At 41.0% G+C, this 57671-nt stretch carries 44 protein-coding genes and 7 pseudogenes; 15 read left to right on the top strand and 36 right to left on the bottom strand.

Going from position 1 to position 57671, the window contains the following annotated elements:
- Positions 1-69: 69 nt before the first annotated feature.
- Together clpL and B9P78_RS03065 are read right to left on the bottom strand one after the other, a co-directional pair.
- Positions 70-2183: pseudogene (clpL, locus tag B9P78_RS03070) on the bottom strand (ATP-dependent protease ClpL).
- Between the two features lie 36 nt (positions 2184-2219).
- A pseudogene (locus tag B9P78_RS03065) lies at positions 2220-3367 on the bottom strand (zinc-dependent alcohol dehydrogenase).
- A gap of 506 nt (positions 3368-3873) precedes the next feature.
- On the opposite strand from B9P78_RS03065, the pseudogene B9P78_RS10030 reads away from it, so the two are divergent.
- Positions 3874-4197, top strand: a pseudogene (locus tag B9P78_RS10030) (transposase); the annotation flags it as partial.
- A gap of 202 nt (positions 4198-4399) precedes the next feature.
- Positions 4400-4780, top strand: coding sequence for a transposase (locus B9P78_RS03055; RefSeq protein ID WP_233487676.1), 381 nt, complete (start codon positions 4400-4402; stop codon positions 4778-4780).
- Between the two features lie 74 nt (positions 4781-4854).
- On the opposite strand, the gene fghA is transcribed toward B9P78_RS03055, so the two are convergent.
- Both fghA and B9P78_RS03045 read right to left on the bottom strand, forming a co-directional pair.
- Positions 4855-5688: an S-formylglutathione hydrolase gene (gene fghA, locus B9P78_RS03050; RefSeq protein WP_094518080.1), complete on the bottom strand. Its 834-nt coding sequence runs from the start codon at positions 5686-5688 to the stop codon at positions 4855-4857.
- Positions 5689-5692: 4 nt separating this feature from the next.
- Positions 5693-6808, bottom strand: coding sequence for an S-(hydroxymethyl)glutathione dehydrogenase/class III alcohol dehydrogenase (locus B9P78_RS03045; RefSeq protein ID WP_094518086.1), 1116 nt, complete (start codon positions 6806-6808; stop codon positions 5693-5695).
- A 123-nt stretch (positions 6809-6931) separates the two neighbouring features.
- Between B9P78_RS03045 and B9P78_RS03040 the strand changes: the two genes are divergently transcribed.
- A complete protein-coding gene (locus tag B9P78_RS03040; RefSeq protein WP_094518079.1) occupies positions 6932-7294 on the top strand; it encodes a helix-turn-helix domain-containing protein in 363 nt (120 codons plus the stop codon).
- A gap of 479 nt (positions 7295-7773) precedes the next feature.
- A pseudogene (locus tag B9P78_RS03035) lies at positions 7774-8885 on the top strand (IS3 family transposase).
- Between the two features lie 1456 nt (positions 8886-10341).
- Here B9P78_RS03035 and B9P78_RS03030 read toward each other — a convergent pair.
- The 3 genes from B9P78_RS03030 to B9P78_RS03020 form a co-directional block, all read right to left on the bottom strand.
- Entirely contained in the window at positions 10342-11262 is a 921-nt protein-coding gene (locus B9P78_RS03030; protein ID WP_094518085.1) for a tRNA-dihydrouridine synthase, read from the bottom strand.
- A 277-nt stretch (positions 11263-11539) separates the two neighbouring features.
- Positions 11540-12760 (bottom strand): M20 family metallopeptidase, encoded by a 1221-nt coding sequence (locus B9P78_RS03025; RefSeq protein WP_094518078.1) that lies wholly within the window; start codon positions 12758-12760, stop codon positions 11540-11542.
- A gap of 481 nt (positions 12761-13241) precedes the next feature.
- Positions 13242-13565: a nucleotide pyrophosphohydrolase gene (locus B9P78_RS03020; protein WP_094518077.1), complete on the bottom strand. Its 324-nt coding sequence runs from the start codon at positions 13563-13565 to the stop codon at positions 13242-13244.
- Positions 13566-13840: 275 nt separating this feature from the next.
- Here B9P78_RS03020 and B9P78_RS03015 point away from each other — a divergent pair, with 275 nt between their 5' ends.
- Positions 13841-14944 (top strand): glycerol dehydrogenase, encoded by a 1104-nt coding sequence (locus B9P78_RS03015; protein ID WP_094518076.1) that lies wholly within the window; start codon positions 13841-13843, stop codon positions 14942-14944.
- Positions 14945-15008: 64 nt separating this feature from the next.
- Here the strand turns inward: B9P78_RS03015 and B9P78_RS03010 are convergent, their stop codons facing one another.
- The 7 genes from B9P78_RS03010 to B9P78_RS02975 form a co-directional block, all read right to left on the bottom strand.
- Positions 15009-15749 carry an alpha/beta hydrolase gene (locus B9P78_RS03010; RefSeq protein ID WP_094518075.1) on the bottom strand — a complete coding sequence of 247 codons (741 nt, stop codon included), beginning with the start codon at positions 15747-15749 and terminating at the stop codon, positions 15009-15011.
- Between the two features lie 962 nt (positions 15750-16711).
- The gene (locus B9P78_RS03000; protein WP_094518073.1) at positions 16712-18199 is read right to left on the bottom strand and encodes a Mur ligase family protein; all 1488 of its coding nucleotides are present in this window, start codon (positions 18197-18199) and stop codon (positions 16712-16714) included.
- Between the two features lie 186 nt (positions 18200-18385).
- On the bottom strand, positions 18386-19393 hold the full coding sequence (tsaD, locus tag B9P78_RS02995) for a tRNA (adenosine(37)-N6)-threonylcarbamoyltransferase complex transferase subunit TsaD (protein ID WP_094518072.1): 1008 nt from the start codon (positions 19391-19393) through the stop codon (positions 18386-18388).
- A 29-nt stretch (positions 19394-19422) separates the two neighbouring features.
- Entirely contained in the window at positions 19423-19914 is a 492-nt protein-coding gene (rimI, locus tag B9P78_RS02990; RefSeq protein ID WP_094518071.1) for a ribosomal protein S18-alanine N-acetyltransferase, read from the bottom strand.
- Positions 19915-19921: 7 nt separating this feature from the next.
- The gene (rimI, locus tag B9P78_RS02985) at positions 19922-20473 is read right to left on the bottom strand and encodes a ribosomal protein S18-alanine N-acetyltransferase (protein WP_233487675.1); all 552 of its coding nucleotides are present in this window, start codon (positions 20471-20473) and stop codon (positions 19922-19924) included.
- Between the two features lie 40 nt (positions 20474-20513).
- Complete coding sequence (gene tsaB / locus B9P78_RS02980) at positions 20514-21278, bottom strand: tRNA (adenosine(37)-N6)-threonylcarbamoyltransferase complex dimerization subunit type 1 TsaB (protein WP_094518084.1); 765 nt, start codon at positions 21276-21278, stop codon at positions 20514-20516.
- Positions 21279-21768: 490 nt separating this feature from the next.
- Positions 21769-23202 carry an MFS transporter gene (locus B9P78_RS02975; RefSeq protein ID WP_094518069.1) on the bottom strand — a complete coding sequence of 478 codons (1434 nt, stop codon included), beginning with the start codon at positions 23200-23202 and terminating at the stop codon, positions 21769-21771.
- 228 nt (positions 23203-23430) lie between these two features.
- On the opposite strand from B9P78_RS02975, the gene B9P78_RS02970 reads away from it, so the two are divergent.
- Genes B9P78_RS02970 through B9P78_RS02960 form a run of 3 tightly spaced genes read left to right on the top strand, consistent with a single transcriptional unit; the run spans position 23431 to position 25237 of the window.
- A complete protein-coding gene (locus B9P78_RS02970) occupies positions 23431-24357 on the top strand; it encodes a VOC family protein (RefSeq protein ID WP_094518068.1) in 927 nt (308 codons plus the stop codon).
- A 10-nt stretch (positions 24358-24367) separates the two neighbouring features.
- Positions 24368-24982 (top strand): alpha/beta hydrolase, encoded by a 615-nt coding sequence (locus B9P78_RS02965; protein WP_094518067.1) that lies wholly within the window; start codon positions 24368-24370, stop codon positions 24980-24982.
- 24 nt (positions 24983-25006) lie between these two features.
- Positions 25007-25237, top strand: coding sequence for a DUF896 domain-containing protein (locus B9P78_RS02960; protein WP_094518066.1), 231 nt, complete (start codon positions 25007-25009; stop codon positions 25235-25237).
- A 472-nt stretch (positions 25238-25709) separates the two neighbouring features.
- On the opposite strand, the gene ilvA is transcribed toward B9P78_RS02960, so the two are convergent.
- From ilvA to ilvB, 4 genes are all read right to left on the bottom strand, one after another.
- Complete coding sequence (gene ilvA / locus B9P78_RS02955; RefSeq protein WP_094518083.1) at positions 25710-26978, bottom strand: threonine ammonia-lyase IlvA; 1269 nt, start codon at positions 26976-26978, stop codon at positions 25710-25712.
- A 48-nt stretch (positions 26979-27026) separates the two neighbouring features.
- Positions 27027-28037 carry a ketol-acid reductoisomerase gene (ilvC, locus tag B9P78_RS02950; protein WP_094518065.1) on the bottom strand — a complete coding sequence of 337 codons (1011 nt, stop codon included), beginning with the start codon at positions 28035-28037 and terminating at the stop codon, positions 27027-27029.
- A 105-nt stretch (positions 28038-28142) separates the two neighbouring features.
- On the bottom strand, positions 28143-28415 hold the full coding sequence (locus B9P78_RS02945) for an ACT domain-containing protein (protein WP_094518064.1): 273 nt from the start codon (positions 28413-28415) through the stop codon (positions 28143-28145).
- Positions 28412-30115: a biosynthetic-type acetolactate synthase large subunit gene (gene ilvB, locus B9P78_RS02940; RefSeq protein WP_233487674.1), complete on the bottom strand. Its 1704-nt coding sequence runs from the start codon at positions 30113-30115 to the stop codon at positions 28412-28414. The genes B9P78_RS02945 and ilvB overlap by 4 nt, the downstream gene beginning before the upstream one ends.
- 402 nt (positions 30116-30517) lie before the next feature.
- On the opposite strand from ilvB, the gene B9P78_RS02935 reads away from it, so the two are divergent.
- A complete protein-coding gene (locus B9P78_RS02935; protein WP_094518063.1) occupies positions 30518-31309 on the top strand; it encodes an ABC transporter ATP-binding protein in 792 nt (263 codons plus the stop codon).
- 352 nt (positions 31310-31661) lie between these two features.
- Here B9P78_RS02935 and B9P78_RS02930 read toward each other — a convergent pair whose 3' ends face one another.
- From B9P78_RS02930 to B9P78_RS02885, 10 genes and pseudogenes are all read right to left on the bottom strand, one after another.
- On the bottom strand, positions 31662-32708 hold the full coding sequence (locus tag B9P78_RS02930) for a serine hydrolase (protein WP_094518062.1): 1047 nt from the start codon (positions 32706-32708) through the stop codon (positions 31662-31664).
- A gap of 229 nt (positions 32709-32937) precedes the next feature.
- Entirely contained in the window at positions 32938-34398 is a 1461-nt protein-coding gene (gene proS / locus B9P78_RS02925; RefSeq protein ID WP_094518061.1) for a proline--tRNA ligase, read from the bottom strand.
- Between the two features lie 332 nt (positions 34399-34730).
- On the bottom strand, positions 34731-35240 hold the full coding sequence (locus B9P78_RS02920) for an acyl-CoA thioesterase (RefSeq protein WP_094518060.1): 510 nt from the start codon (positions 35238-35240) through the stop codon (positions 34731-34733).
- Positions 35241-35256: 16 nt separating this feature from the next.
- The gene (locus tag B9P78_RS02915; RefSeq protein ID WP_094518059.1) at positions 35257-35850 is read right to left on the bottom strand and encodes an ECF transporter S component; all 594 of its coding nucleotides are present in this window, start codon (positions 35848-35850) and stop codon (positions 35257-35259) included.
- 132 nt (positions 35851-35982) lie between these two features.
- On the bottom strand, positions 35983-36609 hold the full coding sequence (locus tag B9P78_RS02910) for a CoA pyrophosphatase (protein ID WP_094518058.1): 627 nt from the start codon (positions 36607-36609) through the stop codon (positions 35983-35985).
- Between the two features lie 45 nt (positions 36610-36654).
- Positions 36655-37310, bottom strand: a pseudogene (fsa, locus tag B9P78_RS02905) (fructose-6-phosphate aldolase).
- Positions 37311-37379: 69 nt separating this feature from the next.
- Complete coding sequence (tkt, locus tag B9P78_RS02900) at positions 37380-39371, bottom strand: transketolase (RefSeq protein ID WP_094518057.1); 1992 nt, start codon at positions 39369-39371, stop codon at positions 37380-37382.
- A gap of 157 nt (positions 39372-39528) precedes the next feature.
- Positions 39529-40334 (bottom strand): annotated as a pseudogene (locus tag B9P78_RS02895) (Cof-type HAD-IIB family hydrolase).
- Between the two features lie 38 nt (positions 40335-40372).
- A complete protein-coding gene (locus B9P78_RS02890) occupies positions 40373-41671 on the bottom strand; it encodes an alpha-amylase family glycosyl hydrolase (RefSeq protein ID WP_148138569.1) in 1299 nt (432 codons plus the stop codon).
- A 104-nt stretch (positions 41672-41775) separates the two neighbouring features.
- Positions 41776-42402, bottom strand: a complete 627-nt coding sequence (locus tag B9P78_RS02885) for an SGNH/GDSL hydrolase family protein (RefSeq protein WP_158520569.1) — start codon at positions 42400-42402, stop codon at positions 41776-41778.
- 164 nt (positions 42403-42566) lie between these two features.
- Here B9P78_RS02885 and B9P78_RS02880 point away from each other — a divergent pair.
- From B9P78_RS02880 to B9P78_RS02865, 4 genes and pseudogenes are all read left to right on the top strand, one after another.
- Positions 42567-44030 (top strand): annotated as a pseudogene (locus B9P78_RS02880) (NCS2 family permease).
- Positions 44031-44570: 540 nt separating this feature from the next.
- Positions 44571-45692 (top strand): L-lactate oxidase, encoded by a 1122-nt coding sequence (gene lctO / locus B9P78_RS02875; protein ID WP_094518055.1) that lies wholly within the window; start codon positions 44571-44573, stop codon positions 45690-45692.
- Positions 45693-45843: 151 nt separating this feature from the next.
- A complete protein-coding gene (locus B9P78_RS02870; RefSeq protein WP_094518054.1) occupies positions 45844-46101 on the top strand; it encodes a hypothetical protein in 258 nt (85 codons plus the stop codon).
- A gap of 27 nt (positions 46102-46128) precedes the next feature.
- Positions 46129-46779 (top strand): DsbA family protein, encoded by a 651-nt coding sequence (locus B9P78_RS02865; protein WP_094518053.1) that lies wholly within the window; start codon positions 46129-46131, stop codon positions 46777-46779.
- Positions 46780-46969: 190 nt separating this feature from the next.
- Here B9P78_RS02865 and B9P78_RS02860 read toward each other — a convergent pair whose 3' ends face one another.
- Entirely contained in the window at positions 46970-47761 is a 792-nt protein-coding gene (locus tag B9P78_RS02860; protein WP_233487673.1) for a hypothetical protein, read from the bottom strand.
- 245 nt (positions 47762-48006) lie between these two features.
- On the opposite strand from B9P78_RS02860, the gene B9P78_RS02855 reads away from it, so the two are divergent.
- Positions 48007-48900, top strand: coding sequence for a putative RNA methyltransferase (locus B9P78_RS02855; protein ID WP_094518052.1), 894 nt, complete (start codon positions 48007-48009; stop codon positions 48898-48900).
- Positions 48901-49026: 126 nt separating this feature from the next.
- Here B9P78_RS02855 and B9P78_RS02850 read toward each other — a convergent pair whose 3' ends face one another.
- From B9P78_RS02850 to B9P78_RS02830, 5 genes are all read right to left on the bottom strand, one after another.
- The gene (locus B9P78_RS02850; protein WP_094518051.1) at positions 49027-49386 is read right to left on the bottom strand and encodes a DUF4288 domain-containing protein; all 360 of its coding nucleotides are present in this window, start codon (positions 49384-49386) and stop codon (positions 49027-49029) included.
- Between the two features lie 48 nt (positions 49387-49434).
- Positions 49435-50118: an SDR family NAD(P)-dependent oxidoreductase gene (locus B9P78_RS02845; protein ID WP_233487672.1), complete on the bottom strand. Its 684-nt coding sequence runs from the start codon at positions 50116-50118 to the stop codon at positions 49435-49437.
- Between the two features lie 205 nt (positions 50119-50323).
- Positions 50324-51208, bottom strand: a complete 885-nt coding sequence (locus B9P78_RS02840; protein ID WP_094518050.1) for a VOC family protein — start codon at positions 51206-51208, stop codon at positions 50324-50326.
- 167 nt (positions 51209-51375) lie between these two features.
- On the bottom strand, positions 51376-52239 hold the full coding sequence (locus tag B9P78_RS02835) for a MetQ/NlpA family ABC transporter substrate-binding protein (RefSeq protein ID WP_094518049.1): 864 nt from the start codon (positions 52237-52239) through the stop codon (positions 51376-51378).
- Between the two features lie 24 nt (positions 52240-52263).
- Positions 52264-53448, bottom strand: a complete 1185-nt coding sequence (locus B9P78_RS02830; protein WP_094518048.1) for an aminotransferase class I/II-fold pyridoxal phosphate-dependent enzyme — start codon at positions 53446-53448, stop codon at positions 52264-52266.
- Between the two features lie 219 nt (positions 53449-53667).
- Between B9P78_RS02830 and B9P78_RS02825 the strand changes: the two genes are divergently transcribed.
- On the top strand, positions 53668-54375 hold the full coding sequence (locus B9P78_RS02825) for a glucosamine-6-phosphate deaminase (RefSeq protein ID WP_094518047.1): 708 nt from the start codon (positions 53668-53670) through the stop codon (positions 54373-54375).
- A gap of 505 nt (positions 54376-54880) precedes the next feature.
- Here B9P78_RS02825 and nagE read toward each other — a convergent pair.
- Positions 54881-56386, bottom strand: coding sequence for an N-acetylglucosamine-specific PTS transporter subunit IIBC (gene nagE / locus B9P78_RS02820; protein ID WP_094518046.1), 1506 nt, complete (start codon positions 56384-56386; stop codon positions 54881-54883).
- Positions 56387-56412: 26 nt separating this feature from the next.
- On the bottom strand, positions 56413-57312 hold the full coding sequence (locus B9P78_RS02815; RefSeq protein WP_094518045.1) for a PEP phosphonomutase: 900 nt from the start codon (positions 57310-57312) through the stop codon (positions 56413-56415).
- Positions 57313-57671 lie beyond the last annotated feature (359 nt).

Below are 57671 nucleotides of genomic sequence, written 5' to 3'. Positions count from 1 at the left end.
ATCTATCAAGCAATCTCCTTCCTAATAAATCTCCTCTTACATAAAGTTATTTATGATCACTGATTTAAGCTAAGCTGCCGATATCACAATCTCATCATCCACTAAATCAGCCTTCAAGTTTTTGACATCTAAGTGGTCAAGGTAGAAATCCGTTACCTTATCACGAATTTGTTGTTCAATTACTCGCCGTAATGGCCGCGCACCCATTGCTTCATCATAGCCTTGTTCCATCAGCCAATCTTTGGCCGCTTTAGTCACCTCAAGTTTGATGGATTTTTTGGCTAAAGTTTTTTGTACATCCGCCAACATCAAATCGACAATTTGACTTAAGTCTTGCTTAGTCAGATGTGAAAATTCCACGATTCCATTAAAACGGTTCAGAAATTCTGGGCGGAAAAATGGTGCTAACTTATCCATTAATGACTGATCTCGTTGCTTGTCACCACTTAATGCTTCATTACCAAAGCCAGCATTAGAAGTAGCAATAATAATCGTATTTTTGAAATTAATGACATTGCCTTGTCCATCCGTTAAGCGCCCATCATCCATCACTTGTAACAGTAACGTTAATACTTGTGGATCAGCCTTTTCGATTTCATCTAATAATACAATGGAATATGGATTACGCCGAACCCGTTCAGTTAGAGTATTAGCATTATCTTCATAGCCTACGTATCCAGCCGAGGTACCAATTAATTTCGACACAGCTGTACGATCAGCATATTCACTCATATCTAGCCGAATAATCGCATTTTCATTTCCAAACATATCTAAGGCTAATTGCTTAGCTAATTCAGTCTTTCCTACGCCAGTTGGGCCCACAAACAGAAAACTTCCAATCGGCTGATCACCCTCTGAAAAGCCCGCACGGTTACGCCGAATTGCTTTTGCTACCATTTCAACCGCTTCATCTTGACCGATTACCTTACTTTTCAGACGCTTATCAAGATTTTTCAAGCGCTCAATATCATTAGCGCCCATATCAGAAACTGGTATACCAGTTAAACGTTCAACCGATTGTGCCACATCATCAATCGTGGCAGTGATTTTTTCTTTTTGATCCGTTTCTTTAATTTTTTGCTTGGTTTCCTCGATCGATTTCTTGATATCAGCGGCTTTTGTAAAGTCCTCCGATTTAATGGCGGCCTCCTTAGCTGCCTCTAATTTTTTAAGGCGTTGATCCAATGTCTCAACATCAGTTGGCGAATTTTTAGCCGCTAAATGAGCCGCAGTCATGTCGATCAAATCGATAGCTTTATCTGGCAAAGTGCGTTGTGGTATATATTGGATTGAATAATCCACAGCCGCCTTCAAAACATCATCTGGTAATACAACATGATGATGTTTTTCGTACAGCTCTTTAACACCTTGTAATATACGTAAAGTGTCAGCGGCCGTCGGTTCATTAATCACAACATCATTGAATCGCCGTGCCAAAGCCGCATTTTTCAAAATAGTATTGCGATATTCATCTTGAGTCGTAGCCCCGATTACACTCAGCTCGCCACGTGACAAAGCAGGTTTAATGATATCAGCCAATCCTTTGCCACCATCTTCACCACCAGTGGCACCCGTGCCGAGAATCTGATGAATTTCATCGAAGAATAGAATAATATTACCAGCTGCTTTAACTTCCTCTACCAGCTGTTTAATATTTTCTTCAAAAGAACCGCGATATTGAGTTCCCGCTTCCAAAGACGATAAATCAATCGAATAGATTTCTTTATCTTGAATCGTTTCTGGAACTTTACCAGCCACAATTGCTTGTGCCAGACCTTCGACGACTGCAGTTTTACCTACACCGGCATCACCAACTAAGATCGCATTATTTTTCGTTCTACGACTCAAAATTTCTGCAGTTTCTTGAATCTCATTCTCACGTCCAATCACTGGATCTAGTAAGCCATCACGAGCCTGTTCCGTCAAATTAGTCCCTAACTTTTCTAAAATCCCTCCTTTTTAACAGCCTGTTTACCATCTTTAGATACTTCTATTGTTTTATTATTTTGGGGTAGCTTACCAGTTGCTCGGTATTGAGTAAACTCATCCGGTGTCAACGATTGTCCATTAACTAAATACCGTGCACGCTCCGAATTTTGATTATCCATGCGCCGAAATAATTGATTGAAAACATCATCCATATCATTGTTGAAAAAAGGATCATTTCCATATAAATTTGCCATATTACAACACCTCCATAAAAATTTATACTATTTCTTTTAAGACATACCGGGTTTCAATACTACTTTAATATTATTATCTGCTTTTTGTCAAAAATATCGTATGCTTCAGCAGCACGTTCCAAAGGCATGGTATGTGTAATGATATCCGATGGGTCAAATTCCCCTTTTTCAATCATGTCATAGATTTTCGGCATCAAGTGGATAACCGGAGCTTGTCCCATTTTAATACTCACATTACGAGTGAAGAAATCTTGGAAAGGAAAATTCGTTGCTGGAGTCATATAAACCCCAGTTACCATCAACGTCCCAAATTTCTTCACAGCTTCACTTGCCGTTTGAATTGGTGAGTAAGAACCGCTTTGCGGGGTAAGAATTTCTTTGGTTTTTTCTTTGATTGGTGTTACACCATCCATTCCTACACAATCAATTACTACCTCAGCACCGCCCTTAGTCATTTCATATAATTCACTACCAACTTTAGAAACATCTGAAAAATTCACGGTCTCTACGTCGTTCATTTTTTTCGCATGCTGCAAACGATGATCGACGTTATCTACGGCAATTACACGTTTAGCACCTTTCATTTTGGCAAATTTTTGTACAAATAATCCGATAGGGCCAGAACCCAATACGATTACTGTATCTCCTGGTTTCATACCACTATGCTCTACACTCCAATATGCTGTTGGCAGTACATCTGATAGAAATAATACCTTTTCATCCGGAAGATTATTTTCTGGAACAACAAAAGAAGTAAAATCTGCAAATGGGACACGCAAGTATTCAGCTTGCCCTCCGGGGTGATTTCCGTTCATTTTACCAAAACCGAACAATCCGCCTTGATCAAACGCTGGATTAGGGTTTGAATTGTCACATTGACTTTCCATATGGTGAGCACAGAAATGACACTCTCCACAACCAATGTTGAAAGGGATAACAACTCGGTCGCCTTTTTTCACTTTGGTCACTGCAGAACCAACTTCTTCTACAATGCCCATAGGCTCATGCCCTACTACATAGTCTTCTTCCATGACCGGTTTCCCGTTATGGTATAAATGCAAATCAGAACCACAAATAGCTGTTGCTGTAATGCGAACGATTATATCGGTTGGTTCTTCAATCGTTGGATCCGGGACCGTTTTGACTTCCATTTTTTCGTTTCCTTGCCATGTTACTGCGCGCATAGAATCTCTCCTTCATATAAAAGTGATAATTTCATATTTTAAAGTAGTTTATCATCTTGTTTTATATAAGTCAAAAGTTATGTAATCGTTTAAGTTTTAACTTCTCTATTTTCGTACCACTATAGCTGTGCCATAGAACTTTTCTCATAAACGACAAGGGATTCTTGCTACTAAAGCCAGCATTGAAAGGTCGCTAACAGTGAATAATTATTCTATGACCGATACAGGAATATAGATTAGATAAATAAACACCATCAACCCTATGTAAATCTTATGCCATTTTCGCTCAATTTTTGTCATCAAAAAAACATTCTCTCAGTATCCTGAATTATTCATGGTTTTCCAAAAATGCTTCAAAAACCTTGTTATAATAGTCTATTTTGTTTCGTTCATTCGCACCCTTTGGGTGTACAAAAAGAACCCCAATCTGCTATGGTTAAAGCGACTAAACCAAAGAAAAGGGTTCTCTCAATGGCAACTTCACACAAAATCGTTTACTTTTCAATTCAAATATCTCGGTATCTCACTCTGATGGAAATTTATCCTCAGATTCCGGATTAATATTAGCAAAAGAACTCATGGATAAATTTAAGTTTAGCCGAATCCTACGTAAAAATATCCAGATGCAAGACGACCGACTGTATTATATTCATGAAAATGAATCCATTCTGGAACAAATCGTCTTACAGTTAATTGCAAGGTATGGAAGTGAAGAAAATTACCAGACAGTTGTGAATACGTTTGATAAAGTCCCTTTAATGCCCTACGGCATGTACCATAAAGAGAAAAGTAAAAAATATGCTTCTAATCCAAAACATCGTCATAACTGAGATTATCATGGGAGTGAAGATTACTATACTGACTTAGATGGTGTCCGCTTTAGCTTTTCACACTACAGCACTCGGAATGATAAAAATAGTTTGGAAAGACAATTTAAAGTTTACAAGGCTGTGTGGAGCAATAGAATGAAAAGCTCGATCGATTAGCCAAAACACCCAAAGGTGTCCAACACCAGACGTCGGTAAATTACAATTGGGAATATTTAAGCATCATGTAAAAGAAAACCTTGAAAGTGATCATGGAAAAGCCATCTACGCTCAACGCAAAATTGACGTAGAAACTATTTTTGGTCGATTGAAAGGTGTATTTGGTATGCGAAGAACCCACGTTAGAGGCAAGCAAGCTGTACATTCTGACACTGGAATGATGCTTATGAGCATGAACCTAACCAAATTAGCCCTTGAGGTTAGAAGAAAACCGGAAGCTTTTCAACACAAATCAGTCAAAAATAAAAACCGCGACGAAACAATCACATTTATGATTATTTCATCGCGGTTTTTATTTTTAGAGCTAGTTATTTCCCAGCACCTTTTTCATTTTCTAGGTACCTTTCCATTAGGCGCTTACTTTTAACAAAAGACTTATGGAACATTATAAAGTTCAACAATCAAACCACTTTAAATAGAGTGAGAATTTAAACTAAAGAATTATCTTAAGTACTCCATATGAAAAGCGAAATGATCTTCCAAGAAAGTAGCAATGAAGAAGTAGCTATGGTCGTAGCCTTCTTCCTTTTTGTAATCTACGGCTACATTATTTTCCTGAGCATTTTTCAAAAAATACGTTTCTGTTAATTGTTCTGGATAAAACCCATCCTCAGTTCCTTGCGAAATGAGAATAGGCGGCATCCCGGTTCCTTTAACCAGTTCGGAAGCATCCCACCCTTTCCAGGAAGTTTGATTCTCCCCTAAATAAGTGGTGAAGGCTTTGATCCCCCAAGGAACTTGACTAGGGCTCAAAATAGGAGATAAAGCCGAAATCGCTTTGAATCTCTCTGTATTTTTCATGCCCATTACCAAAGCGCCATGCCCTCCCATAGAATGCCCCATAATGCTCTCTTTCCCTGAGAAGTTGGGCACTAGAGAGGACGCAATCGCGGTTAACTCCTCTGTGATATAGGCATACATCTTATAATGCTTGGCCCATGGTTCTTGGGTCGCATCCAAATAAAATCCTGCACCTTGGCCAAGATCCCAAGACTCATCATCAGCAACATGTTCTCCGCGTGGTGACGTATCGGGAATCATGACAGCCACTTGATATTTTTCAGCCAATCTTTGGAAGCCACTTTTATGACTAAAATTATCATCGGTACACGTTAAACCCGATAGCCACCAAATAAGCGGGATTTTTTCCATTCCCTTATTGGACGGCAAGTAGAGACTAAAGGTCATGTCGCACTGTAACACTTCTGAATAATGGCTGTACTTACGCTGTTCTCCACCAAAAGAGCGGTGGTTTTCAATAAGCTTAAGATTCACTTCTTCACTCCTCATATGTTAAAATCGTTCGAATCGATTCGCCCCTATGAAGCAAATCAAATGCCTCATTAATGTCAGTAAAGTTTAAGTGATGGGTGATATAGGGGTCCAAGTCAATTATACCCTCCATAAAGTCCTCCACCATTCCTGGTAGTTCCGTTCTACCTTTGACTCCGCCAAAGGCTGATCCACGCCATACGCGTCCCGTTACTAATTGGAATGGGCGAGTATGAATCTCTTTCCCTGCGCCGGCTACACCGATAATAGTGCTTTCCCCCCAGCCTTTATGACAACATTCAAGAGCAGCCTTCATAACTTCCACATTTCCAATACACTCGAAGCTATAATCAACTCCCCCATCCGTCATTTCAACGATGACCTCTTGAATAGGACGATCAAATTTAGCTGGATTCACAAAATCGGTTGCGCCCATTTTTTTAGCTAATTCAAACTTATCTTCATCTAAGTCGACAGCAATAATTCGGCTGGCCTTTGCTTGGACCAATCCTTGTATAACAGCTAAACCGATAGCCCCAAGGCCAAATACGGCTGTTACTGCACCTTCTTCCACTTTTGCCGTTTTGTGTACAGCACCTATCCCTGTAGTTACACCGCACCCAAATAAAGCGACTTTATCAAGGGGTGCTTCTGGGTTAATTTTTGCTAAAGAAATCTCAGGTACAACTGTATATTCGCTAAAGGTACTGGTTCCCATATAATGATAAATCGGCTCTCCCTTATAAGAGAAACGTGTAGTTCCATCAGGCATTAAACCTTTGCCTTGCGTTTCTCGCACGGCACTACATAAGTTGGTTTTACCAGAAAGACAGAATTTACATTCCCCACATTCAGCCGTGTACAGTGGAATCACATGGTCTCCTGGTTTTACGGAAGTCACTTCATCCCCTACAGAAACGACAACACCAGCACCTTCATGACCTAGTACAGCCGGAAATACACCTTCTGGATCATCACCCGATAAAGTAAACGCATCCGTATGGCAAACTGAAGTATGCAAGATTTTTACTAAGACCTCTTTTGCCTTCGGTTCTTCTACATCGATTTCTACAATTTGAAGCGGTTCTCCTGGTTTAAATGCAACAGCAGCTTTACTTTTCAATTGAATACCTTCTTTCATTTGTTTGCTAATTTACTTTTCCATAATCTCATATTATAATTCATTAGACAATACTGACGCTTTTGTCACTAAAAACAAAATATCAATAGAAAGAGATGGTACTATATGACCATTCATTATAAAGAAAAAACTTTTTTCACTAGCAAGGATTTGGCTTTATCCGTTATAGGTGGACGTTGGAAAATAGCGATTATCTGGTGTTTGCTCCAACAGTCTCCATTAAGGTTAAGTGAAATACAAAGATACCTTCCCGATGTCAATCAACGTATGTTAATTAGACAATTAAGGGAATTAGAAGAAGATCAAATCATTACTAGGGTTGTATACCCGGTTGTTCCTCCTAAAGTAGAGTACCAACTAAGTGAAATTGGTTTACTCTTAGAACCCGTTGTAACTTCTATTTGTGATTGGGGAGATAGTTTTAGAGAATTTTTGAGAGAAAACGCTAGCAAAGATTCAGTTGAATAATAAACGGCACAAACATTTTTGAAAAAAAAAAAGTCCATAATCGCTTGCATGAAGGCGTTTCTCGACTTCTTGAATGATCAATTTGATAGAAGAATTTGAGAAAAAGAAGTCAGGCTGCAGGCTTATCTTCCTTTTTCATTTATCATCTAGAATTGAACGAGTAGACGATACACGTGCATAGCCTACTTTTATATTTTTCACTCCTTTTTATCAGCTTACTTAATCGACACTCATAATAAAAACTAAAAAAGGCGAAAAAACAAAACCTTATCGCTGTCTGTTTTAGGTACACCCTAAATAGACAAAAAACTCACATTTATATTAAATATGAGTTTAAAAAGCTTTATTATTTTGTTGAATACATTTTTCCTTGTACTCTATCTTTCTCTGTTAACATTCTTTGAATAGGTCACACTAAGTTGGACAATAATTATAAGGTCTTATACACTTAAGTTAAATCACAATGGAGGAAAAGCATTATGACTAAAAGAGAAAGAAGATCGTCCTCTAAGGACTTTAAAGAACAAGTTGTTCAACTGCATTTAGCTGGAAAGCCTCGGGCAGATATTGTTAGAGAATATGATCTGACGCCTTCGGCCTTGGATAGATGGGTCCGTCAACACCAATCAACTGGTTCATTTCAAGAAAAAGATAATCGTACACCTGAAGAAACAGAATTAATAAAGCTCCGTAAAGAAAATCAGCGTCTTATGATGGAGAACGATATTTTAAAACAAGCAGCGCTGATAATGGGACGAAAGTAGATGTGATTCGGAATAACCTTTACAAATACTCGGTATCAGCAATGTGCGAGGTCCTGCAAATCTCAAGAAGCACCTACTATTACGAAGCGAAACAACGTGATCATCAAGAAGAAGAGCTAACACAGTTGATTGTTCAGGTATTTAAAGCTAGTCATAACATTTATGGTCAGCGAAAAATATAAGTCGAACTCCAAAAGCTGGGCTGGCAAGTCTCACGTAGTAGAAGTAGTCGAATCATGAAAGAACAAGGTCTGCTCTCTAAATATACGATTGCTCAATTCAAACCAAGTAAATCGACCGTTAATGAGTCTGAAACAGTTAATGTACTGAATCGAAGATTCAATCAAGAGAAGGAATTGACTGTTATTGTCAGTGACTTAACTTATGTGCGCGTAAGGCAAAAATGGCACTACATTTGTGTTCTGGTAGACTTATATAATCGTGAGATTATTGGGTACAGCTCTGGTCCAAATAAGACCGCAGAGTTAGTTCAGCGCGCTTTTTCAACGGTTCCGTACAATTTAACTCGTCTTAAATTATTCCACACAGACCGGGGAAGTGAATTTAAAAATCATCTCATCGACAAAGCACTAGATACCTTTGGTATCAAACGCTCTTTAAGCAATAAAGGCACTCCATACGACAACGCTGTAGCAGAAGCTACCTTTAAAACGATTAAAACAGAATTGATTAATGGCCGTGTTTTTGAACATCAGAAAGAACTGGACCTTGAACTGTTTGATTACGTTAATTGGTACAATAAGATTCGTATTCACGGGTCGCTCGGTTACTTATCGCCACAAGAATACAAATTATCACACCTTTAAAAAGTTGTCTAATTAAGTGTTGACATACCACATCTGTTAAAGCCATATCAAAATCAAATTTAGTCATAATAAAAACCATTTCTTAATTCATCTCAACTCGAAGTCAAAAAATTGAGAAAGGACCTTTATAAAATTTCTTTTCTTTAAAAAATAGAAGTATTTGATTATACTTACTGTATAACTACAAAAAATATAGAATATATCTTTTGTAAAGAAAAATTAAAAACCCTTTCTCAACTTCAAGTTTTGGTCGACGGGAGTTAATATTTTTATTTTAGTGGTAGATTGATATTCAATTTGCCACTTTTTTCGTATATTTGTAGCTATTAAATGTATTTTAACATATTAAGTATTCATGCATGAATACTTTTTTAAATCAGCTATCTATGTATATATTTATCTTTATTTATGTATTATTTACTATATTTTCTGCAGCCTCTTTAAATTTTAACAATCTATGCTCCTCATTAAATAACGGTAGTCCCATAACATTATAATGATTATTAAAATAGGTAACTATTAATAGCAATAGCATTCTATTTGATATCTGCTAAAAATTATCTTTCCAGTTATCTTTTTCAAGTAAATGACTACCTTTAGGTTCTACATATAAGCAACTTGATACTCCGATTCTTTATCCTTTTTGATAAATAAAAGGAAATCAGGCTCAAAACGTTCACCATATTCAAAACTATAGATAGCTAAGTCAGCTATTCATCCATTACGGACAATATAATATTCATGATTTTTATCATCTAGTATAGGTGCTATATGAGTTTTGAAATAAACATGAAACTTTTTATCTTCATTAGCCCCAAAATTATCTTGATACGTCATACGTCGTTTTGTGTGTCTCGTAGATTGACGTCTATGGGGCTTTTTTTGTATTCAGTTTTAACTACAATTTAACTCTACCGGAGTATATTTTGATTGTAAACAGCTCTTTTACTCGATAAGATACACGAAAGTCTACTGGTATACTAAATTAAACTCACGAAAGTATACCGGTATACTTTTCTACTTTCGTGGACTTATATATATGCTTTTTTTAAAACTTTTCTTAAGTATACCAGTATAAAATCTTTTTTGAATATTAGAGTACTCTTTGTTCTATGAGCACCTTACCATTGTCATCGTTAATCTTATGGACAAAACATATAACGTGGCTGGGACAAAAGGCCTCTAAAAAGGCGTACACAATTCTTAAAAAGAATTGTGTACGCCTTTTACTTTGAAAAAATTTTTATAAATTTTGATTGAAATATATCACGGAAACAGGTTAAAGGACTGAAAGTGTAGTTCCTTAGCCGTGAAATAGGATGAAATCGAGACCTTGGCTCGATTTCAAATTGAAAGACCTTGGCTTTCAATGGTCCCACGGCTCATAAGGGACGTACACTGTAAGGACGAAAATCTATGATTTTAATCTTTTGTCCCAGCCTCACTTCATATTTAATTATGCTTCATGTAAGTGTTTTGCTTCGAATTCATCTAGTAGTGCGCGTGCTTCGTCGGTTGATTCTGTTTCCATCAAGCCGATACGCAATTCGTTGGCACCCTTGAATGAACGGATATAAATTTTGAAGAAACGTCGTAATGGTTTGTATGGACGACCATTTTCTGCGGCATTCTTGTCGAATAAATCTAGGTGATATCTAAACAAGTCTAGTAATTCTTTTGGTGAGTGTTCGCGTTGTTCTTCTTCAAAGGCGAATGGGTTATGGAAAATGCCACGGCCAATCATGACACCATCTACGCCGTATTTATCGACTAATTCTTGACCTACTTGACGGTTTGGAATGTCGCCGTTGATAGTTAATAGTGTGTTTGGTGCAATTTCATCACGCAGGGCTTTGATTTCTGGAATCAATTCCCAATGTGCGTCTGCTTTAGACATTTCTGTCTTGGTACGTAGGTGAATAGAAAGGTTAGCGATATCTTGTTTTAAGATCGTAGTTAACCATTCTTTATATTCGTTCACGTCTTGGTGACCTAAACGTGTTTTGACAGATACTGGTAAGCCGCCTTCTTTAGAAGCTTGAATCAATTCTACGGCCACTTCTGGACGTAAAATCAAACCTGAACCACGACCATGTTTGAACACGTTGGGTGCTGGACAACCCATGTTGATATCAAGTCCGGCATAATCCATTTCGTTCATGCCCTTTGCCATTTCCGCAAAGTGAGCTGGGTTATCTCCCCAAATATGTGCCACGATTGGCTTTTCATCTGGTGTAAATTGTAGACGTGTATTTAATGAATCGCGCCCTTTTGGATGTACGTAACTTTCAGAGTTGGTAAATTCAGTAAAGTATACATCTGGTTTGGCTGCTTTTTGGATTACATGACGGAATACGGTGTCAGTAACATCTTCCATCGGTGCTAATATAAAATATGGACGAGGCAATTCTTGCCAAAAATTCTTCTTTTGTTCCAAAATAAGTTCCTTTCCCTTTTGTTTTTTCTTTTTATAAATCGGTCAAAATAAAAAAAGCCACAAGAGCTTTTCTTTTTGATTGCAAAATGGTGTTTACAGCGGTTTATTATCTCAAAATCCGCCATGAAAAGAAAGGAAAACCTCTTATTTTTGCATAAAATTTCGCTAAGAAAGTAAAAAGCCAGCACAATTACATGCTGGCCTTCATACTTTGTGTTTAGTCTTTAGGAATTAAGTAGTCTTCAGCGATCGCTAAGAAGACTTTTCCGGCGACAAGCATGGCTTTTTCGTCGACATTAAAACGTGGATGGTGATGGGGGAAGGTTGCGTCATATTCTGGATTAAAGCCGCCAACATTGAAGAACGTTCCTGGGCGAACGCTGGTAAAGTAACCAAAGTCCTCGCCACCCATACTTGGTTCGAGTTGGATCACTTCATCTTCACCGAATTTCTCTTTCATTACACTCACAAAACGGTCTGTTTCTGCCGGATGATTGTATACAGCGTCATACCCACGAACGTATGTCACTTCACTTGTTCCGTGATACATAGCGGCAACACCTTCAGCTAAGGTAGTTAATTCATCTTCAATGATACCACGCGCTTCTTCATGATACGTTCTTACTGTACCGCGAATCATAGCTGAGTCGGCAATGATATTGTTGGCTTCACCCCCAGCTTGAACAGTTGATACTGTCACTACCGCTGGATGTAATGGGTTAATGGCACGGCTGACCAAGGTTTGTAAGGCATCAACAATTTTCGTTGCGATGATTACTGAATCGACGGTATCTTGTGGATGGGCACCATGGCCCCCCTTACCTTGGATTTGGATGTTGAAGAAATCTGCCGCTGCCATGGCATAACCTGGTGCATAGCCAATTTTTTCCGCTTGTAATTGTGATTGCACATGTTGCCCAAAGACAAAGTCAACATCGTCAATAGAACCATCTTCAACCATACTCTTAGCGCCGCCTGGCAATACTTCTTCAGCGTGTTGATGGAGAAGTACAATATTACCATGTAAGTCAGCTGCTGATTGCGCAAGGATTTCTGCCACACTTAGCAAGGTCGCTGTATGCGTATCGTGGCCACATGCATGCATCACGCCGTCATTTTTTGATTTGTAGGAAATATTATTTTCCTCTTTGATACGTAAGGCATCGAAGTCGGCACGGAAAGCGATCGTTGGTCCGGGATGTCCACCTTTGATTTTAGCGACGATACCGTAGCCATTCCCAACGTTTTGTCTGATATCCGTGATACCAAATGATTTCAATTTGTCGACAATGTACGCTGCGGTTTCTTTTTCTTCAAAAGATGGCTCGGGATGTTGGTGAAGGTAGCGTCGAACTGCTACTGTTTCTTCATAGTTGGCTTCTAAATCACTTGCCCATAAATCGTAAAGTGTACTTGTTTGAATGCTTGTTTCTGCCATAAAAATCCCTACTTTCTTTTGAAAATCTGTGTACTGGTCAATTTTTGTTGGTTATGCAAAATTTTACTCGTGTCATCCTGGTAAGTCAATTGTATTTTCATGAAATTTTCATCTTTTTCTAATTTAATGTTTTAGGCCTGCCCATAAAAAAAAGAGGGTTGGACAAACCCCTCTCTGAAATCATGTATTCATAATTATATTGATAATCTCCTGAAAGATTGTAGGACCTGGAAGTGTACGTCCTTAGCCGTGAAAAAGCATGAAATCGAGACCTTGACTCGATTTCAAGACAGAAAGACCTTGACTCTCTAGTCGAGTTCGAAAAAGCAACCCTCTGCCCACTTCAGATTAGCTGGCGATGACTAACGTCATCACAGGCGCAAATCTTCCACTGGTTGAGGGTTAAACGCTTTTTCTCACATCCTGAATGTACACAATAAGGACGGAAAGCTATGATTTTATCCCACCCAAATACAAATGATTATAACTCAGTATATTTTTCTTTATTGTCTCTACTTTTTTCTACTGGATATTTTTCATTATTTTTGATGAGTTTGCGTTCAATAATTTCATCAATATCTAAATCTAGATTATCCGCCAACATATAGGAATAAATTAACACATCGGCTAATTCGTCTTTAATAGCGTCAATATTTTGTTTACCTTCTTCAGCGGTTTTCCATTGGAAGATTTCTAGTAGCTCAGACGCTTCTAAGGAAATCGAAAGGGCTAAATCTTTTTCATTATGAAATTGGCGCCAATTGCGCGCATCACGAAAGGCGTTAACTTTCTCCATACTAGTCATTCTGTTTTGCCTCCTCTTGCATCTTGATCAGTTGCTAATGTTGATGCTCATCTCTATATTTGTAAAACTTATCTTCTACCACAGTCGCGATAATTGCAAGTGTATTTAAGGGTATGGAATTATTATGCAAATATTTATTGCAAATTCTTCACGAAATCATTTCCCTTTCACTTTTTATTGTGATATTATTCACATGTAAGAAAGTTAATTTAAAAGAACGATTTGAATGTGTAGCTGTTTTTTGTGAATATTTTAACAACATAGGAGGAAATATCATGCTAAAAGTTTTTGCTAGTCCCTCTCGTTATGTACAAGGTGAACATCTCTTAACTAGCCCTACTGGGGTTGAATATATTCAAAAATTAGGTGACAAAGCCCTGCTACTTGCCGATGATGTAGTATGGGGTATTGTTGGTGAAGAATTGGCTCGTGTCTTGACTGATGCTGGTATTAAAGTGGTTCGTGAACCCTTCAATGGTGAAGCTTCAACAATTGAAATCAATCGTGTCACTGAAATTGGTCGTCAACACAGTGTAAATGTTGTCTTAGCCCTTGGTGGTGGGAAAGCAATCGATGCTGGTAAGGCGATTGCGGATGAATTGGGTACGCCGATTGCAGTCTTACCAACGACTGCGTCTACCGATGCCCCAACCTCTGCCCTATCTGTCATTTACTCAGAAGCCGGTGTATTTGAACAATACCGTTTCTATAAAAAGAATCCTGATCTCGTTTTACTAGATACCTACGTCATTGCCCACTCACCAGCACGTTTATTTGCTTCAGGTATTGCGGATGCCTTAGCAACTGCGGTTGAAATCCGTCCCAATGTCATCAGTAATTCAAATACCATGGCTGGTGGGAAAACAACGCTCGCAGCCCAAGCGATCGGCGACAAATGTCGTGAAGTACTATTCGCTGATGGCTTAAAAGCTTACCGTGCTGTTCAAGCAAAAGTATTAACACCTGCAGTTGAAAACGTGATTGAAGCCAACACTTTATTAAGTGGTCTTGGTTTTGAATCTGGTGGTCTTGCGGCGGCACATGCCATCCACAACGGCTTCACCGCTCTTGATGGTGACATTCACCATTTAACCCATGGTGAGAAAGTTACTTACGGTACACTAACACAGCTCTTCTTGGAAAATCGTCCCCTTGAAGAAATTGATGCTTATATTGCCCTATATCAAAAATTAGGCTTGCCTACAACATTAGCTGAACTCCACTTGGATGCCAATGACCGAGAATCTCTCTTAAAAGTTGGGAAACAAGCAACCATCGAAGGTGAAACCATTCATGCATTACCATTCAAAGTGACACCTGATGACGTTGCCGACGCTTTAATAGCGGTTGACGCCTACGTGACGGCTTTAGAAAAATAAAATTTACACACAAGAACAAATAAGGCAGAGATTAACACGTCTCTGCCTTTTTACATTATCCATATTATTTCCACAAGAAGTCCATATATAAGCGGTTTTGCTTACGCCATGTGGCTTCGGAGTGGTCGCCGCCTTCTTCGATGTGGACGTGGGTTTCGCCACCGGCTTCGATGATGGCATCGTTGAATGTAGCTGTTGGTTTCAATCGTTCGAAGTTGACTTCTTCGTCACCATACGAGAAGAAGACGCGGGTATCTGGATCAATATCGTGTTGCGCTATTTCGGCTTCTAGTTCAGGCACTGCGAATCCGAAGGCTGGTGATAGGGCGCCAGCTTTGGAGAAGACGTCGTTATGGGCGATGACAGAGTAGAATGCCATCAACCCACCCATCGATGAACCAGCAATCGCAGTTGCTTCGCGGTCGGGAATGGTTGGATAATTATCGTCGATGAATGGTTTGAGTTCATTGACCAACCAATCCATATAGACATCACCATAGCCGGCTACGTGACCGAAGTATTGGGTATCAACTGGATACGGGCAGTATTCGCGAATACGTTCACCCTCTTCGTGTGAGCATTCAATCCCAACGATGATGACCTGCTTATCATAGGTATCCATAAAGTCGAGTAACCCCCAAGAAGTGCCGTATGTAGCATCTTCATCGAAGAATAAATTGTGACCGTCGTACATATAGACTACTGGAAAGTGTTCCTTACTTTCTTCATAGTTGTCGGGTAAATACAGGTGAATCTGTTTGTCGACATCTTTTGCGGGAAAATAGAAAGCGAATTGTTCAAACATTGGCGCCACTCCTTCTTCAACTAGCTTGGTCTTTTACGCCTCCATTCTAGCATGAAAAAGATGAATTCACTTGTAATATGATTATTTTTAGACACAAACAAACCCCCTAAGTGCACGCTTAGGAGGCAGGACAAAAAGCACATGATCCAGTATTGCCGGGCAATACAGGTTCATCGCACTAGGAACGCACCCTGTTTTTGAAAATCCCACAGCAATCGGATGCTCATTGGTGAGGTTATTTCAATTGTAATCGCTTTCTAGATGAAATACAAGTGCATATTTTCACATAATATATATATTCTTTGCTTATATGTTCATTCATCGCCTATTTTGCAGTGTTAACTCTTGTTTACTTTGTCACAATATGATTAATTTATACCACTTGATATTTTTAAGACCTTATTCGGATGAGTATCACGCTAGCATAAAATTTTTACCTAGGTTGTTGGTATTCTATATAAAATAACCAGTAATTGGAAAGTTCGGGATGCTTTGATTTCAATAATGAGAAAAATTGCGTCACACAACGAGCTGAACTTTCACTTTTTTTGGGAAATGAAAAATTCAGCCATTTTTGCTTTCCATTCTTTCTCATAAATGGACGCACAGCCCCTTCTGGTTATTACTTATTGGCTTTTTATAGTAAAAAATATACAAGTGCAGAAATCTCTTTCTTCAATCAAATAGAAAAAAGACGGATCACTCCGCCTTTTCCTTATCTAACGTTTATAATTTCATAGCCCAATAGAAGAAGACGAGCCCTGAAATGACGGCGATTATCAGTAGAAAGATAATGATATCAACGAAGGTGTCTCTAGGTTGGGGCGCATATTTTTTAGCCCGTTTATTGGTCTGGGTTTCTTTGTGCTTATCTGTCTTGTTGGTATGTTTCCAAGATGCCACCCAATCACTCACCTTTCTTGTGTTCTTGATTACTATTGATGATACCATAATCCGTGCCTTTACCGAAAGTGAACAACCCTACTCTGCATCATGGCTTCTGCTGCTTCTTGGTCAGAAATTACCCCTGTACGGCAAGGGATCCGGTAGTTTTCGTGGCCCTTGCCTGTCATCACTAAGAGGGTTGGCCTTTTTGCCATTTCAAAAGCTGTTTGTAGGGCTTCGAATCGGTCCATGATGGTGGCTAGGTTATCGAAGCCATAATAAGTCATGTATTGGCTATAATTTGCGACCATCTTGTGCTGGGTCACACCATTCAGGTCATCTGTTGTCAGGATGGTGAAGTCTGCATTTGCTTGAGAGGCTTGGACCATTTTGGGAAATTTGCCACTATCACGTTGACCGCGGAAACCAAAGATGTGGATGATGTCGCGACCGGGATAGGTATTGCCCAGACTAGTCAGTAAGGCTTCGATGGCATCCGGTGTGTGGGCGTAATCGACGATAATGGTTTCTTCAGGGCTGACTTCATAGGTCTCCAAACGTCCGGAAATGCCCGGGAAGTCAACAATTGCTTGGTTGGTATTGCCTGGATCGAGACCCAAATCGTCGACCACGGCTGTTGCTAGAATCAGATTTTCCTGGTTGTAGGTCCCGGCTAATGGCGCGGTGATGGTCACGACTTGGCCGTTGAAATCAACCTCTGCAGCATCGTCATAACAATCTAGCACGTGGGCGTTGGCGCCCTCTTCTTGGCCAACGGTAACCACCTGCTTGCCTGCCGCTTGCAGTTCACTGGCTAAACGGTGGCCCCACATGGTATAGGTGTTGATGACCGCGGTACCGTCCTCTTTCAGCAAGTCAAAAAGCATTTTCTTGGCTTGGAAGTAATTCTCCATGGACTCGTGGTAGTCAAGATGATCGCGGTACATGTTGGTAAATAAGGCATAGTCAAAGGTCACCCCCTGCATGCGGTATTGGTCTAGCCCTTGACTAGATGCTTCGATGATGACCGCGTCGTCGTCTGAATTGGCGAGGGCTTTTTGGATTTCAGTGGCACTTGGGGTGGTCAGCGTGGCATCATAGCGTTGGCCGTTCACTTCGTTATAGACGGTCCCAAAGTATGCGACTTGGTAGCCAGCTTTCTCCAGTAAGTGTTGTAGAAATAAGGCGGTAGTCGTTTTGCCGTTGGTACCCGTAATCCCGATGACCAGTTTGTCCTGACTAGGGAAGCCGTAGTAGGCGGCCACGAGGGCTCCCAAGGCTTTACGGGCATTAGCCACCTGGACAAAGGCGGTGTTTTTCGTAGCGCCGGTTCTTTTTATAGCAAGCGGACGATCGGTCACGATAAGGGCTGCACCGGCGTCAATGGCATCTTGGATATAGGCCGTGCCGTCCTTTTGGAAGCCTGAAATCGCAACAAATACGTGGCCTGGTGCAACGGTTTGAGATGATTCGCTAATGCCTGTGATGGCCATTTCGCCGATTGCTTTACTGATAGGTTGACTAGTGTTAACGCCACTTTTTTGAAATAATGTGCTGATTTTCATGCCTTTCACGACTCCTTTGTTGTGCTTGTAGTTTGATAGGTCTTATATTAGGTTGGAAATACGATGAAAGTATGAAGTTTTTGGGGCAAAAAAAGAACCAATGCTAGAGGAATTAACCGGCATTGGTCCATAAAGATTAAGTTGTTTAAGAAAGTACTGCTAAATGCTTAAGCTCTGGTGGCTTGACTAGAGTGATAAGCCTGGTTTAGCATCCAAGCCTAGGGGCGCAAAGTCCGCTTGCGCATATAAAGATTCGGCTGCGGCACCAATCATGGCTGCATTGTCCCCACATAAGCCTAACGGTGGGAATTGCAGGGTAATTTCTTGGTCAAAGGCCTCGATAGCTGCAGTTAGTTGGGTACGCAAGCCTTTATTGGCTGCCACCCCACCGGCTACTAGGACATGCTTGATTTCAGGATGCAATTCCAAGGCGCGCATGGTGCGACCCACCAATTGATCTAGGGCTGCTGCTTGGAATGAAGCCGCCACATTGTTCATATCTAACGTTTCATTCTTTTGTTTGGCATTATGCATGTGGTTAATCACGGCTGATTTTAGACCTGAGAATGAAAAATCTAAAGTATCTTCGCCCTTCATGGCACGTGGATAATTATAGACATCTTCCCCTTCATGCGCCATTTGGTCGATGATTTTACCACCTGGATATGGTACCCCAATCACTCGGCCAATTTTGTCGTAGGCTTCACCTACTGCGTCATCGCGGGTATCGCCGATGGTTTCAAAATCGTTGTCACCGCGCATTAACACAAGCTCGGTATGACCCCCAGAAACAACCAAGGCTAATAATGGATAGTCCATTGGTGCCACTAATTGGTTGGCATAAATGTGACCAGCCATATGGTTAACCCCAATCAAGGGTTTTTGATGGGCAAAGGCTAAGGTTTTCGCTGCGGTAATCCCGATTAGGAGTGACCCGACTAGACCTGGCCCTTGGGTAACAGCAACCGCATCTACGTCATCCCACGTTGCGCCTCCTTCGGCCATGGCTAAATCGATGACTTGAGTAATTTGTTCCACATGGTGACGACTGGCAATTTCGGGTACGACCCCACCAAAACGCATGTGGCTTTTGATTTGGCTGGCCACCACGTTTGAACGCATGTCTGTCCCGTTCAAGACGATGGCTGCACTCGTTTCATCACATGATGATTCAATAGCTAATATTGTTGCCATAAATTGAAAACTCCTTTCTGAAATACTATTTATATTTGATTCAATTGTATTTGATAAATAATCGCGTCGTCTAAGTTTATCGGATAATAGTCCGGACGGCTAGCAATTTGTTTGAAGCCCAGGCTTTCGTATAGTTTGCGGGCTGCTTGGTTGCGACTGCGCACTTCTAAGGTAATCGTGGCTACGTCTTGTTTTTGATAGTGGTCAAGCACACATTGTAAGACTTGCTTGGCTAAGCCCCGTCTTTGATGACTCGGCACCACGCCAATATTAAAGAGTTCCGCTTCGTCAAAGATCAATTGAAAATGCGCCACCGCAACAATCTCGCTCGTTGCTTGGTCGCGCATGTAGAAAAATTGATGAAATCTGTTGTGTAGGCTGGCCTGAATAGTCTGTTCCGTCCACGAGAACCCTTCTGGAAATGCTTGGGCTAGTGCGCCATGGAGGTCGGCTGTCATTTTCCCCACAGTGTCAGGTGATTGACTGCGCGCCCACTCGGCATCGATTTTATGGATTTGCATGGTCTGTCTAGGCACTTTCGATCACTTCAATCTCGTCGATATTCATGAGTGGCATCAGACGCATTTCGTAGGCGTCTTCGTCGTTGTCTGAGTAGTAACGCTCTTTGGTGGCACTTTCGTAGAAGCCAAAGCGTTGGTAGAAGCGTTGGGCGCCATGGTTTGAGGCGCGTACTTCTAGGGACATGGCGTTGCGGTCCAATTGTTTGGCACAGCAAATAGCCCGTTGTAATAGGGCTGCCCCAATCCCCATTGATTGGAAGTCTGGGTTGACGACAAAGTTTGAGATATGGACGTCTGTTCTGTCACGGCGACAACCGACAAAGCCTGCTAGTTCTTCGCCGACGAAGGCTTGAATGTAGTAGGTATTGGGATTTTCTGTCATATCGTACAAGAAATCCTGGGCTGTCCATGACATGACCTGATGATAGGCACGATATTCCACATCTACCATTTCGTAGATGACTCTCGTATTTTGTAAGGCAAAGGTAACTACCCGTCCGTCTGCAAGGGTGATTGGTTCTTCGTTTAAGTCTAAATCGGATACCACTGAATTTTTCATCGTAAATAACACCTGTTGATTCAAATTTTTGAAAAAATTACTAATCTGTTCTTTCCACGTATTTGCCTTCATCTAACCTAGCCTCCTCAGGATTTTGAGCTAGCCAATTTTCTTCAGCCTCTGCTAATTTTGCATAGTAAGGAATAAAGGTATCCACATCCACCTGTTCTACTGGTAACGCACCAAGGTGACTGGCATGTATTAGGCCAAGTTCACTTGGTAAAATCCGCGCTTTGTCATTTTCGCCAAAGACTGCTGTAATGGCTTCCGCAAACTGGTCGACATCCGGACTAATAAAGTATAGTGGTTGTGCTTGTAATGAGGCATCTGCTGCGATATGCGCCTTCACTTGATCTAGGAATGTCGCGAATTTACCATGAGAAGTGGTGAATAGTTGTTTAAATGTATTGCCCTCTTTTTGGTAGAGGGTCGCAAATGCTGTTTGCCGTCTGGCATCGATAAATGGCAAGACCAGTGCCGGTGCCTCGAACGTTTGCACGTTGCCAGCTAATGCTTGTAAGGTTGGAACGGTATATAAAGGAATGCTTAGGGTGTTGGCCATCGTTTTGGCCGCTGTCACCCCAATACGAAGCCCTGTATAGGATCCCGGACCCGCTGTTACCACAATGCCTTCTAAATCATTTGCGGTCCAACCAATAACCTGGAACATTTGATTGATGAGCGGCAGTAACTGCGTTGAGTGTTTGATTTTGGTATTGGTGGTTGTTTCAGCCACTACCTTATCGCCATCACGTAAAGCTACGCTCAGTGATTGCGTTGATGTATCTATTGCTAAAGTTTTCATAAAACCACCTTGTTCTATCTTGGATTTTGATTGTGTAATATTGACGTTTTTGATTATTTTGAGGACGCCGAATGCCACTATCTGGCCTACTGATTATAGGGGCAATTGTCCTGACTTTCAAGTCGTCGGTATTCATGGCAAATGTGCCATCTTTTCTTCTTTAGTATAGCAAAATACCAAGCCTAAATGTGAAAACAATTATCGAAATTTTAAGCGATAAATGATTAAATGGCATCCATCTGTCATGCCATACCGCTACAGCATCTGATGTATTCATTTCTGGGGAGGCGTTTTAAGCGGTTGGGTGGTGTGACTTATCTGGGAAAATAAATCACACTCAACCAAACCTGTGACTTATCTGAGCAAAATAAGTCACCGTCAAAAAAATCAAATGGTTGGGTTGTGCAGCGCACAACCCAATATTACTTGTTTTAAAGCAATCAAAAAGAGACGAGGACAAATGTCCCCGCCTCTCCCTATTAATGACTGTTTAGCCGTTGTCAATTGTGTGGCCTAAATCTTTTTGCATTGCATGGTAGTCTTCGGTGGTGATGTTGAAGACTAATAGGTAGGCAATGAAGACTAAACCAAACCCAACTAGTGGGAAGGTAATTGACATGTTATAGATAGCGTTCACGTTTGAAGCTGTCCAAGTTGCGGCGTTGTTTAATTCTAATGATGGTGCAGCGTATGCGATTAATAGCGGTACACTGGCTGATGAAATGGCTGTACCAATCTTACGACAGAAGATATATGAAGAATATAATGATCCGTCAGAACGGAAGCCTTGTTTCCATTCGTTGTAGTCAATTGCATCTGAAATCATTGCCCATGATAATAATTGGAAACCAAATGTGAACATGTTGGCAATGGCCATCAAGATGATCCAAGTTGTTGAGTTATCAACTGGGAATAATAACATGCTGATGTAAATCACTAATGTCCCGATTAAAGGAACGATGATTACTTTACGTTTACCAAATTTGCGTACTAATGGTGTAATCATCAATACTCCGATAGCTAGTGGTGCGATTTCAATTAGTGTGAACCAAGAGAATAAACCACCGTCGTTGTATTTTATTTGTAAAGTCATTTGGTGTAACTGAGACGCAGAGTAGATAAAGATTGTTTGGGCAGTACCCGCAATAATTTGCGCGATTAAGGCGCGGTTAGAGAATAAAGTTCTTAATGTTGTAAAAATAGATGGCTGTTTTTCGCCACGTTTGTCGTCAGGTTTTACACGTTCTTCCACATTATTGTATAGCAACAAGAATGAGATTAACGCGACAACACCCAAGCCCAACATAACAGGGAACATCAATTGTCCTTGGAATTGTGATACCACCTTACCATCAACTAGTTTGTCTTGGTAAACAATTAAAGGAATAATAGCGACTGGTAATTTGGCAACCCCTGCACCGATTGAACGCGCAGTTGATAATTTCGTACGTCCTTCTGATGAATCAGTAATCACTGAGTTCAAGGTACCATAAGGAATGTTGACTAGCGTATAGGCGAAGTCCCAAGCTACATAAGAAATTGCACAGACAGCTAACTTCACACCATAGCTCATGCCAGATGTATCAAAGTACATGAAGGCTGAAATTAAAGCTAATAGCGGTCCACCTACTAAGATAAATGGTTTGTAGCGGTTGCCTTTAATTGGTTTAATTCGGTCAGAGAAGTAACCAACCATTGGATCATTAATTGCATCAAACACACGTGTTAAAATCATAATTGCAGCAAAATGTGTTGCTTCAATGCCAATATATGACACATAAAAAATCGTCAAATAATAGGTAACGACAGAGTAACTCAAGTTACAACCGAAATCCCCAAAGAAGTAGCCGATAATATCACGCATACCAAATGGGCGTTTTTCTGATTCTTGTACCGCAGTCGATTCACCGTATGAATTTCCCATGTTTTTCCTCCTGTTTATCACATTATCTATTAAAGTGTAACAAATAAATTCTAACAAATTCTGTTTCGAAATGACGTAAAATGAGACAAGTTTACATAAACTTCACAATACGCCCTATTTGCTTACAAAAAAAATCATCGAACGGCTATTGATTCGAATTCGAGATGATGTTATACTAAATATGTCAAATAGTTCGATTTAGAAATATTCCTAGAAGGAGGAAAAAAGATGGCAACAGATATTCAACAATTACACCACATTACAGCAATCGTCGGTAATCCGAATGAGGTATTAACTTTTTACAGAGATATTCTTGGCCTTCGTTTAGTCAAGAAAACGTTAAACTACGATGACCCTTACACTTATCACTTGTACTTTGGTAATTATGATGCTGATCCTGGTACCATCATTACTTTCTTCCCCTGGGAAAACAAGAAAATGGGCGAACTTGGCGATGGCCAAGTAGCAACCACCATCTACGCGATTCCAGAAAACAGTATTGATTTCTGGGCGAAACGTCTAACCGATAAGGGTGTTGATTTTGTACGTGGCAGTCGTTTTGGCCAAGAAACCCTATTAATCAAGGATTTCCATAATTTAAACATTGAATTGGTAGAAAAAAATTGGGGCAAAGCGAATAGCTATGCAGTGGACGATATCACCCCTGAAACAGCCATTCAAGGTTTTGCGGGTGCCATTATTTATAGTCATCGTCCAGCAAACACCCTGCATTTCTTTGAAGATGTATTAAACTGGCCGATTGTTGACGAAGATGCAGTATACACTCGCCTCCAAGCACCTGGCGACCACAAAGAATGGATCGATATCCGTAAAACACCTGGTACGTTTGGTACAATGGCCATAGGTACTGTTCACCATATTGCTTTCCAAGTGGATGGTGAAGATGCCTTAGTCTATTGGTTAGATATTGCACAAAAAGAAGGCTACAAGGCTAGCGATATTAAAAACCGCGATTACTTTAAATCACTATATTTCCGTGAACGTGGTGGACTACTGATTGAGTTGGCGACGAAAGCACCAGGTTTCACCTGGAATGAATCACTAGAAAATTTGGGGACTGAACTTTTCTACCCTGCAAAACACCAGGCAATTATTGAAGATGTGAAGAAGAAACTGACACCACTGGATTTTTAAAGGAGACATTATGAGTTACGAATATATCTACAAGCCATCAACAGTTGAACATGCCCCTACTTTGCTATTATTGCATGGTACTGGCGGGACGGAGAACGATTTGCTGGATGTGGCGAATTTTATTGATCCGCATGCGAATATCTTGTCGTTACGCGGAAATGAGCCAGAAGGACCTTATAATCGTTTCTTCAAACGCCATGGTGAAGGGAATTTAGACGTGGAAAACTTGAAATTCCATGCCCAAGACCTGTATAATTTCATAGATGAGATGGCAGAGGCCAGAGGTTTTGACCGCGACAAGGTTGTGCCGATTGGTTATTCGAATGGTGCCAACATTGCCGGTGGTATGTTGCACATGTTTGATAATCCGTTTAAGGGCGCGATTTTGTTACATGCAATGGTACCTTTTGAAACGGATAACATGCCAAATCTAAGCAAGACACCCGTCTTTATCGGTGCTGGTAGCAATGATCCAATTGTAGCGACTAGCGAGAGTGAAAATTTAACCAAAGCCCTAGAATCAGCGGGCGCTACCGTAACCCTTCACTGGGAAAACTACGGCCATTCCCTATCAATGCCTGAATTACAAGCAGCGAAAGGATGGTATGCCTCCGCTGTTGGCTAATATGAAATGAAGGAATGATAGCATATGGCAACGAGTAAACTCATTGCACGAATCAATGAATTAGCTGCGAAAAAGAAAGCCGGCACCATTACGGAAGCCGAGTTAGCTGAGCAAAAGGAACTACGTCAAGAATATTTGAACGAATTCCGCAGTTCATTTAAGGGGATTATTGAAAATACCCGCGTCATCGACCCAACAGGTGCAGATATTACACCTAAGGAAGTTGACGAAGCAAAGAACAAGAAAAATCAATAATTGATTTAGCAGAGATTGGGACTCATGGTTCCAATCTCTTTTGCTATATTGGGCACGCGTTCATTATAGAATGATTCGAGATATTTGATAAAATAGCGAAATTTTATAGCATACAATTTCGCGTTTTTGTCCTGAATCGCCCATTATTCAGGAATAATATCGTTCACAATACAGCAAAATAGGTCGAAGGAACCATTTGTCCCAACCGCCTTCATAAAAAAAACACCCTCAAGCCTTGAGGGTGAAAAAGGAAAAAACAAAAATGAAAGGATGATGCAATCTATTAGAGGTCTAGATTGCCTCAAAAACATTATAGCACGGGTTAATAAAAAATGAAAACCTTTTTATAAAACGTTTTCATCATTGATGTAACAGTCTTTTTCTATCAAGGGTGATCAAGCCGTCAAAAGACTGCTATACTGGTGTTTTTAGCTTATAAAAGTGCCATGATAGACAAGAGTAGGAATTGCAATTATTTTTTTCTAAACGAGGAACCATATAAGGTTGGATTTTCGGAAACTGAAACGTAGTTAGGGTCAAATTTTTCTAATCGTTCCAGTAAATCTGGTAGGGTTTCATACTCGCCTAATAAAATACCGACTAAGGCTGGTCCATTTGAACGGGAAATTTTCTTGGTATACTCAAACTTAGCGATGTCATCTTCAGGTCCTAAGACTTCTGATACAAATTCACGCAAGGCACCCGGTCTTTGTGGGAAATTGACCACAAAATATTGTTTCTTGCCTGAGTAAATCAAGGCACGTTCCTCGATTTCGGCCATGCGGTTGATGTCATTGTTCCCACCAGAGATGATGCAGACCACCGTTTTCCCCTTAATCGCCTCTTTCATGTTTTCCAAAGCTGCGACAGATAAGGCGCCGGATGGTTCGGCAACGATTGCTTGACGGGTATATAAATCGATAATGGTACCTGCGATTTTGCCTTCGGGCACGATTTCAATGTGATCAATTAAGTGTTGCACGTATTCAAAGGTGATGTTACCGGCCTTGCCGACAGCCGTCCCATCTGCAAACTTATCTACGTGATCCAAAGCAGTCGGTTGCCCCTCAGCCAAAGCTAGTTGCATAGAGGCAGCGCCTGAGGGTTCCACCCCAACGATTTTGGTTTCCGGCATTGCCTCGCTCATATATGCCGACACACCCGACACCAAGCCACCACCACCGATTGGTACAAATACGAAATCAGCGGTTTCCCCTTCAGCTGTTAAACTTTGGTGGACTTCCACCGCTAAGGACCCTTGACCGGCGATGACATCCTCATCATCGTAAGGTTCGATAAAAGTTAAGTGGTTGTCTTCCGCATATACATGAGCCGCTTCATTACAAGCATCGAAGGTATCCCCTTCAATCACGATATCAACATAGGCGCCACCAAAGTAGCGCACTTGGTTGATTTTTTGGGCTGGTGTTGTGTTGGGCATAAAAATCGTTGCCATAACTTGCTTTTCATTGCAGGCATAGGCTACACCTTGTGCATGGTTACCGGCTGACGCACAAATTACCCCATGTGATAAGGCTTCTGCGGTCAACTCGCTAATTGCAAAGTAGGCGCCTCGTAATTTAAAGGACCGTACCACCTGTAAATCCTCACGTTTCAAATAGATGTTTGCTGCATATTTTTCCGATAAATATGGATCAAACTGTAATGGTGTTTGACGGACGACGGACTGTAACTTTTTGTAGGCATATAATACCTGTTCCTTATTGACTTGCTTGGTCATCATGGCCTTTCCTCACTCTCATTTGCGTGCATGTTTTCCCTTTAAAAATTAGTTGTTGGTATCTACCGCATTTTCCTTAACGAATGGCATCATATCGCGCAATTTAGCCCCAACTTCTTCAATTTGGTGACCTTGTTCTTTCTCACGTAACGCATAGAACTCTTTAAAGCCGTTGTCATAGTCATCCGTAAAGCGTTTGGCAAATGAACCATCTTGGATGTCGTTCAATACTTCCTTCATACGACCTTTTACATCCGGTGTAATCAAACGTGGACCAGAAACATAGTCCCCAAATTCAGCCGTATTCGAGCAAGATTTACGCATGTGGTCCATACCACCTTCGTACATCAAATCAACAATTAATTTCAATTCGTGCATTACCTCAAAATAAGCAATTTCAGGTTGGTACCCAGCTTCAACAAGCGTTTCAAAACCAGCTTGAATTAAATGCGTAACCCCACCCATCAAGACCGCTTGTTCACCGAATAAGTCTGATTCCGTTTCTTCACGGAAATCTGTCTCAATCACACCTACACGCGTTGAACCAATACCATTTGCCCAAGACAAAGCTAAATCACGTGCATTACCAGTCGCATCTTGATAAACCGCAAACAAAGAAGGCACAGCAGAACCCTTCGTAAACTCACGACGAACCAAATGACCAGGACCCTTAGGCGCAACCATGAACACATCTAAATCAGCAGCCGGTTTGATATTTTGGAAATGGATATTAAAACCATGGGCAAAAGCTAATGCATTCCCAGCTTCAAGATTCGGTGCAATTTCAGCCGCATAAGTATCTTTTTGGATTTCATCCGGCAATAACACCATCACAACATCCGCCAACTTCGAAGCTCCCGCAACAGAATACACTTCAAACCCATCATTACGCGCACGATTCGCAGACGACCCTTCACGAATACCAATCACCACGTCATTACCATTATCACGTAAATTTTGCGCATGCGCATGCCCTTGCGAACCATAACCCACAACCGCAATCTTCTTACCATTTAGTGCATTCGTCGTAACATCTTTTTCATAGTAAACCTTTGCCATATCCAAAACCTCCATATAAAATCCTAGTAACTTACCATCAGTTCTTTGTGCAAAATACGACTGCTAGCCAAGAAACATCACCTTGAAACTAGCGGCCTAGGTCTTTTAAGGGGCCTCACCTTCTGTCACTGCGGGGGCCTTATCCAAGACCACACCACTCAATACGTCTACTTGCTTGGCCAATTGTTTGGTCAACAAGCTAGCTGCTGCCTCATCCTCAAAGCGGATGCCCACCGTAATCACAGACACCTTGGGATCGTCAGTGGCGACCAAAGTTAAACTGTCGATATTGTAGCGTGGTTTCAAGACCACTTGGGTGATCCGATTGAGGACGCCCGGTCGATTGACTACGCGTAATTCAATATAGCTGACACTCATGACAATCCCTCCATTTCATTATTGGCTTTACCAGACGGTACCATTGGCGTCACCAATTCATGTTTATCAATCAAAATCTCTAAGACATAGCCCCCATCGTAGGCTAACATCGTATCAATTGCTGCCTCTAATTGGCTTGGCTCTGTAACTCTCGCTGCCTTAACACCCAAGGCTTCAGATAACTTCACGAAGTCTGGTAACCCAGCCCCAAATTCTGAATGCGAATACCGATCTTCATAGAAGGCATGTTGCCATTGATGTACCATGCCTAATACAGTGTTATTTAAGATGATGAATTTTGGTTTCACCCCGTAATGTTGGATGATATTCAACTCCTGGTTGGTCATTTGGAAACCACCGTCACCGATGATACCCACAACTGGATGATCTGTATCCGCTGCGGCAAAGGCTGCCCCAATTGTTGCAGGCACACCATAACCCATTGTGCCCAAACCGCCTGAGGTCAATAATTGACGTGGGAATTGGTAAGGGTAATATTGGGCTGCCCACATTTGATGTTGGCCAACGTCCGTAACGATATACGCCTGTCCGTTTGTTGCCTGACCTAAATACTCCAGCACACGTTGCGGTCGAATGAAGTCATTCGCCTCTGGCACCCGCAAAGGATGTAGGGCTTGATTCGCTGCTTGATGTTCTAGCCATGCAGTTTTGTTGGTCCAATTGTCAATTGGGTTTTCTAGCAACACCTGTAAGAATTGTTTGGCGTCGCCAACAACAGCAATATCTGTTGGCATAATCTTATTTAATTCCGCCGCATCAATATCCACGTGAATAATTTTGGCGCCCGGCGCAAAGTTGTTGGGATTTGAAGCTACGCGGTCGTCGAACCGGCTGCCCAGGTTAACTAAACAATCTGTTTCCATTAAGGCCATGTTCGCTGCGTAGGTCCCGTGCATGCCCGCCATACCAAGATTTAGTGGGTCATCACTAGTCATCAAACCTGCACCAAGTAAGGTGTGGGTAACTGGAATTTGGTAGCGGTGGGCAAAGTCGCGCAATGCTTGCGCAGCGTCTGATTTTACGAGGCCGTTCCCTACAAGTAGTAAGGGTTTGTCTGCAGCTAGTAATGCATTTTTCACTGCTTCAACAGCTGCTAAATCAACAAGGGTTTCAGGTTGGTAGCCTGGTAAATCAAAGCTATCGTCTACGTCGGCTAGCTCAACTGCTTGTACCCCAATATTTTTCGGGATATCCACCAGTACCGGCCCTTTACGACCCGAATTGGCTAAATAGAAGGCTTCTTTGATGATACGCGGGATGTCTTTTGCGTCCGTTACTTGATAAGCATATTTGGTGATGGGGGTCATTAATGACACCACATCTGTCTCTTGGAAGGCATCTTTACCGATACCATCTACGGCAACTTGTCCCGAAATAACCACCATGGGAACGGAATCCATTTGTGCTGTTGCGACTGGTGTGACGATATTGGTTGCACCCGGACCACTTGTTGTGACGGCCACGCCGACCTCTCCTGTGACACGCGCATAGGCATCCGCCATATGACCTGCCCCTTGTTCATGTCGTGTGAGGACGTGATTCACATTTTGTCTAAAAAACTCATCATAAATATGCAACGCTGCCCCGCCTGGATAACCAAAAATAACCGATACACCCTGATCTCTCAGCGCGTCCACCAGCAATTCCGTACCTAACTTGGTTTCTTTCGTATTGCCCACATGAGCACCCCATTTCTTCGTTAATCCTTTAATCTTATCAAGTCATCGAAAGCAATAAAAAAGCATCCCATACAATATGGGATGCCAAGTCCCACTCAACATCGAATAGGACTCAAATTAACCTTAGTTAACTCCAGTCCTATGTGATAATAATAATCACGACATTCGCATTTAATAAATTGAACGCTCTCATTGAATGAAACTCCTCTCGTTTTTGATTACTCATTGGAATCAGTATACTCACCATTTTTTAACTTGTCAATGAAATATTTTCATTATTTTCTCATAAAATACAAAATCAGCCGTTTTTCCAGGAAGATTTCTGCTAGAATAAAATTATTCTATTAGAAAAAGTAGCTATTTTCTCATATTCAGTGATTATACGAAGGAGCGACCACCATCATGACCACAGCACACGACATCATCAACCTCCAAAACCTTGCCTTTCGTCGCGGGGATAAAACTATTCTCGCAGACATCAACTGGACCATTGCATCCGGCCAACACTGGGGTTTACTCGGTCTTAACGGATCCGGCAAATCCAGCCTACTCAACATTCTAAATGGCTCGCATTTCCCGTCCAGCGGTCAAGTCACCGTGCTGGGTCAGCCCTTCGGTAAGACGTCTATCCCCGACCTCCAAAAACGTATTGGTCTGGTGTCCAGTTGGCTAAACCAACAATTACCCACCCATCTCAGTGTCGAAAACACTATTATTTCAGGGAAATTTGCCAGTATTGGTATTTACCAACACATCACAGACGAAGACCGTGCGCAAGCTGGCGCTTTGCTGGCAGACTTCAATATGACCCATCTAAGTGGCCGTAACCTAGCCAGCCTTTCCCAAGGTGAACGCCAAACCGTTCTCATCTTACGGGCCTTGATGACAGACCCTGAACTATTAATTTTAGATGAACCTATGGGTGGCCTGGATTTGTTCGCCCGCGAACGCCTGCTAGATAATTTAGCGCTCTTAGCTGAACGCAAGCCCCAGTTAAGTCAACTCATGGTCACACATCAAACCGAGGAAATCCCTGCATTTTACCAAAAAGTATTGCTCCTTAAAGCAGGACACATCTTCGCCCAGGGTGACCGTGATCAAATCCTCACCCCCGAACGCCTACACGCCTTCTATGACAAACCGGTCATCCTCCATCCTTTCAAAAATGGTCGCATCCAGGTGGTACCCGAATAGTTTTGTTGAGGGTGATGGGGTAACCCACCTGCTGTACCTACATTAGTTGAGAAAACTGCGATTCTAGAATGAGACTGTCATTCTAGAATTTTTGGGTTTTTATCTAGAATAAATGGCGATGCTATAAAATATGCTATTTTTTTAGCGCATATAATCCCATATTTGATAAATTTTACCCTGCTATAAAGCACCAATCTTCATACTATAAAATTGGTCATTTATTTATAGTATGAAATTTTATACTATAAAATTTCGCTTTATTTTCTAGTATCTAAAATTATTCTATAATTATCCCCTGCACAATATAGCAAAAGCGAGGTTGGAACCATTCGTCCCACCCTCGCTGTTCGTATTATTCACCGTAAGTTGCTCGGTAGTATTCATTCACCCGTAGGTTCAAGTTAGCTAGGAAGTCCTCGCCTTCGGTTAGACCATCCGTATAGACAACTAGGCTATATTGCGCTTCGTCATTTTCATAGTAAATCCCTGTATCGTTCAAGGCCGTGGCGTAATTTCCGTATTTATTGGCCATCACACTGCTTTTCACATAGGTTGTGAACAAGCGATCTGGTGAGGTTTGTAATAGGAAATCAAGGATTGGTTGATAGATTTCATTTGTTGAAATCAATTTATAGTAAGCCGTTAGGAAATTGGCAGATGCGATGTTGTCTTCATAAATGGCTTCGTCGATATCACCCACTTGGTCATACACTTCAGCCACGATATTCGATCTGAAAGCACCTTCGCCATAAACTGTTTCATAGTAATCAATCAACATATTTGTTGCCGTATTATCAGAATGCATCAAGGATTCGCCCATCAACTCTTCAATGGTGTAAGTAGCTTGACCAGTGCCCCTCGCAACCGCTGCAGTGATGGTACCATCTCCTTCTTCATAATCTTCATAGGCATAGGTAACCGGGGATTCCCAAGTCATATCGCCTGCCTCAATCGCGTCAATAATCACTGTCGCCAGTGGTACTTTGAGTGTTGAAGCTGCCGTCATATAGCTATCTTCATTCACGGTATAGGTTTCGTTCGTTTGTAAATTGGTATATACCAAGGAAATATCCTCAGCTGACACACCAAAATCAGCCATTGTTTCCTCTATAACAGCAGCCATATCAGCATACTGACTGGCATCTAACGCTTCAACGCCATCTGCAGTTATTTGATCTACATTATAGATTTCATCATTTGTGGCGGTTAAAGGGGTTAGGGTTTCTGATGATGACTCGCTCGCATCGACGACGCCTGAGAGTTCACTCGATTCCGCTAAAGCTGTATCATCTTTAAATTTCATAATCGCAACAACCACCGCAACCAAAGCTAACCCTAGTACAATGAATGGGATGATGGGTAAAATTTGTTTTTTCTTATTTTTTCTCTGGTTCGACATACCATTCTCCTTTTGAAAAGATTGTAATTATATTGATATAAATTTTCGACCAATTTCTACCTGGTCAATTGTATCAGGAGAATATGTTAAGTCTATGACAAAGTGAGTGAAAGTGTGGCTTTTAGATGCTAACTTTATTAAGAATGTATGAAGAATCATATACCACCCGCTTACACACAAAAAAATCGAGCAGACGCTCGATTTTTTCATTATCTTTTGTCTTTTAAAATTAGTAAGCTCTTGCGTACCAAACGGTATATTTAGCAGGTTTACCAGAGTATAGGTCAACTGTTTTTTCCATTGGTGGGTTGAAAGGAATGTTACGAGAAGTGAAACCAGTTGCTTCTTTAATCGCAGCTTCTGATTCATCTGTACCGTCCCAACCAGCAAGGATCCAACCTGGACGTTCGCCGTTTGCTTCTGCAGCGTCAAGATGCGCTGTTAATTGCTCCATAGTGTCAATGTCGTAATGTTCATTTTCAGCACGGAAGGCAACTGCTTTGTCGTATAGACGTTGGTGCATCAAGTCAAAGCGCGCGTTGATGATTTCAGCTAGGTCTTCATCTAATGAGATGGCTTCTTTCTCATCTAAATCGCGCATTTTGATCATGACTTGGTTATTTTCCATGTCACGTGGACCGAATTCGATACGTAATGGTACACCACGTACTTCTGCTTCGTTGAATTTGTAACCAGCAGAGTTGTTCGTATCATCAAGGTCCACACGGAAGCCTTTGGCAGTCAATTCAGCCTTGATTTCTTGTAATTTTTCAAGGACCTGTGGATTTTTCTTCAAGTTACCAACTGGGATTAAGGCTACTTGTGTACCCGCAATACGTGGTGGTAATACAAGACCTTGTTCGTCACCGTGCATCATGATCATGGCACCGATTAGACGAGTTGAAGAACCCCAAGACGTTGTATGTACGTATGTGTGTTGGTTTTCTTCATTTAAGAATTTGATATCGAAGGCTTTGGCAAAGTTTTGACCCAAGTAATGAGAAGTACCAGCTTGGATAGCTTTGGTATCTTTTGTCATTGCTTCGATTGAGTATGTATCAACCGCACCCGCAAAACGTTCTGAAGGTGTTTTTTGCCCTTCATAAACTGGCATAGCGAATACTTCCTTCACTAATTCAGTATAGTAGTGCAACATTTTCATTGTACGTTCGCGCGCTTCTTCTTCATCAGCATGAGCAGTATGTCCCTCTTGCCATAAGAATTCAGACGTACGAATAAATGGTAAGGTACGTTTCTCCCAACGGAACACATTCGCCCATTGGTTTAATTCCATTGGTAAATCGCGGTACGAGTTGATCCAGTCAGACATCGCGTTACCAAATAAAGTTTCAGAAGTTGGACGTAATGCCAATGGTTCTTCTAAAACTTCATCGCCGGCTTGCGTCACCCATGGTAATTCAGGTGCAAAACCTTCCACGTGATCTGCTTCTTTCTCGAAGAAGTGTTTTGGAATCAACATTGGGAAGTAGGCATTACGAATGCCTTCCTTCTTCAATACTTCATTGAAAGCATCTTTGTAAGATTCCCACAATAAAAATCCGTCTGGCTTGAAGATCATTGTCCCACGAGCAGGACCGTAATCCATCAAGTCACCTTGTTGAATTGCTTGTAAATACCATTTTGAAAAATCTATTTGTTGTAGATTTTCGGTTTCTTTGTTGTTTGCCATCGTTATAACTCCTTTTTCTATTTGCTTTTTTCTGGATAAAAAAAGAGCATTCCATCCAATAAAGGACGAAATGCTCGCGGTGCCACCTTTGTTAAGCAGGGATTCCCCCACTTCTCTCGAACGCGGTAACGGCGCCACCGTGCCTTTTTCAAGGCCAATATGCTTGTGCAAAGTAGTAGGTTCATCTAGTTAGTGGGGATGCGCTCTCACCAATTCACATCTCGCTTACTTACCGTTACTAAATTACTAGTCTACAAAATTTATTTTTTATATGTAAATTGCTACAGCCCTATTTTGCTTGATTTTTGCCAAAATGTCAATATCTGGACGGCTTAATCTAGTAGCTCTACCGTTAAATGTTGGATCAATTCCTCAGTTAATTGGCGGTTGGCTTGATGTTGTTGCTTACGTTCAAGATAACCCGCACACAAGAATTTTTCTTCATCACTTTCAGGTACAATACCTGGTAAGACATAACCTTCCTTGGCATAATCTTTTAATACCACAAAAGTTAGGAAGCCAGTAGCGGCAAGATAACGTTCGCCACGTTTACTTTCACCAATCACCTTTGCGAAGACCTCTAAAGACCGTTTACCCGTACCCGTCACGTAAGTTTCTACATGAACAATATCGCCTTCAGGCAAGGGTTGTAGGAAATTCACACTATCCATATTCCCTGTCATTAAGCCATATTCAGTCATCCGACTTGCGGATACAGAGGCAATATTATCCAAGATATATAGGAGTTGTCCTCCATACATATTTTTGTAGAAATTGGTTTCATTGGGCATGATACGGTGCGATTGTACAGCCTTTGTCCGTTTACAAGTAATTGTTTCCATATAGGTGATTGCTCCTTTATTCCGTTTGTGTTCGTTTCAATGATTTTGCTAGAGGGATTGCCATGATTGGCGTCAAGATACCTGCTACCACAGCCTCCAATATACCATTGGTACCAATTGTGACAACAAAAGTACCAATTAAAGCAGTGGTTGGAATATTTAAAGCTGCTGCATAAGAATCTGCCGCAAAGAAATAGATGGCACTCAAAACCGTTATCGTATTCACTAAGGATCCGACAACTCCAGTGATGATAAATTTGGTTCTACCCTTCACCTTACCATCTAAATACGTCGCTACTAATCCGGCAATCAAACCCACTAACATACGTGGAATGACTGATACTAGGGGATTCAAAAAGACGATGGACATTAAATCTGGCATGACCGCCGCTTTAATCATCCGTAAAACACCCCAAGAGGCGCCTAGAATTAAGCCCGTTTGTGCCCCAAAAAGGCTAGCTCCAATAATGACCGTCAAGTGAATGATTGTCGCCTGAACTGGTCCGATGGGAATATAGCCAATACCTGGAACAAAAGTTTGAATAATTAAGATAGCTACAATTAAACTAATAATCGTTAATTTTGCAGTTCGTCCTTTTTGTTGATTCATCATAAACCCCTACATTCTAAAATTGTTTTGGGTAGTGATAAGTCAAATGACCCGTCCAAACCCATATACAATTGCTATCTTACCACGAAATAAAGCGATTGCAAAACATCAAAATTCGTTTTATTCGTTCATTTATTGATTAAACGTTATCCGTTCTTGCTTGAGGATTTCCACAAAACGTGCAGTTAATTTGGCAGTCATACCCCACAAGTGTTCCCCTCTAATATTATAGAAATGAATCGCTTGACGGGTGGTTTTGCCAAATCCATATTCCCTACCACCAGGAATTCGGTCATATGGGAAGGCGTCATCCACTTCAGCACGTTGCGCTACATAGTGAATGTCCGGCTTCATTTCCTTCAAATAATCCAAAGGCACCGTAAATACATGATCCACTTCATCTGGATTAAAATGACAATCCTCAATTTTGTCGATATGTAATTGCCCCACATAACAACCAATAATCCGTTTACCACTGACTAGATAATCCATCTCGCCGAAAATCTCAATATTCTCGGGAGAAATACCCAGTTCTTCAACGGTTTCACGCACTGCGGTTTCTTGAAAGTTTTCCCCGGCTTCAACGCGACCACCAGGAAAAGCGGCATCCCCTGCTTGAGAGATGCCGCTTGCCCGGTGTTCAAAAAGGATATGTAGTTTCCCATCAATTTTAATGAGGGGAATGAGTACTGCATAGGCCTTTTCTACGTCTAAGGGGCGAGCTTCATAAGTTTGAAATATACGCTTTACCTCATCCATGTCAATTGATCTTCCTTTTAAACACTATTTATCTTGATGAATAGCTTATTTATTTTGACCTTGTTTATATGTCTCCCAGTCAGCCATGAAGCCATCGATACCGTTATCAGTTAAGGCGTGGCTCCATAATTTAGGGAATAAAGTACCTGGAATTGTACCAATATGTGCACCAGCTAATGCTGCGCCTTCAAAGTGACCAATGTGGCGGATTGACGCTGCAATAATTTCAGCATCAAGGTCATAGATGTCCAATACTTCACGTAATTCAGCAATTAATTTCAAACCATCTTGCCTAAATCATCGATACGGCCGATAAATGGTGAAATATAAGTTGCACCAGCTTTAGCAGCAAGTAAACCTTGCGCTACTGAGAAAATCAAGGTTACGTTTGTGTTGATGCCTTCTTTAGAAAGTGTATTTACAGCTTTCAATCCAGCTTCAGTCATAGGAATTTTTACAACGACATTGTCAGCCCATTTTGCAATGACATGTGCTTCTTCAACCATCTCTTCGTAAGTTAAACCAGTAACTTCTGCAGAAACAGGACCATCGATTGTATTCGCGATATCTTTAATCACTTCTTCAAAATCGCGACCTTCTTTAGAAACTAAAGTAGGGTTGGTTGTTACACCATCTACTAGGCCTAAATCATTAATACGTTTGATTTCATCAATATTCGCTGTATCTATGAAAAATTTCATTTGTTAAAAGCCTCCTGTAGCTAAATCCCTGAGTGATGAGTATCGAATGATGTTGTAAAAACCTAAAGCTTATAACGCTTTAAAAGTATTCGCTACATTTTCAGCGGTAAAGCCATATGCTTCTTGGATCAATTCACCTTGACCAGATGCACCGTAACGGTCAATACCTACAACTGCTCCAGCAGTACCAGTATATTTCGCCCAACCAAATGTTGCGCCCATTTCTACTGCTACACGTTTTGTGATGTTTGCTGGTAAAACAGATTCTTTATAAGCAGCATCTTGTGCATCGAACAATTCTTGCGATGGCATAGATACAACGGATACGTTGATGCCTTCTTCAGCAAGTTTTGCTTGTGCTTCAATGGCTAAGCTTACTTCAGAACCAGTTGCAATCAAGATACCATCTTGGTCACCTTTAGCTGGTGAAATAACATATGCACCTTTACGTACACCCTCTTCAGCTAATTCTTTTGAGCCGTCTAAAACTGGTAAGTTTTGACGCGTAAGTACTAACATAGTTGGTGTTTTCGTAGATTCCATTGCAATCTTCCAAGCAACGCCAACTTCATTACCGTCAGCTGGACGAACAACGTTCACATTGTGCATTGCACGGAATGACGCTAATTGTTCAACTGGCTCATGTGTAGGTCCATCTTCACCAACACCAATAGAATCATGTGTAAACACGTAAGTTACAGGTAATTCAGAAATTGCTGCTACACGAACTGCTGGACGTAGGTAGTCAGAGAATACGAAGAATGTACCTGCATATGGTTTAGAACCACCATGTAAGGCGATACCATTCATAGCTGCGGCCATTGCGAATTCACGCACACCATACCAAATGTTACGTCCTTGATATGATTCTGGTTGGAAGGCTTCTTCAGCATCGTTCATTGTATTGTTTGAAGATGATAAATCGGCAGAACCACCCCAGAATTCAGGTAAAGCTTTACCAATTTCTTGGATAGCTGCTTGAGACGTTTTACGACTTGCTGCGGCAGCATCGCCAACTTCATAAACTGGTAAGTTGGCATCCCATCCTTCAGGTAATTCACCTGCATAGGCACGTTCAAATTGCGCTGCTAATTCAGGATAGGCTGCTTTATAGTCTTCAAATACTTTGTTCCAGGCTTCTTCTTCAGCTTGACCACGTTCTACCACAACTTCGTTGAAGCGGTCATAAACTTCTGTAGGAATTTCGAAACGATCGTAGTTCCAACCAATATTTTCTTTGGCAACTGCTGAACCTTCAGTTCCTAATGGCGCACCGTGGACACCTGAAGTACCTTGGTTTTTCGCACCAAAACCGATGATTGTTTTGACTTCGATTAAGGTTGGTTGGTTAATGTTTGCTTTTGCTTTTTCAATCGCAGCATTAATTTCTTCAAGGTCGTTACCATCTTTTACTAAGATATGCTCCCAACCGTAAGCTTTGAAACGGTCACCAACATTTTCTGTAAAGGCATTAGAAGTAGGACCATCTAATGAAATGTCGTTTGAATCGTATAAAGCGATTAGTTTATTTAATTTTAAGTGACCCGCTAATGAAGCTGCTTCTTGAGAAACACCTTCCATTAAGTCACCATCACCAACGATTGTATACGTAAAATGATCTACAACATTTAAGCCATCTTTATTATAAACAGCTGCATCATGTGCTTCAGCCATTGCCATACCTACTGCGTTGGCAAAACCTTGACCTAAAGGACCAGTTGTTGCTTCAACACCGTCAGTATGGTGAACTTCTGGGTGACCAGGTGTTTTTGAATTGAATTTACGGAATTGTTTCACGTCTTCAATACTTAAATCAAAACCTGCTAAATGAAGTAAGCTATATAACATAGCAGAACCATGTCCAGCAGATAGTACAAAACGGTCACGGTTTGTCCATTTACTGTGTTTAGGATTTTGGCGTAGGTGTTTAGACCATAGGGCATATGCCATTGGTGCTGCACCTAAAGGTAAACCTGGATGGCCTGAATTCGCCTCATCCACCATATCTGTACTCAAAGCTCGAATAGCATTTGTCGCTAAAATATCCGTGTTGTCAAACATTCATTTCACTCCTTAAATTCTGTACATACAATCAATCAAAACTAACAGCTGATGATAGGTCCATTATACCAAATATTGCCTTCTTTCTCTATTTATTGGCCTTTCAGCTTGGACATAGCATCGCAAGGGGTTTCCCTATTATTACTATTAAAAATACCTATTCAGCGTTGAAAACAAGCGCCTCTAGGGCTTTGGCAATTCCTTCATCATCATTAGATGCTGTGACATACTGAGCAACGTTTTTCAAATCATCAATGGCATTGCCCATTGCCACGCCGCAACCTGCCCATTCAATCATGGTCAAGTCATTGGCTTGGTCCCCAAATGACATGGTTTCACTTTGTTCAATCCCTAAGCTTTCAGCTAAATGTGCCAAGCTTCACCCTTAGATACGCCTTGAGGCATGATTTCTAAGAAGAAAGGCTCAGATTTCACAATGGAATATTTGTCATATACTGCTGGGTCCAATGTTTCAATAAACGCATCTAATTTCGTTGGTTCTGCAGTAATCATAATTTTTGGTGCAATCAATGCCCCATCAAAGAAATCCGCATATTCAGTAGGCATCTCATTTAAACGCGCTTCTACATCCACATATTGATCGCGTGGCTCATCGTAAATCAATACATGCTCATCGCTATGTGCATGTACGTCTAAATCGTTATCAATCGCTAGTTTCGCCCAGTATTGAATGTCTTCATTCGTTAAAGTATGGCTGTAAATGGTTCGATCAGTCGCCACTTCCTTCACCAAGCCACCATTAAAACATGATACATAGGGTACAATTTCTCGGCCAATTAAGTCAGCATTTAACAAAACGCCTTTGTATGGACGGCCAGATGAAATCACTACATGAATGCCAACATCATGTAATTTATGCAAGGCTTCTCGTGTTGCAGGAGTTACCTCCTTTTTCGAATTTACTAAAGTACCATCAATATCGAACGCTACTAATTTATACATGGATTATTTCCCTTCTTCTTTAAAATATACTGGTAGAATCATATCACCTCGTATGAAATAATGACCGGTTTATCACCTAAAACCATTCGCCCATTATTCACTTGATACACTTCACCGCTAATTTGGTTGGTATATTCACCATTCATAATGGCTAATTCCACTTCATGGGTCAAACCATCATCTTTCAATTTAAAGACACCAAATAGATGTTGGTTGTAGTAGTGGTAGGACAAGACGATCACATTATCACCCGATGGCATGATGGCATAGTAGCCACTCTTACACACTTCACGTTTCTTAATACGCGATAAACGACTAATTAAGGTAGATAAATCTTGTTTCACAGTCCAATCCATTGGTGCTGCACTTCTAAAATCAAAATAGTCGGTGACGCCAAACTCCTGTCCCATAGCTAGACTTGCCATCCCTTTTTGGAAGAATGACATAGCTGTCCAGTTTTCCAACTCATTGCCTTGCTTCACGCAGGTAGCAAATCGAGGTGCCTCTTCATACTCAAGTGAACGCATGGTGACATAGGTCGTTGGCATCATCAATTCACGGTAATTCATACTGGCAACCATATTGTCTAAACTCATATCACCCTTGTAATACCGTGTTGCTGGAAACGGGAGCGGAAATTGGTCTACTACATCAAAGTTTTGGAATAATTCCCCTTCAGACCAGTACGGTATATTTAATTTTTGTAATTTACTTAAGATTGATAAGGGTAGCGTAGATGCTAACCAATAGAAATACGGATGGACATCCTCTACCTCAGCTCGCGCAGAAGACCAAAACTCTGGACGCACGAGTTGAGCATGGTTAGCAGCAAACCCGTCCACAAACTTCGCCCAATATTTCAAATTCTCAATCAAATAATCCCACAATTTTGGGTTGGTATAGTCCAAATCATACGACGTATCGTATATATTAATCCGACTAATCAATTCTCCCTGTGAATTATGCATAAAATATTCTGGATGTTTCGTCACTAATTCCGAATCCTTGGCCAAATGGAAGAGCTGTAAATTAATCATCACTTGCATCCCCATTTTGTGGATTTGATCAACCAATTCCTGAAAATCAGCAATCGTCCCATATTCCGGGTCAATTTCTGAATAATTCTTCACCACCAAGGGATTCCCCTTCAAATTGTCCGCCGTCTTAATATCCGTCGTTGGAAAAATAGACTCTAACAAAATAATGTCCACACCCAACTCCTTCAAGCGAGGTAGTTCCGGCAAAATCGCCTTGAACGTACCCTCCTTCGAGAAATTGCGAACAAATAACTTATACAAGGTTTTGTGACGTAACGTTAAATTCGTTACCTTAGCCATGAGCGCCCTCCTATATAAAATGTAAATCTATCATGTTACATCCATTTTAGCATAAGCATTCCCTATAAAGCGCCAGAATCCTTTGAAAATGATGAGAATTATATTTAAAGTACAAAATGCCCCAAGATATCAGCCATCTGTTTACCCACAAATGCGTGCATAGCTGACGACCAATGTACCCCATCAACCGCTATAGCCCCTTGCCAATCGAAGGCAGATTGCGTCAATACTTCACGTAAGTCTACTATTATATAGTCCGGTTTGAAGTCAGCAATGATTTGCCGGATTCGCGCATTAACCTGATCCAACCTATCCCGTAAAATTTGCCCCTCCTCAGCATCTTTAGTAAAACGCGCAAAGGGCAAAATAATATGCACGGGCACATCAACTTGTAAATGCTTGTCTAGGCTATCAACGAGTAAGGCAAAATGCCCCGTGAAACTATCCAACATGCTAGCCCAATCTGATGGCGAACGATGGTGGCTAGACCACACATCATTTACACCAATGAATAGGACTAAGGCATCTGCCGATTCAATTTCATCAGCCAAATTTTCTACTTCGAATAACAAATCAATTGTACGCGCACCATTGTAACCGCGATTGATGACCTTCATCTGTGGCAGTTGCTCCTGTATGGTACGGACATAACCTTGACCCAAATCTTTCTCATTTTTCTTGTCTCTACCAGCATCGGTCAAGGAATCTCCTAGTATTAGTATGTTTTTCATGGTCATTATCCCTTCTATATTATTATTTTGCGAACGTTAGTATATTTATTTGGACAAATATTCGTGTTTATCTTGCTTTTTTCTTAAATGTGACTATAATAGGAAAAGTACGCAACAATATTTATCAAAATTTTTCAAAAAAAGGAGCAAGAAAAGTGAAAAAAATAGAGGAATTTTTCCGTTTAAAGGAAAATGGCACCAACTTTTCAACTGAGCTTATTGCTGGTTTATCTACCTTCTTTGCAATGAGTTACATCATCTTTGTTAACCCTGGTATCTTGTCACAAACAGGCATGCCTTATCAAGGTGTATTCTTAGCAACTGTTATCTCATCTGGTTTAGCGACATTATTTATTGGATTATTCGCCAACGTACCTTATGCTTTGGCACCAGGGATGGGATTAAATGCTTTCTTCACCTATACAGTAGTCTTCTCATAAGGCTTTACATGGCAAGAAGCATTGGCAATGGTATTTATCTGTGGTTTGTTCAACGTCTTCATCACAGTTACAAAATTCCGTCAATTAATTATCAAAGCAATTCCTGAATCTTTACAACATGCCATTGGTGCAGGTATCGGTTTATTCGTTGCTTACATTGGTGTTAAAAACGCAGGTTTCATCAACTTCACGACTGAAGCTGCAAACATCACAGCCGTAAATAACCAAGCATTTGATGCAACACAAACAACTTTTGAAGGTGGTCTACAAACCATCAACTCAACAGGTGCAACATTACCTTCTATCTCAGCTTTCACTGATCAAACTTCATTATTAGCATTATTCGGTTTACTACTAATCATCATTTTACTATTGAAAAATGTAAAAGGTGCAATTTTAATCGGTATTATCGCAGTAACTGCTGTTCATTTAGTATTAAATCCAGAAGCTTTAGCAGCTGTTAACTTCGACCAATCAGGTTTAGGTGCTTCATTTGCTGAATTAGGTACTACATTCGGTGCAGCATTCGGTCAAGAAGGTATCATTTCTCTATTCTCTGACCCATCTCGCTACCCATTAGTCATCATGACAATCTTTGCTTTCTCATTATCAGATGTATTTGATACTATCGGTACATTTATCGGTACTGGTCGTGCTTCAGGTATCTTCACTAAAGAAGACATCGACAACATGGACAAATCAAGTGGTATGTCTACTAAATTAGATAAAGCATTATTCGGTGATGTAGTTGGTACTTCATTAGGTGCAATCTTCGGTACTTCAAACACAACTGTTTATGCAGAATCTACAGTAGGTATCAGTTTAGGTGGACGTACTGGTTTAACTTCTGTATTCATCGCTATCGCCTTCTTCTTAAGTATCTTCATCGCACCATTTGTTGGTTTAGTACCAAGTGCTGCAACAGCGCCTGCCTTGATCATCGTTGGTATCATGATGATGTCTGCATTGAAAGAAATCGATTGGTCTAGCATAGAAGTTGCTGTTCCAGCATTCTTCGCTTCAGTATTCATGGCTTATGCTTACTCAATCTCTTACGGTATTGCAGCTGGTTTCATCACTTACGTTATCGTGAAAGTTGCTTTAGGAAAAGCTAAAGAAGTTCATCCAATCATCTGGGTATCTTCATTCTTATTCTTATTGAATTTCATCATCTTAGCCGTTTTATAATCGCTATCCAAAAAGACTGGGCCTTAGGGTCCGGTCTTTTTTTGTGCGTAATTGCCCAAATCTACAAGTATATTTTTTCAAATTTCAGCGTAATCTTGAATGCCCATACGTGGTGTGTCTTTTTTTGGCATTTTCCATATATTTTATGAAATGTCAATTTTTTTAATTTTAAGAAAACGATGCCAAAACTACTCATGTTTATGTAATGAAAGCGTTTAACTTTGGTTTTTATTTTTTTGAAAAATAAGCGATTTTTGCATTAAAATCATCATATTTCAGTACAATATTGTACTCTATAAATAATATTTATATGTTCATAAAAATGTCTATTGTGAAAAATAAGGGTTGTTTTAATAGGGATTGTTCATTTTTTTAACAAACAAAAATTTTCGCCACTTTTTTGACGAATATGGTCAAATAACGGAAAGTTAATGTAAACACTTTCCTTTTTTGTGAAAAGATATTAAAATTGCTTTGTTGATAGGCTTGTTAAGCTTTTAAAAAATAAAATCTTTTTGTTCGACAAGGAGGACAAATTTAATGAGTGAAGAAGTAGTATACAACGCCCCTACCGAGGTAAAATACATTGATGTCGTAAATACTTACGACTTAGAAGAAGAAGCAAGCAAAGTTGTACCACATGGTGGATTCAACTATATCGCTGGTGCGTCTGCTGACGAATGGACAAAACGCGCTAACGACCGTGCTTGGAAACATAAATTGTTATACCCACGTGTTGCACAAAACGTTGAACATCCAGACACAGCTACTGAAATTTTAGGTCACAAGATCAAAGCACCTTTCATCATGGCACCAATTGCTGCTCATGGTTTAGCACATGCTACTAAAGAAGCTGGTACTGCTAAAGCTGTTTCAGAATTTGGTACAATCATGTCAATTTCTGCTTACTCTGGTGCAACTTTCGAAGAAATTTCTGAAGGTTTGAACGGCGGTCCACGTTGGTTCCAAATTTACATGGCTAAAGATGACCAACAAAACCGTGACATCTTAGCTGAAGCAAAAGCTGATGGCGCTACTGCAATCATCTTGACTGCTGATTCAACTGTTTCAGGTAACCGTGACCGTGACGTGAAGAACAAATTTGTTTACCCATTCGGTATGCCAATTGTTCAACGTTACTTACGTGGTTCAGCTGAAGGTATGTCATTGAACAACATCTACGGCGCATCTAAACAAAAAATTTCGCCTAAAGATATTGAAGATATCGCAGCTTACTCAGGTCTACCTGTATTCGTTAAAGGTATCCAACATCCAGAAGATGCTGACGTGGCTATCAAAGCCGGTGCTTCAGGTATCTGGGTTTCTAACCACGGTGCGCGTCAATTATACGAAGCGCCAGGTTCATTCGATACATTACCTGCAATTGCGAAACGTGTAAACAAACGTGTACCTATCGTCTTTGACTCAGGTGTACGTCGTGGTGAACACATTGCGAAAGCTTTAGCATCAGGTGCTGACGTTGTTGCGTTAGGTCGTCCAGTATTATTCGGTTTAGCTTTAGGTGGATGGAAAGGTGCTTACTCAGTACTAGACTACATGCAAAAAGACCTTGAACGTGTAATGCAATTAACAGGTGCTAACACTGTTGAAGACCTTAAAGGTTTGGAATTATTCGATAACAAATACGGTTACGAATATTAATCCTACCCTTTCTAACATATTACTGATAGAGAAGTTGGGCTTGCCCAGCTTCTTTTTTATTTACCCTTTACTTAAAGCCAGAATTTTGCATTTTGTACCCGGCATGTTTATAATACAAGCAATAAGAACCGTGTAGAAAGGAGCGATTATCATGGGCATTGAAAATCGTCAATCCACTGAGTTAGAAGATTTATTCGCATCACTCGTTACATTCGATGGTGACCCTGATAAGGACAAGGCCAAAGAAACAGCTAATACTGATGACACAGCCGCTACTGGCACGTACTGTGACTTCACAACTGGTGTCTGCATGCCCGCAGATCAAGCAAACCAAGATACAGCAAGTACAAACAGTCCTTTTCAAACGGTAGATTTAAGCAAACTGAACGACAATACCACCAATCAATAAGAAGATATTTAAGGAGCGATTTATTTAATGGAAATTACAATTTGGTCAGACTTCGTTTGTCCCTTCTGCTACATCGGACAAACACATTTAGAACGTGCTATGGAAAATTTTGCGCACGCGGATGAAATCACCATTTCACACAAATCATTTGAATTAATGCCTGGTGCAAAGCATGACCCAAGTAAAGATTTCTACCAATCATTTGCCGATTTAAAAGGGACCACTTATGAACAAGCAAAACAAATGAATGACCAAGTTGCAGAAATGGCTGAACGCACTGGTTTACATTTCAAAGTGGACAAAATGAAAATGGCTGATACTATGCCTGCCCACCGCGTCTTCCAATATGCAAAATCTGAAAATAAAGATGATGCATACTTCAAAGCTTTCTATCATGCATACTTTGAAAACGGTGCTTTAATCTCTGATGAAGATACTATCGTTAGCCTAGCTGAATCTGTTGGCTTAGATGGTCAAACTGTTCGTGAAATCTTAGCTGACGAGGACAAATTCAAAGCTGAAACCAACCTTGATATTTTCCAAGCTGGTCAAGTTGGTGTTCAAGGAGTACCTTTCTTCGTATTTGATAATAAATACGCAGTTTCAGGTGCGCAACCAGTTGAAGTCTTCCAACAAGTGTTAGACCAAGTTTACGCAAACGAACAAGCTGAAGCTTAATTGTTTCTGTCTGCTAAAGCGGCAGCCCTCTTATTGATGGCTGCCGTTTTTTTGTTGGTATGACCTCTGTTGGTGCTAGTTGATGCTGTACGCTGCGAGTAATTGGCTAGATTTTTATGACGCATGACCTTAACTGAAGCCGCCCTTTTCCAAAAAAAGAACCGATGACAAGCATCGATTCTCGAATGTATTATATTTGTGAATTGGTGTCTAGTGGGTAGACGGGGGTGCGTTCATTGATTTGCCAGTGGAGAACGATGAACGTCGCAAGCCAAACGGCCAGAATGTCCATACCCATGCGCGCGATGAAGTCGACAATGCCGATATCATAACGCAGATAGAGCATGGCGTAATTGGCAAGAGCGATCCAAGCGAAGAACTGGAAGGTAAATTGATTGGTCTTCCCCATTTGATTCTGACGGACGATATAGCGTTGTAAGGCGGAAAAAGCAAGGCCAATCGCTAATCCCATGATCCCTGCCCAAAGGATAGCCGGCGGTAATTGCTCGGCTTCAGGGCCGTAAACGCCGAAAGCCGTGTAAGCAATCAGACGGAATATGGCAAAAACTAAGGCGTAAACATACAAACCACGCGTATAAAAGAATGGCTTGGGTTTGAACATGAGTCGTTGCCGCGATAGTAGTCGATAAATCAAAGGCCCTTGTACCATAAAGATCAGTAGCGTCTTGATTGGATTGATGACCCAATCCGTTTGAATGAGGTGGGGCATGGGTTCCGCCCGGTACACTAGGATGATGATCAACTCAGAAATGACAAACAAGAGTGCTTTGACCTTTCTCGGTCCCGGCAAACGGAAATCAATTAGATAATATGAGAAAGTTAACATGGTATAGACTAAGAAATATATGATAAATAGGACTGGGTAATAAAAGCCTTGTTGTACTGCCAGACCATTTTGAAGAATGGCTTGGAAGCTAGGGTTTGGAAACCACATTTCTAACATGACGTGCAATAGGCTCATAACACTGCCGATAAACGCACTGTATATCAATCTTTTGTTTCGCATTTTGTCCTCACTTCTAAAACGTGCATATTTTGATACCTTATTATAACAAAAATATGCAAAAATTCAGAACCTTGTGATTAATCCCAGTCGTCCTTTGGAAAATGCTATAATAAAAGCGCACAGAGCGATCTAATGCGTATACCCTATTTTTGCCAAAAGACCGTCTCATTCAAGAAAATTTTATATAGTGAAGGTGACCTATGGAATCAAAACGCACACGCGCCATTCAGAAATTTCAAACATGGGCAGCAGATATGACCTGCCCCATTTGCCACAACCCGCTCGCATGGTCGGACAACCAGGTCCGTTGCAGCAACAATCATAGCTTCGACTTAGCCAAACAGGGTTACGTCAACCTAGCGCCTAACCATCAAGAAACCCACTACAACAAGGATCTATTCGAATCCCGTTACCGTATTATGGCGGAAGCCTTGCTGTATGACGGTATTTACGATGACATGTTAGCTTTATTAACCGCCCAAGGCATCCAGTTATCGAATGGGCATCCAGCGAATATCATTGACCTCGGCACTGGTGAAGGTACCCATCTACACCATTTCGTTGACGCTTGGGGCAAAAGAACGGGCACTGCTGAAGAAGAACTAGCCGTCAATGCTCTTGGTTTAGACTTGGCTAAGGACGGCATCCTTGTCGCTGCCAAGCACTACACGAACACCCTATGGATGGTGGCAGATTTGAGTCAAATTCCACTCAAGGACGCTAGTATTGATGGTGCCTTAACAATTCTATCACCGTCGAATTATCCAGAATTACAACGCGTCATGAAAGAAAACGCTTGGTTTATCAAAGTGATTCCTGGCCCCCATTATTTACGGGAATTGCGCGAAATAGTCATTGCGGATGAGGCGGACCGTTTACAAGACCCCGCACCGTCAACCGAAAAATTCCGCGCTGCTTTCCGTAATGTGACTTCAGCCCATTATGAGCGAGTGGTCCCATTAAATCCGGAACAGATGGCGGACTTAATCAAAATGACCCCCTTGATGTGGCATGCAGATGCAGACCAAATCGCTAATGCTACCGCCCTGGATCATATCACCATCGATTTAATGCTTTTATTTGGCCAAAAATAAAGAAAATCCCACGAAGCGCATTGGCGTTCGTGGGATTTTCTTTATGCATTGAAATTGGCGGTTCTATTTATCAAAAACCGCCCGCTTTACGACCTTCAATCGTTTGATGCTTGTATCAAAACCAGCCTATTCTGCGGCATCTTCGAAGACAAAGTCTGGGAAGTATTTGCCGAGAATGAAGTCCAAGTCTTCGTCATCTGTGAGGAAGCGGCTATAGACTTCTTGGCCATCTTCAAAGTGACCTTCAAAACCAAGTACTTCAAATATGTCGATTACTTTGGCTACTTTCCATTGAATGGAACGGCCTTCGACGACTTCATAAGGTTCTTCAAGGTTATCTTCTTTGATAAATTTGATAAGGTCTTCTTTCGACATTTGTTCATCTAAATGATACAGTAAAATCTGATTTTCATAGGAATGGCGTTGTGAGCCATCTGTCATGTTACATGCTTGTTTTAGAATATTCACACTATAATCGTTTGTCATATGTATCAATCTCCTATCTGAAATATCTCAATTACAAATACTTAGAAATTACATGACTGCAGAAGCGCCACCATCGATGTTTAATGCAACACCTGAAATATAGGATGCGGCATCAGAAACCAAGAAGGTAATAGCTTTTGCAGCCTCTTCCGTGTTACCGATACGGCCTAGTGGTGTATTACTTGATGCTGCGCGTGAGAAGTCTTCCCACGGTGCATTCGGCATATTATTTTGCCACATTCTCTCGATTTGTTCTGAACGAATCAAGCCGATACTTACCGCGTTTACGCGAATGTTGTAGGGACCAAATTCTTTAGATAATGATTTCGTTAAAGCCAAACCTGCCGCCCGACTTGTTGATGTTGGTAATGAATTTGCGGGTGGGGTTTTCCCTGCAATCGCGGTTAGATTCAAGATTGCACCTGATTTTTGGGCTTTGAGGTAAGGTAATACTTCACGAATAAAATGTACGGCACCAAAAATCTTCAAGTCTAAATCACGTTGCCAGTCTTCATCAGTTACTGCTTCAAAGCTAGATGCTGCACTCGATCCCGCATTATTCACTAAAATATCCACGTGACCAAATTTTTCTACAGTCTCAGCAACCGCACGTTTTGCGTCGGTTTCACTGCTGACATCCGCTACCACATAGTGAACCTCTTTACCGGTAGCTTCCTTAATTTTTGCTTGCGCTTCAAGCAAACGTTCTTCGCGGCGGGCGATAATGGACACATCCGCTCCTCACGCACTAATTCTAAGGCCGTTTGGAAACCAATTCCTCTACTCGCCCCTGTGATAATCGCTACTTTTCCAGCTAATCCTAAATCCATATAATAGCCACCTTTCAAAATGAAAACACTTACGTCTTCATTATAACATTTTGCCCCCAATTCAGTGACTGATTGGTTTGCAAAAGCCAGGCTAGACCATCTAACTACTAGCCAATATCAAATTTTGCGTTTTCTAATTTAGCAATATCCAATTTCTTCATCTTAAACATAGCATCTAACACACGTTTCTTCTGATCTTCTTTGGCTGTTTCCATGATTTGGTAATACCCTTGAGGCACGATTTGCCAGGCAATTCCGTGAGCATCTTGTAACCAACCCCAAGCCTCCGCATCCGGATTAGCAGACAATTTCTCCCAATAATAGTCGACTTCTGACTGAGTGCCTGCAACGATCAAGAAGGACGTTGCGTCGCTAAATTCTTCCGTACCACCATAACCATGGTCCATTAATACCAGTTGTTGGTCGTCAATCGTTAGCTCAGCATAATTGATTTTAGCACGGTCATCCGATGCTTCACCCTCCTGGTAATCATTCACATGCCCTATGCTAGCAGTTGGAAAAATAGCTGCGTAATGGTCGAGTGCAGCTTGCGTTTGACCACAGTATTGACCGGCAAAGAGTAGACTTACTCGGATCTTGTGATTAGCAGGTATATTGTTTGCCAACATCAACTGCCAAGACACACCAAATCTATCCGTCACCCAAGCATAACGCGGTGAAAATGGGTACTCGCCTAAAGGCATCATGTCTGTACCGCCTTCAGCAAGCTTAGCATAGAGTGCGTCCACCTCATCAGCTGTATCTAAAGCAACCATCAAAGAAAATGACGCATTCATCTTCATATATGGGCCTCCATTAATTGCAGAAAAAGCCTGGTTTTCCAAAGTAAAGTCGATAGCAATCGCATCACCTTGGGGCATTGGGTAATGCATGGTACGCGTTACTTCACTATTATCGAACAAACTCGTGTAGAAGGTAACGGCTTCTTCAGCTTGGTCATTAAAGCATAATTGTGTGACAATCTGTCTCATATAAATGGCTCCTTTGTTGTTTGAACTTGTAATATCTATAAGTTAAGATTAACGCATTCTACTCGGCTTGTCTAATGAGACCCGTCGTTAATGAGGAAGGAAATCCGCTTATTTCATAAAAAAACGACCAGTTTCCTGGCCGTTTGTCTTATATGTTAGGCATATTTTTACCAAGAGGCTACAACAGCTCCTTGGAAAGTTTTGTCGATAAAGGCTTTGACTTCATCGGTTTTGTAGTAGCTTTCTAATTGGGCTAAGGCTGGATCTTCAGCGTTTTCAGTGCGTGATACGACTAGGTTTACCCATGTCGTGTCTTCGCTGTCTTCCATGGCGATGGCTAGGTCTTTGGCGCTCAATCCGGCATCAAGGATGTAGTTTGAGTTGATACCCGCTGCAGCTACGTCTGGTAATTGGGCGATAAATTGCGCTGGATCACCAGTGATGAATTCAAGGTTTAATGGGTTTTCTTCGATGTCTTCGACGGTAGCATCGATGCCCAAGCCTTCAGGCAGTGTAATGACCCCGGCTTTTTCCAATACTAATAAGGCGCGTCCTTCTTGAGAAGGTGTATTTGGAACGGCGATGGTGTCACCTTCTTGTAATTCATCCACCGTATCGTATTGCTCAGAGTAAATCCCCATTGGAATGGTGATGTTTTCAAAGGCTGGGGCTAATTCATAGCCTGTATCTGCGATAACTGTTTCTAAATATGGTCCCGTTTGAATGGAGTTAATGTCTAATTCACCCTCTGCTAAGGCTGTATTCGGCTTAACGTAGTCGTTGAAGACGACTAATTCAATGTCAAAACCATCTTCTGCGGCCTTTTCTTGGATAAACTTGAAGATTTGTTCGTGCGGACCAGCTGTTACTCCGACTGTTAACACACCATCATCCATCAAGCCTTCCGCTGCTGCTTCGCTAGATGCTGTCTCACTCGTACTTTCACTACTTGCTGCTTGATTGCCGCATGCTGCTAATAATAATCCTGATGCACCCAAAATTGTTACTAAACCTTTTTGCCATTTCTTCATAAATGTTTCCCCTTTTTATTTGCCTTATTTTTGTATATCTAGATATACGCTTGCAATTCGACGTGCTGCCTCACGCAAAATCGTTTCATCAGCAATGAGTCCAATTCGGATAAAGCCTTCACCGGCACTGCCAAAACCATGGCCTGGTGCCACACCTACATGCGCCTCATTCGCAATTGCCTCGAAAAATGTCTGTGCACTCACCCCATCCGGCGTCTGCAACCATTGATAGATGGTGCCTTTGGATGGTTTCACCTCGATACCCGCCTTGGTAAATTCCTCAATCACTGCGTCACGTCGACTTTGATAGACGGCTTTCATTTCAGCAATAAATGTTTGGTCGTCAGCATTTAGTAGCACAGCTATCGCCTCTTGAATCGCCCCGTACATGCCAACGGTTGTATGGTCTTGCAAAGTGTTTAGGTATTCAATAACTTGTGGATTACCTACCGCAAAGCCAACACGCCAACCAGGGATATTATAAAGTTTGGACAAGGAGAATAGCTCTAATCCTACTTCTTTGGCACCCGGCGTTTGCAAGAATGATAATGGTTTTTCATCATCAAATACAAAAGGTGCGTAGGCATTGTCATGCACCACAAAAATGTTATTCTCAGCTGCAAATGCCACTGTATCAGCGAAAAATGCCGGTGTCGCTAAGGCACTTGTCGGGTTGTTTGGGTAGTTGAGAAACATGATTTTGGCATCGGCAGCTGTTTGCACATCAATTTGACTGTAATCGACCAAGAAATCATTTTTGGCTAAGAGATCCATAAACACAGCTCTCGATTGAGTTAACCCAACGGCAGATAAGTAGTCCGGATAAGTTGGGTTGGGCAATAACATGGTGTCATCCTTGTTGACCAAGACCTGACTCACTTTCATAATGGCCTCTTTCGAGCCGTGGAACAAGGCCACCTCTGTCTTGGGGTCAATTGTTACACCAAACTGTGCTTGGTAAAAATGTGCTACTGCCTCTTTATGGAAGCCTTCCCCACGATAGGGACCATAGCGATCGTATTGAGGGTTGTCGATGGCCGTTTTCAAGGCATCTTTTAATGACTGTGGTGGTTGTAAATCAGGCGTACCTACAGCCAAATCAATCACATCGTCATATGTCGTTTTTAAATTCGCAATGATTGCGGATAGGCTAGAAAAATATTGTTTCGGCAAAGATTGGTAACTTTGCGCTGGTTGGAAATCTCCCATGTTCGCCAGACCTTTCTGATAGCTTTTATTGAATTAAATATTGTATATTTTACTTTAACCTTATTCAATTGCAAATTCAATGCTAGGTCCATACGCATTTTTGGGGACTTTTGATAGTTTCAAACTATCACTTCTGATAAGTGGTCTTATTTCCTTTTTGAGGTCGTTATGCTAAACTTGGGTCACTTAAGAAATATCACATTGGAGGTTTATGGATATATGGACATTCAAATTTTTGATACCCCAACACAAGCATCCAAGCAGGCGTTCACTTTATTCGAACAAGCCCTGGGCGAGGGTGCCAATGTTTTTGGTCTAGCAACAGGTTCTACGCCTGTTACCCTATACGATTTGTTAGTGAAATCTAACTTGGATTTCTCACAGGCAACAGCGATCAACTTAGACGAATATTGTGGTTTGCCAGCAGATCATCCCCAATCTTATGCAACGTTTATGAAGGAACACTTATTCAATGCAAAACCCTTTAAAGCAAGCTATATACCCAATGGTTTAGCAGAGGATCCTGACGCAGAAGCGGCTCGTTACGAAGGTCTGATTGATGAAAATCCAGTAGACCTACAAATTTTAGGCTTAGGCAAAAATGGCCATATCGGCTTTAATGAACCTGGTGCGAAGCGTGATTCCGTTACCCATTTAACCAAGCTAACCGATTCGACCATCCAGGCGAATGCACGTTTTTTCGACACCATCGACCAAGTACCCACCCATGCAATTTCAATGGGGATTGCTTCGATATTAAAAGCCAAACATATTGTCTTGTTAGCATTCGGCGCAAATAAAGCCCAAGCTGTGAAGGCAATGATTGAAGGCCCTATAACCAGTGATGTACCCGCTAGTTTCCTACAAGAACATCCACATGTGACTGTCTTATTGGATACCGAAGCGGCAAGCTTATTAAGTGAATAGATACATAAGAAAGTGGCTGAGGGTGAATCCTAGCCACTTTTGCATATCATGAAAATTCATCTTTATGCTGAAATAGATGAATCTTTCATGATTTCATTCATCTATTGCCCTATATAAATGAATGATTTTATAGGTTTTCATTTATTGCCTGCTATAAATGAAAAATAACCGCCCTTTTTCACTTATTAAGCTAGATAAATGAATCAATTTGATTTTCTTCACTTACTTGGCGCTATAAGTTAATAAATTAGCGATTCTTTCATCTATTGACGTCAATATATTTCACCCTCAATATCCTACTAAGGTGACCAAGGCTATTTTTACCAAAAACAGCTTCACCACGGCAGTAAAATATAATCAGAACAAAGAAAAACCCTATAGAAAGGCACTTTTTTTAGTGTCCATTCTATAGGGTCCATTTTGCATCCGACTAGGGTTTTTCTGTTTATTTCAATTTTAGGCGATGGATAATGATAGATCTCTCAAAATCGGATGACCTACGCTATTATGCATTCCCATCTTTCACTTCAGCGTCACTGATTTTCTTCATTTCATCCGCAACGAACTGAACTTCTGTACCCACGATAACATGTAGGTGATTTTTGTCTAATTGATTCACACCTGGCACACCAAGATTTTTGATTGCTTGTTGATCAACTTTGTCTGCATCTTTTAATTCAAAACGTAGACGGGTTGCACAGTTATAGTAAGAAACGATGTTATCGTCACCACAAACTGCTGAATAGATACCAGTTGCCATACGACCATATTTATCGTCGCTTGCGATACCTGCTGTCACTGCATTAGCGGCACTAGTTTCTGCGCCAGCTTCAACTTCGCGCGTCACATTTGTGCCACGACCTGGTGTAGAGATATCAAATTTACGAATAACAAAATCAAAGACAAAGTAGTACACAACAAACATAACTGCACCTAACACTAGTAACATCAATGGTTGGTTAGCGATTGGAATACGTAAGCTTAGTACGTAGTCAACTAAACCGGCAGAGAAACCAAAACCAGCTGTCCAGTGGAAGGTTGCTGCGATGAACATTGATACACCTGTTAAGAAGGCATGTAATAAGTAAAGTCCTGGTGCAGCAAACATGAATGAGAATTCGATTGGTTCAGTGATACCTGTAAAGAATGAAGCGAAAGCACCTGCAATCATAATACCAGCAGTAATTTTCTTCGCTTGCGGTTCAGCATTTTTGTACATTGCTAAAGCCGCACCTGGTAGACCAAACATCATAATTGGGAAGAAACCAGCTTGGTACATACCAGTAACACCTTTCGTACCTGTACTTGCCCAGAAGTTTCCGATGTCATTAATACCGATTAAGTCAAACCAGAATACTGAGTTCAAGGCATGGTGTAAACCAGTTGGAATCAACAATTTATTGAAGAATCCATATAGACCAGCACCGAATGCACCTAAACCGGAGATGAACGTACCAAATGATACTAATGCGTTATACGCTACCGGCCATACGAAGAATAGGATAGCGGAAATAATAATCATTGCACCGGCAGTTAGGATTGGAATTAAACGACGACCACTAAAGAAAGCAAGGGCTGTCGGTAATTTCGTTGAACTGTAACGGTTATATAAGTAAGCCGCTACGGTACCAGCGATAATAGCAATAAAGACGTTTTTTGTCGCACCAAAAGCCATTGGCACTTGTTCAGCTGGAATACCTAATAAAATCGCTAAGCCATCAACACTTAATAATGACGTAACAATCAGGAAGCCCACTAGACCAGAAAGACCTGCAGCCCCATTACCATCTTTACTCAAACCTGTCGCAATACCTACAGAGAATAAAATTGGCAAGTTATTGATAACCGCTGAACCCGCTTGAATTAAGAAGGCTGCGATGGTATTCGTACCCGCACCACTTAAACCTGCTGGGTCAATCCAGTACCCAATACCCATTAATAACGATGCTACCGGTAAGATAGAAACTGGTAGCATAATCGATTTACCTAAATTTTGTAAATAATTTTTCATCTTCTTCACTCCCATTTATATCGAATTTATCGACGAATTGACTGTGCCATACGGAAATACGTATGTCGTTTTCCGCGGACAGCTAAACTAAGCGCCACAATATTTTCTGGATCCGGCATCCGGCCATACGACCCATCACCAATATGATGACAATCAACACCTACACGCTTGTTCGAAAGGCCAATTGCTTCAATTACTGAAGTCGTCGCACTCTCTTGACTCGTACCAATTGTCGCAACAACTACACCACCTAAAGCATGAATTGCCTTAGTCACTTGGCGATTCTCTTCTTCATAGACCCCTGGGACAGTATTTACCGCTGGGATTAAGACCCCATCAGCCCCATCCTTTACGAATTGGGTCAATTGCGCTTCATCCACAATGGACTCTTGCATACCAGCCCCGTGCATTTTACCTGCAAATACCAAACCATTAAAGTATTGCTTAGCTAACACAACGGCTGCCCCTATAGCGGACATAGAAACCCCAGTTGCAGGGTTACCCGTTAGGAAAAGTATATCGATACCCAAATCATTAGCTGCCGCTAAACTTTCAGGACTCACTTGGCGTCCTTTTGGCAATTGGACAGCATGTTCTAACAAACCAACATCCGGATCAACCGGTTCCAAATTGACGCCAATTGGTCGCCCCGTCAAATGTTTGATGGTTTGGATAATTTCACTAGCCTCAATCCCATCAACTCCTGGTACGACTGGATGAAATACATCCAACTCGTTCAAAATGATGATATCCGCACCGAATGCAGCCATTACCTCAGCGTTGGACAAACCCTCTATCAAGGGACTTGTAGTTACGACAGTTTCACCAACAATAGTTCTACCTTCACTCGCTAAAATTGCTTGCTTCAACTCCGGTGCAGACATCTTAATGATGTCACTCGCTGCACTTGAAATGAGTCGTTTCAAATGATCATCTCCTCCCTTTATTGTTTTATAGACTGTGGTATTAAAATTATTATAACCAAAAGAAATAAACAATTCTACTTTTTGTTATAAAATATCACACATATTTTTTATAAAATGGTTAGGAAAATGTATGATTTTCAATTTATGCAATCTTGCGTAAAATGTAAACGCTTAATATTATATTTTTACAAAAGGACAAAAATACAACGTTATATTATATAACACAAAAAGAGGCTGGGACAAAAGGCCTCTAAAAAAGGCGTACACAATTCTTAAAAAGAGTTGTGTACGCCTTTTACTTTGAAAAAATTTTTATAAATTTTGATTGAAATATATCACGGAAACAGGTTAAAGGACTG

The sequence above is a fragment of the Aerococcus sp. 1KP-2016 genome, assembly GCF_002252085.1.
GTDB lineage: Bacteria > Bacillota > Bacilli > Lactobacillales > Aerococcaceae > Aerococcus.
This window is presented reverse-complemented; position numbering and strand designations above follow the sequence as displayed.

Coding starts and splice junctions, on each gene's coding strand:
- tkt (WP_094518057.1), bottom strand. CDS start 39,371: ATGTTTGACAACACGGATATTTTAGCGACAAATGCTATTCGAGCTTTG.
- B9P78_RS03030 (WP_094518085.1), bottom strand. CDS start 11,262: ATGGAAGATGTTACTGACACCGTATTCCGTCATGTAATCCAAAAAGCA.
- ilvA (WP_094518083.1), bottom strand. CDS start 26,978: ATGACCAAGCAAGTCAATAAGGAACAGGTATTATATGCCTACAAAAAG.
- B9P78_RS03020 (WP_094518077.1), bottom strand. CDS start 13,565: ATGACTAGTATGGAGAAAGTTAACGCCTTTCGTGATGCGCGCAATTGG.
- B9P78_RS03025 (WP_094518078.1), bottom strand. CDS start 12,760: ATGGCAGAAACAAGCATTCAAACAAGTACACTTTACGATTTATGGGCA.
- tsaB (WP_094518084.1), bottom strand. CDS start 21,278: ATGAAAACTTTAGCAATAGATACATCAACGCAATCACTGAGCGTAGCT.
- B9P78_RS02910 (WP_094518058.1), bottom strand. CDS start 36,609: ATGGATGAGGTAAAGCGTATATTTCAAACTTATGAAGCTCGCCCCTTA.
- B9P78_RS02935 (WP_094518063.1), top strand. CDS start 30,518: ATGACCACAGCACACGACATCATCAACCTCCAAAACCTTGCCTTTCGT.
- B9P78_RS02890 (WP_148138569.1), bottom strand. CDS start 41,671: ATGGCTAAGGTAACGAATTTAACGTTACGTCACAAAACCTTGTATAAG.
- B9P78_RS02930 (WP_094518062.1), bottom strand. CDS start 32,708: ATGTCGAACCAGAGAAAAAATAAGAAAAAACAAATTTTACCCATCATC.
- tsaD (WP_094518072.1), bottom strand. CDS start 19,393: ATGGCAACAATATTAGCTATTGAATCATCATGTGATGAAACGAGTGCA.
- rimI (WP_233487675.1), bottom strand. CDS start 20,473: ATGAAAAATTCAGTGGTATCCGATTTAGACTTAAACGAAGAACCAATC.
- proS (WP_094518061.1), bottom strand. CDS start 34,398: ATGGCAAACAACAAAGAAACCGAAAATCTACAACAAATAGATTTTTCA.
- B9P78_RS02825 (WP_094518047.1), top strand. CDS start 53,668: ATGGACATTCAAATTTTTGATACCCCAACACAAGCATCCAAGCAGGCG.
- B9P78_RS03015 (WP_094518076.1), top strand. CDS start 13,841: ATGCTAAAAGTTTTTGCTAGTCCCTCTCGTTATGTACAAGGTGAACAT.
- B9P78_RS03000 (WP_094518073.1), bottom strand. CDS start 18,199: ATGAAAATCAGCACATTATTTCAAAAAAGTGGCGTTAACACTAGTCAA.
- B9P78_RS02865 (WP_094518053.1), top strand. CDS start 46,129: ATGGAAATTACAATTTGGTCAGACTTCGTTTGTCCCTTCTGCTACATC.
- B9P78_RS02855 (WP_094518052.1), top strand. CDS start 48,007: ATGGAATCAAAACGCACACGCGCCATTCAGAAATTTCAAACATGGGCA.
- B9P78_RS02870 (WP_094518054.1), top strand. CDS start 45,844: ATGGGCATTGAAAATCGTCAATCCACTGAGTTAGAAGATTTATTCGCA.
- B9P78_RS02860 (WP_233487673.1), bottom strand. CDS start 47,761: ATGAGCCTATTGCACGTCATGTTAGAAATGTGGTTTCCAAACCCTAGC.
- B9P78_RS03010 (WP_094518075.1), bottom strand. CDS start 15,749: ATGTTTGAACAATTCGCTTTCTATTTTCCCGCAAAAGATGTCGACAAA.
- rimI (WP_094518071.1), bottom strand. CDS start 19,914: ATGCAAATCCATAAAATCGATGCCGAGTGGGCGCGCAGTCAATCACCT.
- B9P78_RS02915 (WP_094518059.1), bottom strand. CDS start 35,850: ATGAATCAACAAAAAGGACGAACTGCAAAATTAACGATTATTAGTTTA.
- B9P78_RS02945 (WP_094518064.1), bottom strand. CDS start 28,415: ATGAGTGTCAGCTATATTGAATTACGCGTAGTCAATCGACCGGGCGTC.
- B9P78_RS02835 (WP_094518049.1), bottom strand. CDS start 52,239: ATGAAGAAATGGCAAAAAGGTTTAGTAACAATTTTGGGTGCATCAGGA.
- lctO (WP_094518055.1), top strand. CDS start 44,571: ATGAGTGAAGAAGTAGTATACAACGCCCCTACCGAGGTAAAATACATT.
- ilvC (WP_094518065.1), bottom strand. CDS start 28,037: ATGGCAAAGGTTTACTATGAAAAAGATGTTACGACGAATGCACTAAAT.
- B9P78_RS02885 (WP_158520569.1), bottom strand. CDS start 42,402: ATGAAAAACATACTAATACTAGGAGATTCCTTGACCGATGCTGGTAGA.
- B9P78_RS02850 (WP_094518051.1), bottom strand. CDS start 49,386: ATGACAAACGATTATAGTGTGAATATTCTAAAACAAGCATGTAACATG.
- B9P78_RS02830 (WP_094518048.1), bottom strand. CDS start 53,448: ATGGGAGATTTCCAACCAGCGCAAAGTTACCAATCTTTGCCGAAACAA.
- B9P78_RS02960 (WP_094518066.1), top strand. CDS start 25,007: ATGGCAACGAGTAAACTCATTGCACGAATCAATGAATTAGCTGCGAAA.
- B9P78_RS02965 (WP_094518067.1), top strand. CDS start 24,368: ATGAGTTACGAATATATCTACAAGCCATCAACAGTTGAACATGCCCCT.
- B9P78_RS02975 (WP_094518069.1), bottom strand. CDS start 23,202: ATGGGAAATTCATACGGTGAATCGACTGCGGTACAAGAATCAGAAAAA.
- B9P78_RS02840 (WP_094518050.1), bottom strand. CDS start 51,208: ATGAGACAGATTGTCACACAATTATGCTTTAATGACCAAGCTGAAGAA.
- B9P78_RS02920 (WP_094518060.1), bottom strand. CDS start 35,240: ATGGAAACAATTACTTGTAAACGGACAAAGGCTGTACAATCGCACCGT.
- nagE (WP_094518046.1), bottom strand. CDS start 56,386: ATGAAAAATTATTTACAAAATTTAGGTAAATCGATTATGCTACCAGTT.
- B9P78_RS02970 (WP_094518068.1), top strand. CDS start 23,431: ATGGCAACAGATATTCAACAATTACACCACATTACAGCAATCGTCGGT.
- B9P78_RS03040 (WP_094518079.1), top strand. CDS start 6,932: ATGACCATTCATTATAAAGAAAAAACTTTTTTCACTAGCAAGGATTTG.